The organism is Gordonia sp. C13 (assembly GCF_023218005.1).
Taxonomy (GTDB): Bacteria; Actinomycetota; Actinomycetes; order Mycobacteriales; family Mycobacteriaceae; genus Gordonia; species Gordonia namibiensis.
In genome coordinates this window covers 1-51,247 of sequence record NZ_JALPSY010000036.1, presented here as the reverse complement: position 1 = coordinate 51,247, position 51,247 = coordinate 1, and the positions used below count along the sequence as shown (strand labels likewise).

Here is a 51,247-nt window from a genome sequence, read left to right as displayed (position 1 = left end):
CTCAGCGCGGTTCCGGGCTATAAATCTGAGGCGGTCAGGCGGTCGTAGAGATCGCCGAGTTCGTCGACTTCGGCCGACGAGGATCTTGCAAAACCCGTCCCGCCACGGCGATTGACACCTGGGTAAACGGCCCTGCGGTCTCACGCGAGTGCTGACCAACGACCTGTCGTGGGCGTTGGCTAGAGTGTGCGGCACTGTCGTTTTCGGTTCGCGTGCATTAATTACCCTCATCACGAAAATACGTTTGCTTTCCGAATCGCAGAAATCTATGGAGGATTACTGAGACCGGCGATGTAATCGGAGTCCACCAGGTCGAGCATGATTCGGGTGCATCGACGCTCGTCAGTTCCGTCCCTGCCAATGTCAACTTTGTCGGTCCGAAGAGGCTGAAGACGAATATCGAAGTGCCCTCGATTGAAGCAGGAGAATCCGGGCTCTATTTCCTTCCGGATCGGGTATTGGTCCGGGATACAAAGCGATTCAGTCATATTCACTACGGCGACCTACTTGTTGTTCACGGACAGAAGCGCTTCGTTGAGAACTCTTCGCCGCCCAGCGACGCCCTCCAAGTCGACACGACTTGGAGGTACGTCAACCTCAACGGCACCCCTGATCGCCGGTTCAATAACAATAGGCAACTGCCTGTGATGCTCTACGGCCGACTGAAGTTGAGTACGGCGTCGGGGCTCTCTTGGATCATTCAGGTGTCTCGGCACACTGTTGTAGAACCTGTCGCTGAGGCAGTGCGCTCTGCACCGAACATTCCAGCGGGAAACTGAAAATTGCGGCGCCGAAGCTGTTTTCGTAGAAGTAGTGCGCACATCGCGCGCACTACTTCTACAAATCGCCGGCGGTCAGGCGATCGTAGAGATCGCCGAGTTCGTCGATGGCCTCGGCGATGTCGGCCGGCGCGACACCCGTGGCGCGCAGCGCGGCACGGAGATCCGAACCGTCGAGCGCGGTGAGCGGATTCATCCGCGGAACCGTCGGAAGCGGCGGCAGCGTTGAGGTGGTGCCGTAGAAGTCGTCGGGCCGCAGCGGCCCCGACGACGCGTCGGCCTCGGTGACGGGCGATTGCGCGGGCCGCGAGTCGATCTCGGCGAGCAGGTCACGCAGATCGGTACCCATCACCGTCAGCAGCGTCAGCGGCGACCGGTCGATCTCGGCGGCGATCTCGTAGCTGGTGACAAGGGCATGGACGCACCGCGGGGCCTCGTCTGGGCAGGTGCAGTCGGTCGCGACGTCTGCGGATTCGGTGGGCACGAGCAGCTCACCGAGGATCGGCGGCTGCTCTCCGCGTGTGAGCCGCATGAGTTCCTCGACGCCGCCGCGGTCGCGGAGCAAGCCGGCCAGCGTCGGGGTGTCGACGGTGCGGGTGGTGATGATGACGTCGAACGGTTCGAGTTGGGTGCCCTCGACCGACGCCGTCACCTGACCCGCACCGATCCGGAGTCCGCGCACATGCCGGTCGCGGAAGTACCTGCGCGCCTTGGTGACGTGCCGGCTGTCGGCGACCGCCTCGCCGTCGGCGCCGCGACCCTCGACCACGTCGACGAACGCCCGCGACCACGGCGTGAGGCCGTATCCGCGGACGGCGATGGTGCCGCGTTCGCCCTTGCGCTGGGTGCCCTTCTTGCGGACGGTCATTCGCTCACCGCCTCCTCGCGGAGTCGGAACAGTTCGAAGAGTTCGTCGTCGGCGAGGTCGGAGACCCAGTTCTCGCCGGCGGCAACGGTGAGCCGCGACAGTTCGCGCTTCTTGGCGATCATGTCGTTGATCCGTTCCTCGATGGTGCCGACGCAGACGAACCGGTGCACGGACACCTTCTGGTTCTGGCCGATGCGGTAGGCACGGTCGGTGGCCTGGTCCTCGACGGCGGGATTCCACCACCGGTCCACGTGGATGACGTGGTTGGCCGCGGTGAGATTGAGGCCGGTACCGCCCGCCTTGAGGGTCGCCAGCATCACCGGGGGGCCGTCGTCGGACTGGAAGCCGGCGACCATGCGATCGCGTTCGGTGCGGCCGAGTCCGCCGTGGAGCAACGGGATCTCGGTGCCGAACTGTTCGGCGAGCCAGCCCGACAGCATCTCGCCGAACGCCGCGAACTGGGTGAAGACGAGTGCGCGGTCACCCTCGTCGGCGACGGTGGAGACGATGTCGGCCAGCAATTCGACCTTGCCCGAACGATGTTCGCCGTCACGGATGAGATCGGTGCCATCGGCGAGGTAGTGCGCCGGGTGATTGCACACCTGCTTGAGCCGGGTGAGGGCGGCCAGCACGTTTCGACGGCGCAGGGTGCGTTGCTGCTTGTCGCGCAGCGCAGCCATGAGTTCGTCGATGACCGCACGGTAGAGGGCGGCCTGCTCGACGGTGAGGTTGGCGCGTACCGCGAAATCCGCCTTCTCCGGCAGATCGGCGGCGATGGCGGGGTCGGTCTTCTCGCGACGCAGGATGAATGGCCGGGTGATCGCCGACAGGCGCCGGAGGGCACCGGGGTCGCGGTCGCGTTCGATGGGTTCGGCATATCGGGCACGGAACACCGACGCCGACCCGAGCAGACCGGGGTTCACCAGGTCGATCACCGCGCGCAGGTCCTCGAGGCGGTTCTCCACCGGGGTGCCGGTCAGCGCGAGGCGTCGACCGGCGGGGATGTTCCGGATCGCCTTGGAGGCAATCGTATTGACGTTCTTGAGGTGTTGGGCCTCGTCGACGACGACGCGGTGCCAGGGCTGCTTGGAGAGCAGTTCGAGATCGCGGCCGGCGATCGCAAAGGTCGTGATCACCACGTCGACGGAGTTCCGGATCGCGGTGAAAGCGGCTCCCGATGCCCGCGACGGGCCGTGGTGGATCGCCAGCCGCAGCGTTGGCGCAAAACGCGCGAACTCACGAGACCAGTTGCCCACCAACGACATCGGGCAGACCACCAGGGTGGGGCCGGGGGTGTCGGCGTCGTGGTCGACCACATTTCGCTCGTGGCACTCGAGTGCGATCACCTGCAGCGTCTTGCCCAGACCCATGTCGTCGGCGAGAACGCCTCCGACGCCCAGGTTCGACAGATGTGCCAGCCAGTCCAGACCCCGCTGTTGATAGGGGCGCAGTACGGCCTCCAGATCGGCTGGGGGAGTGACGGGTTCGGGTCGGATGGCGCCGCCTTCGGCGACGTCGTCGAGCCACGAGAGTCCTTCGACGCGGGTGACGGGGACCGGGAGCTTGTCGGCCTCGCCGGTGACCAGACCGAACAGTTCGCCGAAGTCGGCGGGCGGTTGGGATGCGGCGAGCGCCCGCTGGGTTGCCACGAATGCGGCGGCGCGTGTCAGCGCCGATCCCTCGGCGCGAACCCACACGCCGCGTACCCGGACGAGATCGCCCTTCTGCCCGGACAACTCGTCGAGGTCGGCGTCGGTCAGGGTGATGGCGTCGGGCGTATCACCCAGAGCGAGGCGCCATTCGAACTCACGGATCTCGCGGAGACCGACCATTGCCGCCGGTGCGCCGCCACCGGGTGGGGGCAGCGCGCGCAGGGCGAGGCTTGGTCGGACCTCGGCGATGGTGCGGGGGAGCAGCACCGGGATACCGGCGGCACCGAGGGCGGCGGCGCCGGTGGCGAAGAGCTCGGCGGCGACGTCGGTGGGGAGTAGGAAGTCGAGGGAACCGCGATCCGGGTCGGCCCGGTCGAGTTCGGGGAACTCGCGTACCGCGGTGGCCAGCGCGGTGGTCAGCTCGTCGAGTTCGTGAGCGTCGAGACGGTGGGGTGCCACCGGCTCGATCTGACCGTCGATGCTGCGTCGGCAGACCTCGAGTCGCCACCGGGAAGCATCGGCGACGTCGTCGCGCGTCGGCAGTTCGAAGGAGTCGTCGGCCCACGCGTCGTCCCAGTGGGAATCGGCCAGGTCGTCGTATTCGGGTTCGTGGAGACGGAAGATGAGGGACTGGTCGTCCCGCGGCACCCCGGCATTCCACCGGGACCAGCTCCCCACGGCGGCCGCGAGTCGCTCGGGGGCACAGGGTGGGCCGGCGTCGGTGCCGGGCAGCAGCGCGCGGACCACCGGCGATGCCGGACGCGGCTCGCCGAGCCGGGGGACGGAGCGGGCGATCGTGGTGCGGCATTCGTGGTCGACGAGCTCGGCGAGGAAGTCGTCCAATGCGGCGTGGGAACCGTTGTGCAGCAGGGCATCTGGAGCGCTCCCCAGGACGACGGCATGCCAGCTGCGCCATGTCGGCGTCGGGATGACGACCCAGCGGAGCAACCATTCGCCCGCAACCTGCTCGGCCGACGGCGCCACTGAGCCGGCGGCGACGAAGGAACGCACGCCGTCGAGCAGATACCGGTACCACCGGACGTCACCGCTGACCGTCACCGACCGCGAGGCGTCGAGCAGGGACACCGCAGAGGTCAGGCCGAGCGTTGCAGCCCGGACGAACTGCCGTCGGTTGCCCTCGCCGACGATCGGGATCTCGCTGCGGAACCGACGGCCGGACAGGGCGTCACGGAGCGGCTCCGGCAGGTCGGCCGGCTCGCCGTCGACCCACACGGCCATACCCACACCGGGTCGCCACAGGGCGTGAAGCGGTGCGAGGGAACGAGGCGTCGGGGCGGAGTCCGGGGGAGTCTGCCCACTGAGCTGCGATTCTGATGGCATCGAGGATCGCCCGCCAGTCTAACGATGGCCCCCGACACGGCCGTTTCCCCGTCGTTCGCCGCGGGTAAGGGAGAAGATCGATTCGCAGGCACAGCGGCATCACGAGTGCGAGGAGGCACCGATGGGACAGTCGAAGGACCAGCAGGCCGAACATGACGAGGGCACTGCCGAGGTTCGCAAGGACCCTCCCGGCCCCAAGGACCACGGACGTGAGGGCGGTATGGCGACCCGGGAGAACGCACCCGACGCGGTGAAGCGCTCGGACGACTCCGGGGACTGACGAGAAGCGACTGGCGAGAAGCGACTGACCGGGTACGCAGTAGTGGGCGTACCCGGTCAGTGCTGTCTGCAGATCAGAGAGGTCAGGAGACCTCGCGGAGGAGGCCGGTCGCGACGTCGAAGACGAATCCGCGCAGCGAGCTGGTCTTGGTGATGTACGGGCTGTTCTTGATGCGGTTGAGCGACTGGCGCACGTCCTCGTCGATGTCGCTGAACGCCTCAGCGGCCCACTCCGGCTTCTGGCCGATCTCGGCCTGGATGTCGCGCTTGAAGTCGTCGTCGGTGAAGGTGAGCATGCCGCAGTCGGTGTGGTGGATCAGGACGATCTCGGTGGTTCCGAGAAGGCGCTGGCTGATCGCGAGAGAGCGGATCTCGTCGGCGGTGACGACGCCGCCGGCGTTGCGGATCACGTGGGCCTCGCCCTCGTTGATGCCGAGGGCGCGGTAGACGTCGAGGCGGGCGTCCATGCACGCGACGATGGCGATGTGCTTGCTCGGCGGCAGCGGGAGGGGGCCGTTGAAGGTTTTGGCGTATTCGGCGTTGTTGGCCAGGTACTGATCGGTGACAGTCATGCGCAAACAGTGATACGTCAGAACGTCCGGGGCGAGGGTTTGACCTGGCCTGATCCAAACGGTGGACGCGGGGGTGACTCAGGAGTTCCCGTCGAGCGAACCCTTGACGTCGTTGAGGACCAGCCAGGCGGCGGCGAGGCCGGAGGAGTCGTACCAGACCGCGTCGTCGACGGCGAGGACGCGCTTCCACATCGAGGCACCCAGTCCCAGCCACTCGTCGCTGAGCAGAACCTCTTCGCCGTGCTGCTGACCCTCCTCGCCCTCGAAGCTCACATAGATGAGGTCGCCTTCGGCCTCGCGGAAGTTCTCCGACGTGACGGGGAAGGAGTCGGGGACCCGTTGCGGAGCGGGGCGCTGCACGCCGATCTCGCCGAGGATCTGGCCGGCGAAGGTGTCCATGCCGGCGATGGTCTCCGAGTCCTCGCCGAACCGGACCAGCGACACCTGGGTGTGCGAGGCATCCATGCGCCTGCCGGTCTTGGCGGCCTCGGTGGTGAACTCGGCCAGACGCTGACGGCCGGCCTCGCTGCGGTCGACCGCGTCGGCCACCGCCTGGAACTGTTCCTGCCAGTCGCCGACCGGGATGGTCACCGAGCGGACACCGCGGAAGGTCTTCGACGACGCGGCCGTCTCGGGCGTGGTGAGGACGAGGTCGGCGTCGGCCTCGGAGACCGCGGCGGCGTCGGGGGTGGTCCCGATCGCCGGTACGGACGTCAATTGCGGCCCGAGGTATGCGGGCACCGAACCGGGAGCCGCGGTCACCGCCGCCACCTTGTCGCCCATTCCGAGAGCACACAGTGCGTCGAGCAACGTCGGGTCGGTCACGACGATCCTCGTAGCATCGGTGGTGCCGGATTCCGCGGCCGTGGGCGCGAGACACGTCTTGGAGAAGTCGCGCTCGGGGGAGACGATGTTGACCTCCGCGACACGCGTGACGGTGGTCGAGATGGGCGAGCCGTCGGGAGTGGTCAGCTGCTCGTCACTCGAGCACGCCGCTACGGCGACGACGACCACGCCGAGTACCGCCGCTGCCCAGACGGGCCGGCGACCCCGGACACGACGAACACGTACATCCGTGACCCCGTTACCCCTGCTCTGCACCCGCCCAACCTAGCACCGGCGCCGCGGCGTCGAGCGTAGGCTTCAACGGGGCCGCGAGACCGTCGGTCGCAGACGCTGCCGGGGGTGTCCGGAACACCCGGCGCGTCGACGAGGAAAAGGGTTTGAGCACCGCCGATGTGGTGTGTCAGGCGTCGAATACGACAGATCGTAGGACCCGCTCGGCCCGGGCGTCGGTAAGGGTTTAGGATCAGTACTCAGCGCTCGGTTTGTGTTCATGTGCCGACCGACGTTCGAAGGGGTTCGACGTCGAGCTCGCGCAAGAGGAGGATCTGTGACCGCGGTAGACCAACCCACCACGCAAGTGGCTCCAGTGCGACCATTCCCGGAGCGCTATCAGCCCAAGGGTTCGTTCATCTACAAGCTGTTGACGACGACCGATCACAAGCTGATCGGCATGATGTACATCACTGCATGTTTCGCGTTCTTCCTCATCGGCGGCCTCATGGCGCTGCTGATGCGTGGTGAGCTCGCGCATCCGGGCATGCAGTTCCTGTCCACGGAACAGTTCAACCAGCTCTTCACGATGCACGGCACCGTGATGCTGCTGATGTACGCGACCCCGATCGTCATCGGCTTCGCCAACTTCGTGTTGCCGCTGCAGATCGGTTCGCCCGACGTCGCGTTCCCGCGACTGAACGCACTCGGCTTCTGGCTGTTCGTCTTCGGTTCGACCATCGCCATCGCCGGCTTCATCACCCCGGGCGGCGCTGCCGACTTCGGTTGGACGGCGTACACGCCGCTGACCGACGCCGTGCACAGCCCCGGCCTCGGCGCCGACCTGTGGATCATGGGTCTGGGTGTGTCCGGTCTGGGCACCATCCTCGGTGCCGTCAACATGGTCACCACCGTGGTCTGCCTCCGTGCACCCGGTATGACGATGTTCCGCATGCCGATCTTCACCTGGAACATCCTGGTGACCAGCGTGCTCATCCTGCTGATCTTCCCGCTGCTGACCGCCGCCCTGATGGGCCTCGAGGTCGACCGTCAGTTCGGCGCCCACATCTACGACCCGGCCAACGGTGGCGTCATCCTGTGGCAGCACCTGTTCTGGTTCTTCGGACACCCCGAGGTGTACGTCATCGCGCTGCCGTTCTTCGGCATCGTCTCGGAGGTCTTCCCGGTCTTCTCGCGTAAGCCGATCTTCGGTTACTCCGGCCTGATCTACGCGACCCTCGCGATCGCCGCCCTGTCGGCCGCCGTGTGGGCGCACCACATGTATGTCACCGGCGCCGTGCTGCTGCCGTTCTTCTCCTTCATGACGTTCCTCATCGCGGTTCCGACCGGCGTGAAGTTCTTCAACTGGATCGGAACCATGTGGCGAGGTCACATCACGTTCGAGACGCCGATGCTGTTCTCGGTCGGCTTCATCGTGACCTTCCTCTTCGGTGGTCTGACCGGTGTTCTGCTCGCGAGCCCGCCGCTGGACTTCCACCTGTCCGACAGCTACTTCGTGGTCGCGCACTTCCACTACGTGCTCTTCGGAACCATCGTGTTCGCCACCTACGCCGGCATCTACTTCTGGTTCCCGAAGATGACCGGACGCATGCTCGACGAGCGCCTCGGCAAGATCCATTTCTGGCTGACGTTCATCGGTTTCCACATGACGTTCCTGGTGCAGCACTGGCTGGGCAACGAGGGCATGCCGCGTCGTTACGCCGACTACCTGCCGTCGGATGGCTTCACCACGCTGAACACCATCTCGACCGTCGGTGCGTTCATCCTCGGCCTGTCGACCCTGCCGTTCCTGTGGAACGTCTTCCGCAGCTACCGCTACGGCGAGGTCGTGACCGTCGACGATCCGTGGGGCTTCGGCAACTCGCTGGAGTGGGCGACCTCGTCACCGCCGCCGCGCCACAACTTCACCGAGCTGCCCCGCATCCGTTCGGAGCGTCCGGCCTTCGAGCTGCACTACCCGCACATGATCGAGCGGATGCGTGCCGAAGCTCATGTCGGCCCGGGTCACGACGCGGGCAAGGATCGCCAGATGGAGGAGGCTCGCCGCGAGCCGTTCACCGTCGGATCGCATGAGGGGTCGCCTGATCCCGATCCGCGCTGACCGGTGAGCAACGACTCAACAGGCACTACCGGTACGACCGTTCTCTTCACCGTCACCGGTCCCGACCGGCCAGGCGTCACCTCTGTTCTCATGGGTGCCCTGGCCGGTCAGGCCGTTGCCCTGCTCGATGTCGAGCAGGTGGTCATCCGCGGGCAGCTGACGCTCGGCGTGCTCGTCTCCGCGAGCGGTGATCCCGAGACACTGCAGGAGATCGTCGAGCAGGCGATGGCCTCCATCGGCTTCGACGTGCGGGTGGAGATCGGCGTCGATCCCGGTAGCCGCACCACCTCGTCCCATGCCGTCGTGATCCTCGGCAGCCCGGTCACGGCCACCGCGTTCAGCGCGGTCGCCGCGAAGCTGGCCGGCCAGGGCGGCAACATCGACTCGATCCGCGGTATCGCCGACTATCCGCTCACCGGCCTCGAATTGATGGTCAGCGTGGCCGGACGCGGCGGGGTGGCCGCCGACGCGGCCCTGCGCAAGGGTCTCGCCGAGGTCGCCGCGAAGCATTCGGTCGACATCGCCGTCGAACGCGGTGGTCTGGCCCGACGCGCCAAGCGCCTCATCGTCTTCGATGTCGACTCCACCCTGATCCAGGGCGAGGTCATCGAGATGCTCGCCGCGAAGGCCGGCCGCGAGGCCGAGGTCGCGGCGGTCACCGAAGCCGCCATGCGCGGTGAACTCGACTTCGAGCAGTCACTACACCAGCGCGTCGCGGCCCTCGCCGGGCTCGACGCCGGAGTCATCGACGACGTCGCGAAGTCCTTGCAGCTCACTCCTGGTGCGCGCACCACCATCCGCACGCTGCATCGGCTCGGTTTCCACTGCGGCCTGGTGTCAGGCGGATTCCGGCAGGTCATCGACGGGCTGGCCCACGAACTCGAACTCGACTTCGTGCGTGCGAACACCCTCGAGATCGTCGACGGCAAGCTCACCGGACGTGTGATCGGCGAGATCGTCGACCGGACCGGCAAGGCGCATGCGCTCCGTTCCTTCGCCGATCAGGTCGGTGTGCCGATGGAGCAGACGATCGCAGTCGGCGACGGTGCCAACGACATCGACATGCTCAGCGTCGCCGGACTCGGCATCGCCTTCAACGCGAAGCCCGCGTTGCGGGAGGTCGCCGACGCGACGCTGAACCATCCGTTCCTCGATGCCGTGCTGTTCATCCTCGGCGTCTCACGCGACGAGATCGAGGCCGCGGACGCCGCCGACGGCGTGTACCGGCGGGTCCCGCTCGGCTGACGTGTCGGACATGACGGACAGCGCCGACGGAACGGGTTCGCCGGTGCCGCCCGACGCCGTGACGGGCTCGCCCATCACCCCGGATGCTCCGACGCGGCCACCCGTCACCCCCGATGCAGTGGTGGCGAACCATCGACGCCTCGTCGGATACGTCGGTGGCGGGGAGGATCCCGAGGACCCGGCCGACGTCCTGGCGATGGCGATGGTGCTGCACATCGAGAAGTCCGATCCGCCGAACCGCACCGATCTGTTGACCGCGGCCGCACGGGCCGTCGTGCTGCTGTGTCTCGACGACCGCGCAGCCGGCGACGGGCCGTGGGCGTCGGCGATGGACGAATGGTGTCAGGCCCGCATCCGAAAGATCGCTCGTCGGGCGCGTGGCGCGCAATGGGCTGCCGCGCAAGAGGTGTGGGGCGTCACCGCGACCGAGGGCGACGCCGAGGCGCGTGCGTTCGTGCCCGGCCGCGTCGGCGATCTCGACCGGCGGGTCAAGAAGCTGCAGATCGGCGGCACCGAGGTCGACGGCGAACTGCCCACCGAGAAGCCAGATCACGGCGTGGTGTTGTGGACCAATCCCGGGCTCGACATGACCGTCGGCAAACTCGCCGCACAGGTCGGGCACGCCTCGATGCTCGCCGCGAAGTTGCTCGACGCCGACGAGGCGATCCGGTGGCGGCTCGATGAGTGTCCGATGGCGGTGCTTGAGGCCACCCCGGAACGATGGCGGGATCTGCTCGACGCCGATGCCGCCGGAACCGCGGTCGCGGTCCGCGACGCCGGCTTCACCGAGATCGCGCCCGGTTCGGTCACCGTCATCGCCGAGGTCGTCGGGAACTGATCACGAGACAGGGGAGTAGATGAGCGCCAGCGAGCTACCGGACTGGGCGAAAAGCCTTGATCTGCAACCGCACCCGGAGGGTGGCTGGTTCCGCGAGACCTGGCGCAGCGAGATGGGTCTGCCGAACGCGGTGCTCCCGGCCGGCTACACCGGTGACCGAGCCGCCGGAACCGCCATCTACTTCGTCCTGATGCCCGGCCAACAGTCGGCCTGGCACACCGTACGCAGCTCGGAGATCTGGCTGCACCACCGCGGGGCGCCGGTCCAGCTCGATCTCGGCGGCGACGGCGAGGCCCCCGGCGACCCGACCCCGATCATCGTCGGGCCCGACATCGAGGCCGGACAGCAGCCGCAGGCGCTGGTGCCGCCCGGCGTGTGGCAGCGTGCCCGGCCCATCGGCGACGAGGCGGCTCTGGTCAGCTGCGTCGTCGTGCCCGGCTTCGACTTCGCGGACTTCCGGCTCGAGGACTGAAGCCGGCGCCCGGGATCAACTCCCTACGGCGACCGGCGAATTCGCCGGGGCGAGATGTCCGAGCGTGCTCATCCAGACATCGCGGCTCGGCGCGAGCGACGCGACGATGAGCTCGTCGGCGTCGGCATGCCCGGCGAACCAGCTCAGGTACTGGCGCACCTCGTCGGGTGTCCCGATGCCGGCGTAGGTGAGCATCTCGTCGATCTGGCGACCCTGGGGCATCGACAGCACGGCGTCGGCTTCCTCGTCGGTGAAGGTCCGGCCGCGTCCGTACAGCAGCGAGACGCGGTTACGCCGGGCGATCTGCAGCTGCTGCTGCGCGACGTCCGGGTCGTCGTCGGCGATCACGCCGACTCCGGCGATCACATACGGCTCGGCGAGGACCTCCGACGGCCGGAATTCGCGGCGGTACAGCTCGACTGCCTGCGTCAGGGCCTGCGGTGCGAAGTGGGACGCGAACGCGTAGGGGAGTCCGAGGGCGGCAGCGAGCTGTGCGCCGAACAGCGACGAACCGAGGATGTAGAGAGGCACGTGGGTCCCGGCACCCGGGGTCGCACGAACCCCTTCGATGCGTGATTCGTCGCCGAGGAACGCCTGCAGCTCGAGAACGTCGTGCGGGAAACGCTCGGCCGAGGCGTGCGTGCGACGCAGCGCTTGGAAGGTCTGCTGGTCGCTGCCCGGCGCGCGGCCGAGTCCGAGGTCGATGCGGCCGGGATGCAGCTCGGCGAGGGTGCCGAACTGCTCGGCGATGGTGAGCGGGGCATGGTTGGGCAGCATGACGCCGCCGGCTCCCAGGCGGATGGTCGAGGTGTGGGCGGCGATGTGCGCGATGAGCACAGCAGGCGCCGACGACGCGATCGCCGACATGTTGTGGTGTTCGGCGTACCAGATCCGCTTGTATCCCCACTTCTCCGCGTTCTGCGCGAGATCGACACTGGCGGCAAGACTTTCCGCGACGGTCTCGTCGCGGCCGACGGTGGCGAGATCCAGGATGGACAGAGGAAGGTTTTGAGCGGTCACGTAGTCCATCAACCCGGCGAACGGGTCAGAGTATTCCCGCTCGGTCGCTTCGACGCAGCTCACACCGGCCGTCCCCGACACGGCTCATCCGAACCGGTCGAACGCCTGGGCGTGAGGCAGGATAGGGGTCGTGACCGAATCCGATCCCGACCTCTTGATCGACTTCCGCGACGTCGCGATCGTCCGCGGCGGCAAAACGCTCGTCGGCCCGGTGTCCTGGCAGGTCGAACTCGACGAACGCTGGGTCATCATCGGCCCGAACGGCGCCGGTAAGACGACCCTGCTGCGGCTGGCCGGCGCGGAGGTCCACCCGACCTCGGGCACCGCCTTCGTGCTGAACGAGAAGCTCGGCCGGATCGAGATCCGCGAACTCGCGACGCGGATCGGTGTGGCCAGTCCCGCCCTCGTCGACCGGGTGCCCGACCACGAGGTCGTCAGCGACGTCGTCATCTCTGCCGGTTACGCGGTCCTGGGCCGCTGGCGCGAGGCCTACGACGACATGGACCGCGACCAGGCCGTCGAATCCCTGGAGTCGATGGGCGCCGAGCATCTCGCCGAACGCACCTTCGGAACCCTGTCGGAGGGGGAGCGCAAGCGCGTGATCATCGCCCGCGCCCTCATGACCGACCCCGAACTCCTGCTGCTCGACGAGCCGGCCGCCGGCCTCGACCTGGGCGGCCGTGAAGAACTCGTCGACCGTCTCGCCACCCTCGCCGCCGACCCCGACGCCCCCGCCATCGTGCTGATCACCCATCATGTGGAGGAGATCCCGGAGGGGTTCACGCACGCGCTGATCCTGTCCGAGGGCGGCGTCGTGGCCCAGGGCCTCCTCGAGGAGGTCATGACCAGCGAGAACCTGACGGCCGCCTTCCGGCAGCAGATCATCCTCGACAAGGTCGACGGTCGGTACTTCGCTCGACGCCGTCGCCGCGCGGGCGGTCACCGTCGAGCAGGAGGCAACTGATGACATCCACCGGTCAGGGACCCGAGGTCGTGTCCGCACCGATCCGCGACGCCGCGACGGTCGTCCTGGTCCGTGACTCCGCCGACGGCATCGAGGTGTTCCTGCAGCGTCGGGTGAAGCAGATGGCCTTCGCCGGCGGTATGACCGTCTTCCCGGGTGGCGGCGTCGACAAGCGCGATGCCGGCGCCCACGTGGCCTGGACCGGTCCCGACGCGGCGTGGTGGGCGTCGCAGTTCAACACCGACGCCGAGCTCGCCCAGGCGCTCGTGTGTGCGGCCGTCCGCGAGACCTTCGAAGAGTGCGGCGTCCTGCTCGCGACCACCGCCGACGGGTCCTTCGCAGACCCGGGTGCGCTCGCCGACGACCGGCAGCGGCTTGTCGAGAAGTCGCTGTCGTTCGCGGAGTTCCTGACCGCGCGGGGACTCACCCTGCGCGCCGATCTGCTGAGTCCGCTCGCACACTGGATCACCCCGGTCAACGAGAAGCGTCGGTACGACACCCGGTTCTTCCTCGCCGCCATGCCCGAGGGGCAGGAGGCCGATGCCGAGACCAGCGAGGCCGAGGTGGCGAGGTGGGCCAACGCCCGCGCCGCGATCGACACCTGGGCCGACGGCAAGCACTTCCTGATGCCGCCGACCTGGGCGCAGCTGCACTATGTCAGTGGTTTTGCGTGCGTCGAGGATTTGCTGGCCGCCGAGCGGTCCATCGAGTGCATCCTGCCGAACACCACGCCGGGCGCCGGGCTCGCGGGTCTCGGCTTCCCGGGGTCCGACGAGTACTTCCGCACGCTCGGCGATCAAACGCCGCCGGAGATCACGCTCTAGGTCCTCAGGCATCGTCGAGGTCGACGGTCTCGTCCTCGTCATCGCCGATCTCCTCGCGATCGGCCCACTCGAGCAGGGTGTCGAGGCGGTAGGAGACGTCGTCGATCTCGGCATGTAGGTCTCCGAGCTCGGCGAACCGCGCGGGCACGGTGGCGATGGTGAAGTCGTCGGGTTCGATGTCGTCGATCTCGTCCCAGCGCACCGGCGTGGACACCGTCGCCCGCTGGTTCCCACGCACCGAGTAGGCCGACGCCATGGTGTGGTCTCGGGTGTTCTGGTTGTAATCGACGAAGACGGCGGCGGGGTCGCGGTCCTTGCGCCACCACGTCGTCGTCACGTCCTTGGGCGCCCGACGTTCGACCTCACGGGCGAAGGCGAGTGCGGCGCGTCGGACCTGCGGGAAACCCCACTCGGGTTCGATCCGGACGTAGATGTGCAGCCCGCGCCCACCAGAGGTCTTCGGGAAACCGCGCATGCCCAGCTCGTCGAGGACCTCCTCGACGACGTGGGACACCCGCTGGATGCGCGAGAAGGTGCAGTCCGGCATCGGGTCGAGGTCGATGCGCCACTCGTCGGGGGACTCGGGGTCGGCGCGACGCGAGTTCCAGGGGTGGAACTCGACCGTCGACATCTGCACCGCCCAGATCACCGACGCCAGCTCGGTCACGCAGAGCTCGTCGGCGGTCCGACCGTACCGGGGGAAGTAGATCTCGGTGGTCTCCAGCCAGTCCGGTGCGCCCGCCGGGACCCGCTTCTGGTGTACTTTGTTGCCGCTCACGCCCTTGGGGAAACGGTGCAGCATGCAGGGGCGTTCGCGCAGGGCCCGCACGATGCCGTCGCCGACCGACATGTAGTACTCGGCGAGGTCGCGCTTGGTCTCGCCGCGTTCGGTGAAGTACACGCGGTCCGGACTCGACAGGCGGACGGTGCGATCACCCACCGTCAGCTCGATCGGCTCACCTGCGGAACCCGCGCCTTTGGCCATGTCGCCCACTGTAGGGCGGTTCGATGTGACGCGTGGGATCTCCGGGGCCGGTGACACCGGCCTGCGACACCGGGCCGACTTACCAGACGGTAGCCTTCGAGAATGCCTGAGTTCGTGACCCTCGAAACGTCCGACGATCATCCCGGCGTGGGCACCATCCTGCTGGCCCGCCCGCCGATGAACGCCTTGAGCCGCCAGGTGCAGGCCGAGCTGGCCGCGGCCGCCGAGGAGGCGACGCTTCGCGACGACATCAAGGCCGTCGTCGTCTACGGCGGACCCAAGGTCCTCGCCGCCGGCGCCGACATCAAGGAGATGAACGACCTCAGCTACGCCGAGATGAGCAAGGTCGCCGGCCGCCTGCAGCGCGACCTCGGGGCCATCTCCGAGATCCCGAAGCCCACGGTCGCGGCCATCACCGGCTACGCGCTGGGCGGTGGCCTCGAAGTCGCGCTGGGAGCCGACCGCCGGATTGCCGGTGACAATGCCAAGCTCGGCGTCCCCGAAGTCCTGCTCGGACTCATCCCCGGTGGCGGCGGCACGCAGCGTCTGGCGCGACTCATCGGACCGGCCAAGGCCAAGGACCTCATCTTCACCGGCCGCTTCGTCGGCGCGGAGGAGGCACTCGCGATCGGCCTGGTCGACGAGGTCGTTGCCCCCGACGAGGTCTACAACGCCGCCCTCGCCTGGGCTGGGCAGTTCACCGGTGCCGCGTCGGTGGCGATCGCCGCCGCCAAGAAGGCCGTCGACCAGGGCCTCGGCGTCGACCTCGACACCGGACTCAAGATCGAAGAGCAGCTCTTCGCCGCGCTGTTCGCCACCGAGGACCGTGCCATCGGCATGAGGTCGTTCGTGGAGAACGGCCCCGGCAAGGCGAAGTTCACCGGGCGCTGAGCGAAGCGAACCCTTGAAGATGCTGAGCGACGCGGGCCCCAGAAGACGCTGAGTACCGCAGCCCCATACAGACATCAGTAGTGACCGACTCACGCGACAAGGAAGCGATCATGACCACCGACGCCACCCCGGGTATCGATCCGGCGCCGAATCCGCATGCCACCGAGGAGCAGGTTCAGGCCGCTCTGAAGGACACCAAGCTCGCCCAGGTGCTTTACCACGACTGGGAGGCCGAGACCTACGACGAGAAGTGGTCGATCAGCTTCGACGAGCGCTGCATCGATTACGCGCGTGGACGTTTCGACGCCATCGAGACCGACGAGCCGCTGCCGTACGGGCGTGCGATGGAACTCGGCTGCGGCACCGGCTTCTTCCTGCTGAACCTCATGCAGTCCGGTGTGGCCGAGAAGGGTTCGGTCACCGACCTGTCGCCGGGCATGGTGAAGGTCGCGCTGCGCAACGCCGAGAACCTGGGCCTCGACGTCGACGGCCGGGTCGCCGACGCGGAGAAGATCCCCTACGACGACAACACTTTCGATCTCGTCGTCGGACATGCTGTGCTGCACCACATCCCGGATGTCGAGCAGGCTCTCCGCGAGGTGCTGCGCGTGCTGAAGCCAGGCGGCCGGTTCCTGTTCGCCGGCGAGCCGTCGACCATCGGTGACTTCTACGCGCGCTGGATGAGCCGCGCGACGTGGGCGGTCACCACCAACGTCACCAAGTTCGGACCGCTGCAGAGCTGGCGTCGCCCGCAGGAGGAACTCGACGAGTCCTCGCGTGCCGCAGCTCTCGAGGCCGTCGTCGACATCCACACCTTCGATCCCGACGAACTGGCCGGTATCGCCCGTTCCGCCGGTGCGGCCAAGGTCTCCACCGCCACCGAGGAACTGGCTGCTGCCATGCTCGGCTGGCCGGTCCGCACCTTCGAGGCCGCGGTTCCGCCGGAGAAGCTCGGCTGGGGCTGGGCACGGTTCGCGTTCGGCGGCTGGAAGCGTCTGACCTGGCTGGACGAGAACGTCCTGCGCAAGGTCGTGCCGCAGAAGTTCTTCTACAACGTCGTGGTCACCGGCACCAAGCCGGAGTAAATCCGGCGTTTTGTAGAAAGCGCAGGGTTATGGCGCGCATTCCCTCTACCGATCGGGTCGTCGCTTCCGCGGCGGCCCGATCGTCGTTTTCGGGACCGGGGCCGCATCCTGCGTGCAACCATGGGCTATGGCCACCCTGCTCACGTCCGACGAGTTCGAGATCCGTCTGCTCTTCAGTGACCCGGTGGCGGAGGTGAGACAGTTCCTCCGCGAGGCCATCGAGAAGCGTGAACCCATTGCTCTCGACGTCGAGGGCACGGTTCATCTGCTGAACGTCGCCAACGCCAGACACGTCGTGCTGACCGAGCAGGACCCGGACGACGAGTCGCTGGCCACCGACGATCGGACCACCGTCGTCACCTCGATCGTGGAGTTGCGCCAGTAGAGGCCGATCATGAGAGTCCGGCGAGCCACGCCTCGACGTCGGCCTGGGATCGCAACCGCACCACCGGAAGTCCCGGCTCCGACCGCTGGAGCTGCGGTACCGCCGCGGCGACCGCGTGCCGCTGGCTCACCGACCACCGGATGATGTGCTCGGGGTTGGTGAAGATGGTCCGCAAGGGCGCCTCGAGGTTGCCGTTCCACAAGACCTCGCGCCGCAGTCGCCGCCGCACAGTACGCCTCACGACGCGAGGGAAAGTGGTCGTCCAGTAGGGCAGATCGAGCCAGACCAGCAGTTCGGCACGCGCGGCAATCAACGGTCGCGCGTCGCGGTACTGCCACTCGGTCACCCAGGCGTCGCTTGCCAGGAACTCCCGTACATCGTCGAGGAACTCGGGCCGACGTACCCAGCCCGGTCCGTGGTGGAGGGCGTCGATCTCCACATGCGGAACGTCGAGGAGTCCGGCGATCCGGCGCGCCGTGGTCGTCTTGCCGGCGCCGGACACCCCCGCGACCGCGATGCGCCGGGGACGCCGCGGCCGGTCGTTGTGGACGTTCACATCCGCCATCGTCGCAGACGTGACGGGCGATCCGGGGCAGGGCAGGTGACGACGGTAGCCTGCAAGGATCATGAGCTATTCCTTCAGTCTCGACGACGTCGCGTTCCTGCGGTCGCGCCACGGTGAGAAGGCGCTGGAGACGGTGTCGGGTCTGGCGCTCACCCCCGCGTCGATGCTGTCCGACATCACCGAGGTGCGCAGCCGGTACGCACCACACGACGCCGCGCTGATCGAGACGGTCCGGAACCGTCGGCGAGCCGCGTCGAAGCTGCGGGACCCGGCGGGGTTGTTGCTCACCGACGACGGGCTGCAGCAGGCGACAGCGTCAGTCGTCGCCGCGCACCGCGCCGCCGAGATCGCCACCCGTTTCTCGGCGTCGGTGGTCCACGACATGACCTGTTCGATCGGTGCCGAGCTCCGGGAACTGGTGCGCGCCAAGGGGATTTCCGGAGTGATCGGCAGCGACCTCGACCGCGTCCGGCTCGCGATGGCGCGCCACAACGTTCCCGATACGACGCTCCTGGTGGCTGATGCGTTGACGCCGACCTCGACTGCGGATGTTCTTCTTGCCGACCCTGCTCGACGCTCCGACGCCGGCCGGATCTTCCGCCTCGACCAGCTGACCCCACCGCTGCTCGAACTGCTCGCCACGTACGCGGGCCGCACGCTGATCGTGAAATGTGCTCCCGGACTGGATCATCAGATGCTGCGCAACCGGTTCGGCTTCGACGGCGAGGTGCAGGTGACCTCGCTCGACGGGGGCGTCCGCGAAGCGTGTCTGTGGTCGGGGCCGGGGGTCGAGACCCGGCGCCGGGCAACGGTTCTGCGCACCCGGCCCGACGGCATGGTGACGGAGTTCGAGATCACCGATCACGAGGACGACGACGTACCGGCCGGCGAGGCGGGGGAGTGGATCGTCGATCCGGATGGTGCGATCGTGCGGGCCGGACTCGTCAAGCACTACGCCCACCGCTTCGGTCTGTGGCAACTCGACCCGCAGATCGCTTATCTGACCGGCGATTCGGTGCCCGCCGGAGCACGCGGGTTCCGGGTGATCGAGCAGGTCGGGGTGACGGAGAAGGTTCTCCGCAAGGCGCTGGCCGCCCATGGTTGCGGCCCGCTGGAGATCCTCGTCCGCGGCCTCGACGTCGACCCCGACCAGCTCCGCAAGAAGCTGAAACCCAAGGGTGACCGCCCACTGTCGGTGGTGCTCACCCGGATCGGACGCAAGGGGACCGCATTCATCTGCGAGCCGGGCGTGAGGTTCTGACGGCTGCTTGTAAACCGGAGCTTGACACCTCGACGCTTGTAAATCTAATCTTTACAAGTGTCCGAGGTGGAAGAAACAGCACGGGAGATCGAGCGGTACGCGCGCAGTGTGGCAACCGGGCCCGGTTCCGAACCGGGGGACCCGGGTGCTCGCGAAGCGGCACTGACCCGAGTCCATGACGCACTCCAACTGGGCCGTCGTGCAGAGGAATTGCTCAGCGTTACGGCTCGCGCCGCACGAAAGTTCGGATGTACCTGGCAGGAGATCGGCGACGTCGTCGGCGTCACCCGTCAGGCGGCGTTCCAACGCTTCGGCAAACCCATCGACCCCAGAACAGGAGCACCCATGCAGAAAGTCACGATCGCCCACGCCGACGTCATGGCCCTCGACATCATCGAGAAGATCACCAAGACCGAATGGGACAGTGTCACAGCACGTTTCGACGAGACGATGACCGCTGCCCTGTCCGATGCCGCACTCGCCGACGCCTGGGCGTCGGTGGTGGCTCTCCAGGGTGAACTCGAGGGCACCGGAACGCCTTTCGTGCGCGGTCACGGCCTGCACACGGTGGTCGACGTCCCGCTCGAGCAAGAGGCCGGGGAAATGGTCTTCCGCGTCGCATTCGACGCCGACGGTCGGATCGCGGGGTTGTTCTTCCTCAATCCCGACGCGGCGAGCAAGGACCTCTGACCTGAAACAGAATGCGGGCTGACTGCCGATTTCCGGCACTCAGCCCGCGTTCTTGTTCGGACGCTCTATCCGAGATTGGCCTTGCTGTCGAAGAAGTACACCTCGCCGAGGTTGGTCGCGGTCGCGATCTGCCCCGAGAAGGAGACCGAGACGCCGGTCGCGAACCCTGACGAATTCGGCAGCGGCAGGGTACGTTTCGTCGCCCCGTCGTCGGTCGAAACCTCCACCAGTGACAGGGTGTCCTTGCCGGGGTCACGGACGACGGTCCAGGCGGTCTTCTGCTGGGTCAGCATGGACAGACTGACCGTGGCGAGATCGGTGCGCTGCCACACCTTTTCGGCGCGGTCACCCGCATCGCGGTAGAGCGTGAGCGGGGCGCCGAGCGAGCCGGTGGGGATGATCAGGCCGTCGGGCGACACGGTCATCGTCGCGAAGCCGTGTCCGCCGATGTCCTGGGTCCACTTGGTCGACCCGTTCTCGGTGTTCAGCGCGACGATCTTGCCGTCCCGCGAGAAGGCGTAGAGCGTAGCGCCGTCGGCGGATAGGGTCGGCGTACCGATGACGCCGCTCGGGACGTCGGCCTGCCAGGCGGTCCGCACCTCGCGCTTGCCGGCGACCTTGTTGTACTTCATCGCCCGGATCTGCGAGGACGCCGCGCCCTGGGGGAAGAAGTTGAGGTAGAAGCGTTCCCGGCCGGTGTCGACCGCAGCGGGTGCCGGGATCGCGCACTGGGGTCCGTTGCGCACGCAGTCGCCGAAGCCGAGGAGCGGCTGTTCCGGGTCGGCGTCGTCGCGCAGTTTCACCTCGGGCGCGGTCAGTTCGTTGCGCTGGGTGTCGATGAGCAGGATCTGACCCTGCGTCGTAGTCACGAGCACCTCGTTCGGGGCGGCGAACTTCGCCGACAGCGGGACACCGATCACGCCCGCACGCCAGCGGATCGCCCCACCGGCGTTGAACGCGAGGAAGGTGGTCTCCTCGCCGAGGTACGGCTGATCGTATTGGTCGACGAGCATCGCGTTGACCTCGACGCCGGCGCGCATGTCCTTGCAGAAGTTCTTGCGGCCCGACCGGCCGTCGAGTACCAGGACGTTGCACCCCTGGGCGGCGTTCGATGTGACGCCGACATTGCCCTTGCCCGAGATCGTGACGGGTGCGGTGACCGGTCCGCCGGTGGGGCGCGTCCAGCTGAGGGTGAGGTCGTCGGGGACGTCGGCGTAGGCGAAGTTCGCGTTGCCGGGGACGCCGCCGTAGCTGGGCCAGCCGACGCTCGGGATCGAGCGGACGTCGATGTGCCCGTCGGAGCAGCCGGCGAGCACCAGCGAGCTCACGGCCGTGACGGCGACGAACAGGCGGGTCAGCGCAGATCGGCGGTGTCGGGACACCTGCGGTCGGGCCAATGCCATCGGCGCTCCTCATCGTCGGTTCCACCGGCACGAGACGTGCCAGCAGTGAGCCTATCGTGTGCGAAAAACCGGTCGTTTAGGGTTTGTCCCATGACCACCATGTGGAACGCCTCCTACCGGTCCCGACGCCGCGCCGGCCGTCGCCGCGATCCCGAGCAGGCACGATTCCTCACTCTCGATTCGCTGCGCTGGGTGAAACGCAATCGCGCGTACACCCCGTGGTACCTGGTCCGTTACTACCGTCTCGCGAAGTTCCGCCTGGCCAACCCGCATGTCGTGCTGCGCGGCATGGTGTTCCTCGGCCGCAACGTGGAGATCCACTGCACGCCCGAGCTTGCCCGGATGGAGATCGGCCGCTGGGTGCACATCGGCGACGGCAACTCGATCCGCTGCCACGAGGGCAGCCTGAAGATCGGCGACAAGACCGTCTTCGGCTGCAACAACGTCGTGAACGCCTACCTCGACCTCGAGATCGGCGGGTCCACGCTCATCGCCGACTGGTGCTACATCTGCGACTTCGACCACAAGATGGACGACATCACGCTCCCCATCAAGGACCAGGGCATCGTGAAGGGGCCGGTCCGCATCGGACCCGACACCTGGGTGGCGGCCAAGGTGTCGGTATTGCGCAACACCATCGTCGGCCGCGGCTGTGTCCTCGGCTCGCATGCGGTGGTCAAGGGCGTGATCCCCGACTACTCGATCGCGGTCGGAGCCCCCGCCCGCGTGGTCAAGAACCGCATGGACGACTGGGCCAAGAACGCTGAACAGCGCGCCGAACTCGAACGCGCCCTCGCCGACATCGAACGCAAGAAGGCCGCCGCCGAGAAAGCTGCAGCGGAGCGGGCTAAGTAGCGACCGGCCTCCCGGACCTCATTTCGACCGTGCAGCCGGTAGGGATCAGCAATAGGTACCGCCTGACGATACCTATTGCTGATCAGGATTCGGCGGGTTCATCCGCAGACGGCACCGATGTGGCATCAGCGGTAGGCGTCGAGTCCGACGGCGCATCGCTGTCCTTGGTCGGAGCCTTCGCTCCGGCGGTTGCAGGTTCGACGACGGTCTCGGTCCACCGGTTCCCGTCCCGCGCGACGGTTGTCACCGTGCCGTCGGGTTCGGTGATCTCCAGGGTCGAGGTCTCGGGTAGCCACCGAACGTCGCTGCTCGAGGAGAACCGGCCCTCGTACTCACGTTCGCCGGTTTTCGCGCTACGGATCGTCACCTTCCCGCCGGACTCGTAGTAGGTGTAATCGCCGGAGTCGGAAAGCTCTCCACCGGAGGGCAGTTCCGTCGCGGTCGGAGTGGGGGTCGACGAGTCGTCATCGGCGGACTCGCTAGCAGGGGTCGACTCGTCGAGTTCGGCGGGTTCTGAAGAATCAGGGGTCATTGACTCCGGTGCAGCGCCACGCGCCGCAGCTTGTGAGCCGCACAGGACGCCCAGGGGTATCACGAAATAGCGGTTCAGGGTTACCGAAAGAGAAGCGGCAGAAACGAAGGCGCCTTTTGTGACCGTCAATGTCACCGGTCTGCTTCCGCTGGATAGGAGGGTCAGCAGAGAACCGATCAAACCGTCCCCGATCGGGTAAACCATGGTGCCCTGTCCCTGGGCGTCAATGGGGGGAGGGTTAGACGATAGACCCTGGAATGTCAGTTGGTATTGGAATCCGATGTTCTCAGCCGGGTCGTCCCAGCTGAGATCAACTGATCGGTACAACCCTAGGATAGAGGACTGGTTCGTGCATTTGAACCCCGAGGGGTTCGGCGGTCGTCCCGCGGTGACCGCACCGGTCGCAGTCGCTTGCCCAGTGAGCGCTTGAGCATCCCCAGCGCCGTGAACGGTCGACGCGCCCAGCGCGACGACCAGGGTTGCAGCAGTTCCTGCCAGAATTCGCTGCCCTGCTGGCGAATTCCGCCATCCCTGTTTCGGTGAGAAGGCGACGGCGAGGAGCAGCAGAATTGCGAGAGCTTGTAGAGCAAGCGTGTACGGGTTCTTCAGCCAGGCGGCGATGTAACCGAGAAGCGGGACCGTCCCGAAAACGCGGTCGACCTCGGTGACGACATAAGTATGCGAATCGGCGACGTCGTTCGCATCACCGCGCAGCGTGAGCGACACGGAATTACCGGTACGCCCGTCGACTGACGCGACTCGGTGCGTGACCCGCACGCCATCGTCGCGAATAACGCTGACGACGTCCCCCTGCTGGATCGAGGTAGCCGTCACCGAATGACTCAGTCCTAACGATCCGGTGGGGATGGTGGGCGCCATGGACCCGGTCTCGAAGATCATCGGACGGACCCCGAAGACCAGCGCGAGGAGTGTTGCGATCAGACAGATACTGCCGGCAACGGCACCGACTGTCAGCAGCCGATCGGCTCGTTGGCGAGGAATGGGTACCGCGAACTCGACGGTCGGGGAGTCCTCGATGTCGATGTACTGCATCACGGCACCGCCGCGTCGAATGTGAAGGTGACTGTTCCGGTGGTCCCGGCCAGGTTCCCGGCAGCGTTCGTGGGCAAGGTCAGCTGCATACACAACGCCTCGGCGCCGGTCGTCGCGGCCAGGGACGGGCGGCTGGCAAACGTCGTGGCGGTGGCAGTGATCGGCACACCGGTGACCAGCTGCGTACCTCCCGTACAAACGGAACCGCTGACCGTGCCGCCGGTCACGACGTGCAGTTGCATGGCTCGCCCTAGGTCGGTGGCGCTAGACACCTTGGCGCTGTAGCTGAATGCCACGGTGCCAGTGTTCTGAACGGTCACCACGTTGGCGGTCGTGTCACCCGGCACGAGCGAGCCGGGAAACGCGAACGTGTGCGCGACAGAACCGTTCGCCTTGATCTCGAGGTTCGCGGTGGTGAAGGTGCCTGATGTGGTTGCGGCAGTCGTCGACCACAGGGCAGTGGTGCCGATCGCGCTGGTGGTCAGCAGGATCCCGCACGTCAGCATCGCACGGACCCGGCGTGACGTGCCCGGCGGCCACCTCAGACGACTCATGCACTTGTCTCCGGATCGGTTGGTGCGGCGTCGGAATCGCTCTCGTCGCTCTTTTGGCGACGATCGGCGATGAACTGCCATGCGCCGTAGACGAACAGCGCGCCCGCGGCCACGAAGATCAGCACCGTGCGGCGCTGGCCGGTAAACCAGTTGTTGACCCAACCGATGTAGGGCACCGAGTACCAGAGGGTGCCCCGCACCTGCACGGGCCGGACGGGCTCGGCATCGGCGATTCCGTTGTTGTCACCCTGGGTTACGAATCGGAGCTCGCCCTGCGGGTTCTCGGTCACCTCGATGACCCGATGCGTGATGACTTCTGGTGAACCCGAACGAATCTGATAGGTGACGACATCACCGACGCCGATCTCATCCGCAGGCCGCGGTTTCACGACGATGAGCGTGCCCGGCGGATAGTCCGGCTTCATCGAACCGGTGAGAACCGTATAGGGCTGTGCGCCGGCGATCTTCGGGATCAGGATCGTCGCACACAGGATCGCGACGGCCCCGATGAGCAGCAGCCAGGAAACGGCTTGCCACACTTGGTGGAGAACGCCGCGTCGCTCCGTCGGCAGCTCGACGGAAGCGTCTGTGCCATCGAGAGATCCGCCCCTGGCGAACTCGATCGTGGGACTGTCGTCGACAGTCGGTGCTGCTTGGGGTTCGTTCATGGCCTGGTCTGCTCCGCTGTGAAATCGAAACCGATGGTGAACGTCGCCGGCTGAGTTCCTGTCACCGAGACGAGCTCTGCGCGGATGCACCACGAGGTGGTGGCCCCCTTCGCGAGAGGCGTCCAGGAAGAGGTGAAGGTGGTGCCGGGACTCGATGTGTTTTGAGCGTTGAACGCGCCGGTCAACGGGGTTCCGGTACCCGGGCAGGTCGACGCCGGGGCGCCCGACAAGTTGACGGTGACCGTCGCGCCGGACGTCGACACCGCGGGACCGGCGGATGCCAGTCGGAACCTCAGCGGAGCCGACCCTGTGTTGTTGATCGTCAGTACCGCCTGCTGGGGCTGCCCGGGAACCACGTTGGTCCCGTTCAGTGCAGGAAAAGTGAAAGACGAACCACCACCGGAACCCGGTGCGAGACCGATCGTTCCGGTGGTGATGTCGGACGCGGGGCCATCCGCCTGCGCGGTCCACAGCGCCAGCGTGGTCTGTACCGATCCGAAGAGCAGCACAACCACCCCGATCGCGAGGGCCGCGAAGAGGACGCCCCGCCGCTTCAGGGCCGCGGGCACGAGTAAACCAGCGCTACGACGGACGGACCTGATTCAGCATGATCTGCATGCCACTGACATTGATCTGACCGTTGGTGAAATCGAGGTTCGGGGTGTCCTCGGCGAATGCGACGGTGACAGTGACCGGGAGGACCTGGGCATTGGACACCACGACGGCCGTGTTGGGGGCTCCTGTTCCCACCTGAGTGGTGGTGGTGACATACGTCGTGGCGGGCGTCGTCGATCCGGTGCCGATTCCGGTGACCGAGAGTGCGGCTTCCATGTTTTTTCCGGTCGCGGTAACCGTGCAGTTGGCGCTATACCGCCAAGTGTCGCCTGGCACCATGAGATCGGTCGCAGGATTGATCGTGACCTCGGGTACATCACCGGAGATGTCGGTCCAAGTCCCTGCGGGACAGGCGAGCCCGAACGCGCCCGCGGCTATCGCTCCACCCGCGACATCCTCCGCATCACTCCACAGCGCATACGACCCCATGCCTCCGAGGAGCAGGATTGCGCCCGCCGCGACGGCAATGGCACCCTTGGTTTTCCGATTCATGAACGTGCCCCTTTCAGGGAAAGCTGCGCCCCAGAAATGTTTGCTGTGGGCAATGCGCGTCACGCTAGCGAACCGGAACAGGGTCCGTTTTCGAAACGGATGTTATTGGTGATGCTAGAGACTAATTTGTTATGAAAAGTACAAATCAGGGCTCAACTGGTTTTCCGGGGTCGCGTTCCGGAAGTGGCCGCATCGGGATATCCGGACGTCCGACGGGGTGGCGAACCCGGCGCTTGGCAGCGAGGTGAACCGCCGCGGTGCGCTCGGCCACCTCGGCCCAGGAGAACTCGGCGGTCAGTCGGGCCCGTGCGCGGACAGCTCGTTGGGCTGCTGCGCCGGGGTCGGAGAGCGTCGCTCGTACTGCAGCGGCGAGCCCGGCGACGTCGGCCGGTTCGAAGGTGAGTCCGGTGTCGGGTTCCTGAACGGCCTCGCCCAGACCGCCCGCGGTCGAGACGATGAGCGGGATGCCGGTGGCCGCCGCCTCGAGGGCGACGATGCCGAACGGCTCGTAGCGGCTCGGCAGCACGATGGCGTCGCAACGGTGCATGAGGGTCACCAGCTGGTCGTGGTCGACGGCGCCGATGAACCGCACCGCCTTGCTCACCCGATGCTTGCGGGCCTGCTCCATCAGCCACTCCCGCTGGGTGCCGTCACCCGCGATGGTCAGGGTCGTCCCCGGGTGGCTGCGTCGGATACGGGGGAATGCAGCCAGCAGATCCTGCACACCCTTCTCGTATTCGAGGCGGCCGGCGAACAACAGTTCCGCCGGACCGCTGGTCCGCGGGCGGGCCGCGAACGGCCATGTGCGGATGTCGATTCCGTTGTGGATCACGGAGATGTCGGCGGCGTCGTAACCGAAGAGTCGGTTCACCTCGTCGCGCATGGACGCCGAACACGTGATGAGTGCGTCGGATTCGGCGACGAGCCACCACTCGACCGAATGCACCTGCCTGTTGGTGCGGCCGCTGACCCAGCCGCTGTGCCGGCCCGCCTCGGTGGCGTGGATGGTGGAAACAAGTGGCACATCGAAGAATTCGGCCAGCGCGATCGCGGGGTGGGCGACCAGCCAGTCGTGCGCGTGCACGACATCCGGAATCCATCGCGTGGAAGAATCTGCGAAAGCCCGCTCGCCGGCGAGGATCTTGAGCCCGGCACGGATGAAGGAATGGCCCATCGCCAGAGTCCAGGCCATCATGTCCTGACCAAAATCGAACTCCGGCGGATCCTCGGCGACCGCGATCACGCGCACACCTTCGACGACGGTGTCGGTCGTCGGATGCGTGAGTGCATCGGTACCGGACGGACGGCGGGTCAGGACCACGACATCGTTTCCGGCGGCGGCCATCTCGGTGGCGAGGTGATGCACATGCCGACCCAGCCCGCCGACGACGACGGGTGGGTACTCCCACGACACGAACAAGATCTTCATGAGATGCTCCCCTCGGCATCTGCGGTCAGGATCGCGTGCAGACGGCGCGCATCGAGCGCGGGGAATAGGTTGTCGGCCCGCGCCCAATTCTGCGCGAGCGTCGCCGCCGCGTCGTCGCGACCGCGGAGTGCGGCGTCGCTGATCTCCCGCGTGGCGTGCGCATGCGTGTGCGCCCGGGACACAGCGTACTGCGCGGCGGTGTCCTTCGACACCATGAACGGCCAGTCCGACGACACCGTGAGCAGGGCTTCCCGAACAATCTGGTCGGCGACGCGGCTGCGTTCACCGCCGCCGGCGAGGAGTTTGGCCACGGCGTCGAGAGCTGTCTCGGTCACCTCCTCGTTGAGGGTGACGAGATGCTGCACCTGCGGACCGTTCCACACGCGCCAGTCCTTACCCGATCCCCACGACGACGCGGGAAGATCGACCGGGTCGCCGACGAGACCGGATCGCGTTGCGCCGGCGAGGGTTCCGACCTTCACCCCGACCTCGGGCAGGCGACGCAGGACGCGTTCGAGCCAGATCGGACCCTCATGCCACCAGTGCCCGAACAGTTCGGTGTCGAAGGCGGCGACCACCAGCGCGTCGCGGCCGATGCGCTCCGACTCCGCGACGAGGCGCTCGCGGACGTGCCCGACGAAATCCTCGACGTGGCGGTCGATCACGGCGTCGACGCGGGCCGGGTCGTAGGGCTTCTTCTCCTCGCCCGGCACCGAGCGCCCGGTGACGCGGAACCGCTTGAGTCCCGACTCGTGGTCGTAGGTATGGAAGTCGCGGTAGGCGGCGTGGCCGGGGTATCCCGACTTCGGCGACCACACGCGGTAACTCACGGTGAGGTCACGTCCGTAGGCGATGACACCGCTGTCGCCGACCGGGCGGCCGAGTGCGGTGTCGCCGTGCAGCGTCGGCCCGTCGACCATGAAGTGCCCGACGCCGGCGCGGGCGTACTCCGCTTCCATCCCCGGCGCGAAGGCGCATTCGGGTGCCCAGATGCCGGCCGGGTCGAAACCCCAGCGCGCGTGCGCGTCGTGGAGGCCCTCACGCAGGAAGAAGGTGCGCAGCCGCGGGTCGAGCAGCGGTGCGAACGGATGCGCGAGGGGGCCTCCGAGGATCTCGGCTACCCCGCTCGAGGCGACGCGGCGGATCAGTGGCGAGGCACCGTGCCGCCACTTCGTCTCGAAGGTCTCCAGTGCCCGCTGGGCGTCGAGGAATTCACGACGGCCCGCGTCGGCGCGGTCGGGGTCATTCGACGTCGCGGCCTCGGTCGCCCGCAGCTGCCAGTCGGCCAGCCACTCGTACATCGACGACGCGCAGTGCGGGTCGTCGAGCTGCGCGGCCAGGACCGGGGTGATCCCGAGGGTCAACTGGTCGGTGAAGCCGTCGTCGGCGAGACGTTCGAGAACGTCGAACAGCGGGATGTACGACGATGCCCACGACTGATAGAGCCATTCCTCGCCGACCGGCCAGCGGCCGTGGTTGGCCAGCCAGGGCAGGTGGGAGTGCAGGACGAAAGTGAACTGTCCCGGAATTTCGGGCGTGCTGATGGTCATTGCTCAGTCCCGGGTTGCCACCGCGAACAGGTCGAGCGAGGCGTCGATGTCGGAGTCGCGCGCGTCGAGCACGGCGAAGTCCTCGGCGGTCACCCCGGCGACATCGTCGACGAGATCGGCCGGCCACGGTTCGCCCGCGAGGGCCCGCTCGATCTGGGCGTCGATCAGCGAACCGCCCCACTTTTCGTCGAGTGTGACCAGGCGCGGTCCGTGGTGCACGCCGAGCATCGCCTCGAGGGTGAACCCGCCGTCGACGATCAGTTCGGTGAGTTCGGCGGCGTTGAGCTCACGGGTGTGGAACGGGTTGAGCGGGGTGTCGCGGCCGGGGGAGAAGGTGATCCGGTTGGGCGTGGAGATCAGCAACTCGCCGCCCGGACGCAGCACGCGCCGGCACTCGGAGATGAAGGCGGCCTGATCCCAGAGGTGCTCGATCACCTGGAAGTTGACCACCAGATCCACCGACGCGTCGGCCAGCGGGAGATCGATCAGGTTGCCCTGGTGCACGATCAACCCCGGGTAGCGGCGGCGGGTGTGTTCGACCGCCGAGGTGTCGTAGTCGACGCAGACCACCGACGACGCCCCGGCGTCAGCGATCATCGCGGCCCCGTAACCCTCGCCGGAGCCGGCTTCCAGGACCGCGCGGCCCGTGCAGCGGTCGAGGATGTGCCGGTAGGCGATCTCGTGGCGGCGGAACCAGTAGTTCTCCGCGGGAATCCCCGGGACCGTCCGCTCACCGGTCAGCGCCAGCTGTTGGTCGGCGTCGAGGGACTCCAGACCGGTGATCCCGGCCGTCGGCGGAGAACCGAGGTCTGCGTCAGTCATCTGCAAGAGCGTAGGGCATGGGGTCGCGGCGTCCCGGTTCGTCCGGCCGCGACGACCGACCGAACGATCGGCCGAGGTCGTCGTCGGTTCCCTGTGCAGGTACGACGCCGGTCCAAAGTGTGAGGTAGTCGATGTTTAGTGAGAACATAGGAGACGCTAAAGTGGTGGAGACCAATGGCCTTACCCGCCGGTAAGTTGCCGAACCCGACGCAGGAGGTCGACGAAGACCAATGACAAACATTGTCGTACTGATCAAGCAGGTTCCCGACACGTGGTCCGAGCGCAAGTTGTCCGATGACGACTACACCCTGGACCGCGAGGCAGCTGACGCGGTTCTGGACGAGATCAACGAGCGCGCCGTCGAGGAAGCGCTGAAGATCAAGGAAGCCGACGGCGGTGAGGTCACCATCCTGACTGCGGGTCCCGACCGCGCCACCGACGCCATCCGCAAGGCCCTGTCGATGGGCGCCGACAAGGCGATCCACATCAAGGACGACGCGCTCCACGGCTCGGACGCGGTCCAGACCGCCTACGTCCTGGCCCGCGCACTGGGCACCGTCGAGGGCGTCGAGCTCGTCATCGCCGGTAACGAAGCCACGGACGGTCGCGTCGGCGCGATCCCGGCCATGATCGCCGAGTACCTCGAGCTCCCGCACCTCACTCACCTGCGCAAGCTGACCCTCGAGGGCGAGACCCTCAAGGGCGAGCGTGAGACCGACGAGGGCATCTTCCACATCGAGGCACAGCTCCCGGCGATCGTCTCGGTCAACGAGAAGATCAACGAGCCCCGCTTCCCGTCCTTCAAGGGCATCATGGCCGCGAAGAAGAAGGAAGTCACCGTCGTCTCGCTGGCCGAGATCGACGTCGAGCCGACCGATGTGGGCCTGGAGAACGCCGGCAGCGTCGTGAACTCCTCCACCCCGAAGCCGCCGAAGACCGCGGGCGAGCGCGTCACCGACGAAGGCGACGGCGGCACGAAGGTCGCCGAGTACCTGGTCGGCCAGAAGATCATCTGATCTTCCCCACCAGTCCATCCGGCGAACCCCAGACATTCAGGAGAAAACCAACATGGCAGAAGTACTCGTGCTCGTGGAGCAGGACGCCGAAGGCGCCCTGAAGAAGGTCACCAGCGAGCTCATCACCGCCGCCCGCGCTCTCGGTACCCCGTCGGCTGTCGTCGTCGGCAAGCCCGGCTCGGCCGACGCGATCATCGACGGCCTCAAGGAGGCCGGCGCCGAGAAGATCTACGTCGCCGAGTCCGACGACGCGGCCGGCTACCTGATCAACCCGCAGGTCGACGTCCTGTCCTCGATCGCCGAGAGCGCCGCCCCGGCAGCGATCCTGGTCGCGGCCACCGCCGACGGCAAGGAGATCGCCGGCCGTCTCGCCGTGCGTCTCGGCTCGGGCGTGCTCGCCGACGTCGTCGACGTCAAGGAAGGCGGCGTGGGCATCCACTCCATCTTCGGTGGCGCGTTCACCGTCGAGGCCCAGGCCAAGGGCGACACCCCGGTCATCTCGATCCGCCCCGGTGGCGTCGAGGCCGCTCCGCAGGCCGGTGCCGGCGAGCGTGTCGACGTCGAGGTCCCGGCAGCTGCCGAGAACGCCGTCAAGATCACCAAGGTCGAGCCAAACATCGGTGGCGATCGTCCCGAACTCACCGAGGCGTCGATCGTCGTCTCCGGTGGTCGCGGTGTCGGTAGCGCCGAGAAGTTCTCGGTCGTCGAGGAACTCGCCGACGCGCTCGGTGCCGCTGTCGGCGCCTCGCGTGCCGCCGTCGACTCCGGCTACTACCCGGGTCAGTTCCAGGTCGGTCAGACCGGTAAGACCGTGTCGCCGCAGCTCTACGTCGCCCTGGGCATCTCGGGCGCCATCCAGCACCGCGCCGGCATGCAGACCTCGAAGACCATCGTCGCCGTCAACAAGGACGAAGAGGCGCCGATCTTCGAGATCGCCGACTACGGCATCGTGGGCGACCTGTTCAACGTCGCCCCGCAGCTGACCGAAGAGGTCAAGAAGCGCAAGTGATCTGGAAGATCACGTAGTTCCCCGGTGGCCCCCGACGTTCGCGTCGGGGGCCACCGTGCGTTCGTGACCTGTTCACCCAGGGCCGGTGCGGCTCGTGTTCATCCGGATCGCCCCGACACGTCACGCTGCCGTCTTCGTGACGACGCCGGCGGTGGCTTTCATACGGGGCATGAACGTTCTGCAGTCCATCGCCACCAGTGCGGTAACCGATTCCGCGGTCTCGGCCACCCTGCTGGCCGCCGGGCCGGTCCGGGTGCTGGTGACCGACGACCCCGCCGACATCCTTGCCGCCCAACGACTTCGCTACCGGGTCTTCGCCGACGAGCCCGGCTTCTCCGATCGAATCGGTGATCCGGCCACCGGCCGCGACGCCGACAGGTTCGACGAATTCTGTGAACACCTCGTCGTGCGGCACGACGACCACGGTGTCATCGGGTGCGCACGACTACTGGCACCGCCGCGCGCGATCGCCGCCGGCGGCTGGTACTCGTCCACCGAATTCGACCTGAGTCGACTGGCCGGCATCTTCTCGGAGACAGTCGAATTGGGTCGCGCCTGCGTGCACGCGGAGCACCGCGACGGATCGGTGACCGCGCTCATGTGGGCAGCTCTGCTCCAGTACATGGATCTGGCGGGTTACCGGTATCTGATGGGTTGCGTGTCGGTGCCGCTGCACAGTCCGGGGGAGTGGATGCCCGGAGCCGTGCTGCGAGCCGTCCGTGATCGCCTGCACGAGGACTACTCCGACCCGATCCGACAAGTCGCCCCGCTGACTCCCGCACGCATCGGTGGGCGTCTCCTCGGTGACATCACGCCCGCGGACGTCATCGGCATGCCGCCCCTGATGCGCGGATACCTGAGGATGGGCGCCCGCATCTGCGGTGAGCCCGCCGTCGACGACGTCTTCGACGCCGCGGATTTCCTCACCCTCCTCGACCGGGAGGGCGCCAACCGGCGCTATCTCGACCGCTTGCGATCGAGCGCCCAGCGTCTCGGCTCGGCGAGGCCCTGACGCGGTGACCACCATGTCGGTGAACCGTCATCCGTGGTTCCCGGTCAGCGACTGCGGGCAGGAGTGTCTCGGCCCGTTCGCCACGAGGCGGATCGTCGATGCGCTGACAGTCGGTGCGCGACTGTGTCGTCTCGCCGCGATCGCGGGCTGGATCGTCGGGACACTCGTCGCCGACAGCGCCACGGCGCGGCTCCGGAGGAGGCCCCGACGAGCACTGCGCGCACGGGCCGCACGTCCGCTGCTCGCCGCGCTCGGCATCACGGTCGTCGTCGACGACCGGCGCAGCGATCCGCACGCGAACGGGCTCATCGTCGCCAACCACATCTCCTTTCTCGACGTCCTCGCGCTGGCGCTCGTCAGCCCGGCACCGGTGGTGGCGAAGTCCGACGTCGTCGACATGCCGGTGGTGGCGCGGCTTGCGCGCCGGTTCGGGGTGATCGCCGTCGACCGCGGAACGCTGCGCGGGCTCCCGGCAGCGGTGGGAGACGTCACCGCGCGACTCGCCGCCGGATCGTCGGTGATCGTTTTCCCGGAGGGGACGACCTTCTGCGGCCGTACCGGCGGGGCGTTCCGGCCGGCCTTCTTCCAGGCGGCGGTCGACGCGGGGGTGCCGGTGTCTCCGGTCCGCCTGCGGTTCGTCGGGCCCGACGGGCGCGCCGCGACGGCCGCGAGTTTCATCGGTGACGACTCGCCGCTGGACACCTTGGGTCGGGTGCTGCGTGCCCGCGGACTCACCGTGGTCGTCCGCCTCGAACGGGCCGAGGTGCCGGGCGCCGACCGTCGCGAGCTGGCCCGGCGTTGCGAGCGTGTGTTGCGCACCGCGGAAAGTGACATCGAACGTTCTCTGATATAGGTTCCTTCGCAAGCGGCCGCGCAGTGGCCGAGGAGATCGCCGTATGTCGAAGGAGTCCGACGATGACGTCCACCCTGACCCGAGAAGCGGCCCGCGCCAAGTTCTTCGAGCTGCGGGAAGCGGAAGGGCTCGTCGACGACGCGGTCCTCGACACCATCTGGGCAGGACTGGCGACGCTTCGCCCGGAGGAGATGCTCGGAGCCTGGAAGGGCGGCGAATTCACCACCGGCCACGCCATCAACGGGATGCTGGCGAAGGCCAACTGGTTCGGCAAGACCTTCACCTCGCGCAGCGATGTGCAGCCGCTGGTCTGCCGTGACGAGAACGGCAAGCTGTTCTCGAACGTCAAACTCGGCAAGGGTGAGGCGAGCCTGTGGGCGGTCGAGTTCCGCGGGGAGATCACCGCGTCGATGGTCTACGACGGTCAGCCGGTCATCGATCACTTCAAGCGCGTCGACGACACCACCGTCATGGGCATCATGAACGGCAAGGGCGGCGTGATCGACGGACGACACCTGTACTTCTATCTCGAACGCGTCTGAGACGTCCGAGAAGGCGACCGCAAGGTCGGGTCCGGTGGTCGGGCGCCCGATGACCAGCGTGGGACGCACAGCGCTCGCAGGTCGCGGAATTTGTCGGCGTCGGTCGCGCGTTTATCCTTGCTAGCGATGCCCCTGCCAACCCGAGTGCCGCCGCGCACGTCCGTCTACCTCGACCACGCCGCTTCGACGCAGATGCTGCCCGAAGCCGTCGAGGCGATGACCGCTGTCTTCGGCGCCCCGGGCAACGCCTCGTCGCTACATGGTTCCGGGCGGACCGCCCGACGCCGCCTCGAGGAGGCGCGCGAGGCGATCGCCGCGGCCGTCGGTGCCCGGCCGTCGGAGGTCATCTTCACCGGCGGAGGCACCGAATCGGACAACCTCGCGATCAAGGGCATCTACTGGGCCCGTCGCCGCGCCGACGACCAGCGTCGCCGCATCATCGTGTCGGCGGTCGAGCACCACGCGGTCCTCGACCCCGCGCAGTGGCTCGCGGCCGACGCCGGTGCCGAACTCGTGGTCCTGCCGGTCGACGCCGACGGCGTCGTCTCACCCGCTGACCTGCGCGCCGAACTCGAGGCACACGCCGACCAGACGGCCCTCATCTCGGTCATGTGGGCCAACAACGAGGTGGGTTCCATCCAGCCCATCGCCGAGATCGCCGCGCTCGGAGCCGAGTTCGGCGTCCCGGTGCACTCTGATGCCATCCAGGCCGTCGGCCACCTGCCGGTCGACTTCGCCGCCAGCGGACTGTCCGCGCTGAGCCTCGCCGCCCACAAGTTCGGCGGTCCGCAGGGCGTCGGCGCGCTGCTGCTCGGCCGCGAGGTCGCCTGCGTCCCGCTGCAGCACGGCGGCGGTCACGAGCGTGACGTGCGGTCGGGGACCCAGGACGTCGCCGGCGCCGCCGGGATGGCTGCCGCGCTGACCTGGTGCGTCGAGCACATGGAGGAGAACACCGCTCGCGTGCGCAACCTCGCGTCACGTCTCTCCGAGATCCTGCTCGGTGTCGAGGGTGCGGTGCGCAACGGTGCACCCGCAGACGCCCGGCTCCCCGGAAACGTCCACGTCTCCTTCATCGGTTGTGAGGGCGACTCCCTGCTCATGCTGCTCGACGCCAAGGGCATCGAGTGCTCCACCGGTTCCGCTTGCACGGCGGGTGTCGCGCAGGCCAGCCACGTGCTGCTCGCGATGGGACTCGACATGGCCGACGCCCGGTCGTCGCTGCGGTTCTCGCTCTCCCACACCACCACCGACGCCGACATCGACGCGGTGGCCCAGGTCATTGACGAGGTCGTGGATCGAGCCCGCGCGGCCGGCCTCGTCTCCGCACCCGGCGGGAAGGTTTCCTGATGCGCGTACTCGCAGCGATGAGCGGCGGCGTCGACTCGGCCGTCGCGGCGGCACGTGCCGTCGACGCCGGCCACGAGGTCGTCGGCGTCCACCTCGCCCTCTCCACCGCACCCGGAGCCCTGCGCACCGGATCGCGCGGCTGCTGCTCGCGCGAGGACGCCTCGGACGCCCGACGCGCCGCCGATGTGCTCGGAATCCCGTTCTACGTCTGGGATTTCGCCGATCGATTCAAGGACGACGTCATCGACGAATTCGTCGAGGCCTACGCCGCCGGACGCACCCCCAACCCCTGCCTGACGTGCAACGAGAAGATCAAGTTCGCCGCCCTCGCCGACAAGGCGATCGCCCTCGGCTTCGACGCACTCGCCACCGGCCACTACGCGCAGCTCGTCGATGGTGAGCTGCGTCGCGCCGTCGACCACGACAAGGACCAGTCCTACGTGCTCGCCGTCCTGACGAGCGAGCAGCTGTCCCGTGCGCTGTTCCCGGTCGGGGACACCCCGAAAGCCGAGATCCGGGCCGAGGCCGCTCGACGCGGTCTCGCGGTGGCAGACAAGCCCGACTCCCACGACATCTGCTTCATCCCCAGCGGTGACACCCGCGCCTTCCTCGGCGCCAAGATCGGTATCCGCCCGGGCGCGGTCGTCGACGCCTCCTCTGGCGAGCGCCTCGCCGACCACGAGGGTGTGCACGGCTTCACCATCGGTCAGCGCAAGGGTCTCGGCATCGACGCCCCAGCCGCCGACGGCAAGCCCCGCTACGTCACCGAGATCGACCCGGAGTCGGGCACGGTCACCGTCGGTACCGCCGAGGACCTGCAGGTCTGGGGCATCACCGCGACCCGTGCGGTGTGGACGTCGGGCATCACCCCCGACGAGCCGTTCGAGGCCGTGGTCCAGGTGCGTGCGCACGGCGGACTCGCACCCGTCACCGCGACCCCCACCACGATCGACGGCGAGGCCGCGATCGACATCGTCCTGCACGAACCGCTGACCGGTGTCGCACGCGGCCAGGCCGCCGTGCTGTACCTGCCGGACGCCGAGCGCGGCGATCAGGTCGTCGGGTGCGGGCGCATCGCGTCCACCTCGTCGCAGCCGACCGCAGTCGCGACCCGGTGACCACGCCCGGTCTGCCCACCGGTGTCGGAACCGGCGTGGGCTCGATGCCCGGCACCGACCCGCGTGCGGCGGCCGCCGTGGTCAACGGTGAGCTCGATTTCGCACACCTCGTCGAACTCCCGGGTCGCGGACCCGGCTCCGACATGATCGGGCGGATGGCCGCGCTCCTCGTCGACCTCCCGATGGACACCGCCACGTGGGGATACCGGCTGGCGCAGCGAGAATCGCAGCTCACCCGCCGCGCCCGCGACTTCCTCAAAGAAGATCTCGACGTCGTCGAAGAGCTCTGGGAGACAGCAGGATTCGTCGGTACCGGCCGACCGTTCAAGGTCCAGGTCGCCGGTCCGTTCACCACCTCGGCATCGGTGGAACTGCCCAACGGCCACCGCGTGCTGAAGGATCCGGGCGCGGTCCGTGACGTCGTCGCGTCGACCGCAGAGGGGCTCCGCGAACACGTCGCCGAGATCACCCGGCGACTCGGGGCACAGGTCGTCGTCCAGATCGACGAGCCGATTATTGGGCGGGTCATCGACGGAACCGTCAAGCCCCTCACCCGGTTCGACCCGATCCGCGCGGTCCCGGCCGTCGAAGCGGCCCGGGCCCTCACCGAACTGATCGAACACGTCGACGCACCGGTGATCCTGCACGACTGCAACCGGCCCCGCTGGGACCTCCTCGAACACCTTCGCGGCGTGGCGTACTCGATCGACGTCACCGCCCCCACCGACGCCGACCTCGACGGCATCGGGATGCTCATCGACCGCGGTGACATCCTCGTCGCCGGCCGCATCCCGTCCACCGCGCCGAAGCGGCCGGTGAACGCCGACACCGTCGCCACCGACCTCGCCGCCATCACCGACCGCATCGGCCTCAACCGGAAAGTGTTGTGCGAGAATGTCGTCGTCACACCGACCTGCGGTCTCGCCGGGGCGTCGGAGAGCTGGGCGAAGAAGGCTCTCGCGATGTCCGCCGAAGCCGGTCAGCTTCTCGGCACCGATCCGACCGCCCTGTGAGGCACTAGAAGCTCTGCGGAGCCCCGCCCGGCGGAACTATTCTGCGAGGGTGCCGCACCCGATCATGTTCGACGACGCCGACCCGATCCTGGGTCGCGTGCGCGAGATCGCGCTCGCGCTGCCCGACGCCACCGAGGTCGTGTCACACGGCCGCCCGACCTTCCGATGCGGCAAGATGTTCGCGAACTACGGCGGTGGCCTGAAGGGCGGCAAGGTCCGGTACGACCAATCGGTTCTGTTCATCCCCGACGAGGCGGAGAAGCCCGCGCTCGAAGAGGACCCGCGGTTCTACGTTCCGGCCTACTACGGCCCCTTCGGCTGGCTCGGCCTGATCCTCGACGACGCCACCGACTGGGACGAGGTCGCCGAACTGCTCGACGCCAGCTACCGGCACGTCGCGCCGAAACGGTCGCTGGCGAAACTCGACCCCACCGCTCCCTGATCCGAAAGAGCGCGACGCACCCAGGTCCGCTCCCTGATCCGAAAGAGCGCGACGCACCCAGGTCCGCTCCCTGATGTGTGAGGAGCGATAGCGACGAGCCACGAAGGGCTTGGTGAGTCGCGAAGCCTGTCCGAGCACTCCGATACCCTCGGAACGTGGCAGAAACAACGGAGTCGGAGCGCCCGGCGACCGAGCAGTCGGGACCCGAGGGAGACCTTCGGGAGCAGTGGACCGAACTCGCCGAGGAGATCCGCGAGCATCAGTTCCGCTACTACGTGAAAGATTCGCCGGTCATCACCGACGGTGAGTTCGACGCGCTTCTGCGTCGCCTGCAGGACCTCGAGGAACGTCACCCCGAGCTCGCGACCCCCGATTCGCCGACCAAGCTGGTCGGCGGCGGTTTCTCCACCGCATTCTCCCCGGTCGACCATCTCGAGCGGATGATGTCGCTGGACAACGTCTTCGACTACGACGAGATGACCTCGTGGGTGGAGAGGGTCAACTCCGACGCCGGCGTCGAGGCCGAGTTCCTGTGCGAACTCAAGATCGACGGCGTCGCGCTTGCCCTGGTGTATCGCAACGGTGTCCTGGAACGCGGTGTCACCCGCGGCGACGGGCGCACCGGCGAGGACGTCTCGCTCAACGCCCGCACCATCGAGGACATCCCGCAGCGCCTCACCGCCTCCGACGAGTACCCGATCCCGGACGTCCTCGAGGTGCGCGGCGAGGTCTTCTTCCGGGTCGAGGATTTCGAGGCGCTCAACGCGTCCCTGGTGGCCGACGGCAAGCCCCCCTTCGCCAATCCCCGCAACTCGGCGGCCGGTTCGCTGCGGCAGAAGAATCCGCAGGTCACGGCGCGTCGCAGGCTGCGGATGATCTGTCACGGCATCGGCCACACCGAGGGCTGGCGACCGGCGTCGCTGCACGACGCCTACCTCGCGCTGGGAGCGTGGGGACTGCCGGTGTCGACGCACACCACCAAGGCGTCGGGCGCCGCCGAGATCCTGGACAAGATCTCCTACTGGGGCGAACACCGTCACGACGTCGAGCACGAGATCGACGGCATCGTGGTGAAGGTCGACGACTTCACCCTGCAGCGCCGCCTCGGTTCCACCTCGCGCGCACCGCGCTGGGCGATCGCCTACAAGTACCCGCCGGAAGAGGCCACCACCAAGCTGCGCGACATCCAGGTCGGCGTCGGTCGCACCGGGCGTGTCACGCCTTTCGCGGTTCTCGAACCGGTCCTCGTGGCCGGGTCCACCGTGTCCCGCGCGACCCTCCACAACGGCTCGGAGGTCAAGCGCAAAGGCGTGCTCATCGGAGACACCGTCACCATCCGCAAGGCCGGCGACGTGATCCCCGAGGTGCTCGGCCCGGTCGTCGACCTGCGCGACGGCTCCGAGGTCGAGTTCGAGATGCCCGAACGCTGCCCGGAATGCGGTACACCGCTGCGTCCCGAGAAAGAATCCGACGTCGACGTCCGGTGCCCGAACCAGGAGAGTTGCCCGGCGCAGTTGCGGGAGCGGCTCTTTCATCTCGCCGGCCGCGGTTCCTTCGACATCGAGGCGCTGGGGTACGAGGCCGCGACCGCGCTGCTGTCGGCGAAGGTGATCCGCAACGAGGGTGACCTGTTCTCGATCACCGCCGACGACCTCGCCCGCACGGAGCTGTTCACGACGAAGAACGGCGCTTTGTCGGCGAACGGCAAACGCCTCCTGGCCAACCTCGACAAGGCCAAGGACGTGGCGTTGTGGCGAGTGCTGGTGGGTCTGTCGATCCGCCACGTCGGGCCCACGGCTGCACGTGCACTGGCGACCGAATTCGGTTCGCTGGAGGCCATCGAATCCGCCGACGTCGAACAGTTGGCGAATGTCGAGGGGCTCGGCATGACCCTCGCGCAGTCGATCCACGATTGGTTCACCGTCGACTGGCATCGCGAGATCGTCGAGAAATGGCGCGCAGCAGGCGTTTCCATGGAGGACGAGCGCGACGACTCTATTGCGCGGACGCTCGAGGGCAAGACCATCGTCGTGACCGGATCGCTGGTGGATTTCTCCCGCGACGGCGCCAAAGAGGCGATCCTGCAGCGCGGTGGCAAGGCGTCGGGTTCGGTGTCGAAGAAAACCGACTACGTGGTGGTCGGCGATTCGCCGGGAAGCAAGGCCGACAAGGCCGAACAGCTCGGCGTCCCGGTCCTCGACGAGGACGCGTTCAAGCGACTGCTGGAGACCGGCAGTCCCGACTAGACGTACTCCCGGGGAGCGCTCGACGTCTCGCTAGGCGAAACCTATTGCCGGCAAACTTCGACGGCGCTCGCCCGTCGGAGGACTGCTGCGCGAAAACTCGTCCCGCTCAGGGGTGTCCGAGGGCAATCTGCCCTCGGAGGCACTTCAGGGGGACGAGATTTTCGGAGCTTGCGGACGTCGCGGAGCTCCACGGGTCACCTATTGCTGATCATCGGCCGTCGAGCCCCGGCCGGCGCTCAACCGTTGAGCGCCTTGTCGAACGCGCGGTATGCCCGCGGGTCGAAGAGCACGAAGCGGATCTCGGTCAGCGCGGTGTCCGCGGACCGGACCGTGTCGACGGCCCGGCGTGCGCCGTCGTCCATGGGCCAGCCGTAGACGCCGGTCGAGATGGCCGGGAAGGCGATCGTCGTCGCACCCAATTCGTCTGCCACGCGCAGGGATTCGCGATAGCACGAGACCAGGAACTCGGACCGGTCCTCGTCGTAGGAGTGCACGGGCCCTACGGTGTGGATCACCCAGCGCGCGTCCAGGTCACCGGCGGTGGTCGCGACTGCCTCGCCGACGGGGAGTCCGCGTCTGTACTGACCGGCCCGCAGTTCTTTGCATTCGGCGAGGATCGCCGGACCGCCACGACGGTGGATGGCGCCGTCGACCCCGCCTCCGCCGAGGAGTGTCGAATTGGCGGCGTTGACGATGGCGTCGACCGACTGGAGGGTGATGTCTCCCTGCACGAGTGTGATGGAGGTCATCGCTCCATCATCGCGCTATTCGTCGGCGCGCAACACCGTACTGACAATGCCTGCCAAGTAGCCGAGCCGCGCCACCTCCGAGGGGCGGAAGTCGGGTCCGCCGATGCGGCCGAGCAGGACGACCTTCTCGTTGGAGCCGATGGGTGCGGCGGCGAGGCGGGTGTCCATCTCCTGCCAGGCGCCCGGTACCCAGTCGCCCTCGGCGTCGAGCTGCGCCGCGTGTTCCAGCGGAAGCCAATCGGCCCTGGTGAGCGGGGTTTCCGGGGCTCCGGACGACCCGAACAGCTGAAGCACACCGCCGCTGGCCTTGGTGATGACCATGGCCCACGACACCCGCAGCACGCGCGGGGCGTTGTCGACGAGGACCTGGAGACGATCATTGCGGGACGCGGTGGCGACCTGGTCGACGAGTTCGAGCTCGCGGTGCGTGTCGAGCACGCCGGAGTACGGGCGGATCGAGTCGACTCGAACGCCGTTGACCTTCTCCGCGGCCGTGATCAGGCTGTCGGGCAACGAGCCCGGCGGGACCTCCACGACGAGATCGTCGACGGCGTAACCGTTGCCGCGTTCGACCACTTCGAGAGACAGGATGTCCGCACCGACCGAACCGAGCTGCACGGCGAGCACGCCGAGACTGCCGGGACGGTCCTCGAGGTAGACGCGCAACAGGTAAGACACGTGGGCCATTCTCGCACTCGTGAGGATCGGGCGCGCACCGCCGGGGGGGAGGGGCGGACCGGGTCGGGGAGTGCAAACGGTGGCTGGGGTGAGTCGGGTCGGCGCGTTCCCATAGGCTGGAGAGGCACATCTGCGTCGCTTCGGCGTCGCGGTGGGCGACATGGCCGTGCAAGTGATGGTGAGAAAGGACGCTGACGGTGGCTGGCGAACCGAAGTCCATATCGCGTGAAGAGGTTGCGCACCTGGCGCGATTGTCGCGACTGGCGCTGAGCGAGGACGAACTCGATGTCTACGCCGAGCAGCTGGACTCCATCCTGACCCACGTCGCGTCCGTGTCGGAGGTGGCCGCCGACGACGTACCCGGCACCGCGCACCCGGCCGAGCTCGCCAACGTGCTGCGCCCCGACGTCGTCGTGCCCGGTCTGACCACCGACGCCGCACTGTCCGGTGCGCCGGCCGTCGAGCAGGACCGTTTCGCCGTTCCGCAGATCCTGGGAGAAGAGCAGTGAGCCCCGCGTCGCACGCCGCAGCGCCTCGTCCCGCCGGTGACCTTACCGGTCTGTCCGCCGCCGAACTCGCCACCAAGATCGCGGCCCGCGAGGTCAGCTCGGTGGAGGTCACGCAGGCCCACCTCGATCGCATCGCCGAGGTCGACGGCGAGCTCGGAGCCTTCCTGCACGTCAGCGGCGCCGAGGCGCTCGTTGCCGCCAAGGCCGCCGACGATGCGATCGCCTCGGGCGACACCGTGTCGTCGCTCGCCGGCGTGCCGATCGCGCTCAAGGACGTCTTCACCACCACCGACGCCCCCACCACGTGCGGTTCCAAGATCCTCGAGGGATGGGTTCCGCCCTACGACGCCGCGGTCACCGAGCGTCTCCGTGCTGCGGGCATCCCGATCCTGGGCAAGACCAACATGGACGAGTTCGCCATGGGCAGCTCGACCGAGAACTCTGCTTACCAGCTGACCCGAAACCCGTGGGACCCCACCAAGATCCCAGGCGGCTCGGGTGGCGGTAGCGCCGCGGCACTTGCTGCCTACGAGGCCCCGCTGGCGATCGGCACCGATACCGGTGGGTCGATCCGTCAGCCGGCCGCGGTCACCGCGACCGTCGGCGTCAAGCCCACCTACGGCACCGTCTCGCGCTACGGACTCGTCGCCTGCGCGTCGTCGCTCGACCAGGGCGGCCCGTGTGGCCGTACGGTTCTCGACACCGCGATGCTGCACGAGGTCATCGCCGGGCACGACCCGCGCGACTCGACCTCGATCAACGTCCCGGTGCCCGACGTGGTCGCCGCGGCCCGCGAAGGCGCCGAGCAGGACCTCAGGGGCGTCAAGATCGGTGTCGTCAAAGAGCTGCAGGGCGAGGGCTACCAGTCCGGCGTTCTCGACTCGTTCCACGAGGCCGTCAAGCTCCTGGAGGAGCGCGGCGCCGAGGTCGTCGAGGTCAGCTGCCCGCACTTCACCTACGCGCTCGGCGCGTACTACCTGATCCTCCCGTCGGAGGTGTCGTCGAACCTCGCACGCTTCGACGCCATGCGGTACGGCCTGCGCGTCGGCGACGACGGTTCGCACTCGGCCGACGAGGTCATGGCACTGAGTCGCGAAGCCGGCTTCGGGCCAGAGGTCAAGCGCCGCATCATGATCGGCACCTACGCGCTGTCGTCGGGCTACTACGATGCCTACTACGGCCAGGCGCAGAAGGTGCGCACCCTGATCTCGCGCGACTTCACCACCGCCTTCGAGAAGGTCGACGTGCTGATCTCGCCGACCACGCCGACCACCGCGTTCCCGATCGGGGAGAAGGTCGACGACCCGCTGGCGATGTACCTGTTCGACCTCTGCACCCTGCCGGTGAACCTCGCCGGCATCGGGTCGATGTCGGTGCCGTCTGGTCTGTCCAAGGACGACGGTATGCCCGTCGGCCTGCAGATCATGGCGCCCGCGCTCGCCGACGACCGGTTGTACCGGGTCGGCGCGTCGTACGAGGCGGCCCGCGGCGCGATCATCTGACGCCACTGCAAACCCACCCCTTTTGGGGCGAACCCACCACCGCTTCAGGTGGTGGGTTCGTCCATTTGTGGTGGGTTTTGCGAGGTCATCGCGGCAAACCACTGACCGCACGCGCCTGCTCCACCCCGTAGCGGTGGCCGACGCCGGTCGGGCCGTCGAGCGCGGCCAGCAGGTCGACGCTGGTCTGCAGGAAGCTGACCACCGGCAGCCACGGGACCTGGGGTACCTGCGGACCACCGAGCACGACCTCCGCGGGTTCGGCCGGGGGACGCCAGAGCGAACTCAACGACCAGCGGACCACCGGATCGCTGCGATTCGCGACGACCAGCCGCGGTGTCGCCGACACCGCGGCCACCGTTCCGGCCGGTGGTGCGGTCAGGACCGTCTCGGCGAGCAGTCCCGGGTGATGGTCCTCGAGCCAGATCCGGGCGGCGTCGGCTCCGACCGCACCAAGGCTCTGGCCGTAGAGCACCAGTCGGGGCCGGTCAGCTTCGGGCCGGCTCTCCAAAATCCTCGCCAGCTCACGGACCAGTGCGATCGACGAGTCCGTCGCCGCCGCGTCGTCGGAGACGAACGCTTTCCACGACGGGACGTCGGCGTAGGGGAGTGTCAGAATTCGGACGTCGCCGTCGAAGCGGTCGCCGAAACCCGCCACCGCGGCCTGGTCGACCCAGCCCGATCCGGTGGGCACGGCCACGATCACCGCCCGCGCCGACAGTCCGTCCCCGGCCAACCAAGACTGCACCAATCGTGTTGCCGGAGAAGTGAATTCCGGGGCCGATAGCTCTCCGCGCAACAGTGCCCCGGACTCGGAGACGGCGACGGTCCGCGGCAGCGGTTGCGCCTCGTCGGCACCCGCAGAGGCGGGAGTGAGGAGACCCGCGGCGAGCGCGACCGCGGACGCCGCGACTACTGCGGTGACGCGCGGGACCAGGACGATCGCGGCAACGACTGCGAGGGGTGCCAGTGTTGCCCCGGCCCACCAGTCGGGGCCGACCGGCGCCGCTCCGAGGGCGGCGCGGATCAGGTTCTGCCACCACACCGCCAGACCCGCACCGCCGGCCGCGACGAGCACGCCGATACCTAGAATGACACGCCGGGTCTGCCGATCCGGTAGCCCCCGACGGCGGGATGACCTCTGTGCCAACAACATTCCGACGGCCGCACCCAACGCCGTGACGCCGGTCGCCACGACTGTGGTTGTCAGCGCATCGCGCGGTAGCGTGCCGGGATAGAGGGCGACGAGGTATGCGACGACGACGCTGACCACGAGGACGGGGTGAGGCAGATGTCGACCGGTCCGCGTCGACGATGTTGTGGGCGTGGACATCACGAGAGCTCCTCGGTGTCGGTCTCGGTGCGCGGATCCCGGTCGACGAGTGCACGTTCGACCGTGGTGGACACCAGCTGCGGGATCGTTTCCTGCTGGGTCGGTGCTCCGCCGTACTGGCGCCAGGTGTTCCAGGCCAAACCGACCCGGGCGATGCGCGCCGCGGCGTCGCACACCGGGTTGCTGCACGATCGCTGCATCGCGTCGATCAGCATGCGGTCGAGGGCGAATCGCGCCCACGATCCCAGCGGACGACCGTCAGCGGCGGCTGCGCGCAGCAGGTCGTAGCCGAGATCATGTGTGCGGCAGAGAGGGGTGAACCGGTCGGGGAGCGGCACCGGGGACGAGCAGTCGCCGTCCGGGTCGACGGGCACACCCGAGACAACGGTCGGTGTGTAACCCATGTGCGCGTCGAACCTCGTGGGCAGTACGTCCATCATCGTGGACGGGACCGGCCCCGTCAGCGCCACGACGGCGGCGGCGTACGGGTTGTCGGCGTCCTCGGGGAGGGGGACGACCACACCCGTAGACGAACCGACATCACCGGCGACCGCGTGCGCCGTCGACATCCACTGCCCGGCAACGAGAACGATCAGTGTCAGTGCGGCCACCAGCCAGCGAACCAGACGTCGTAGACGTCTGGGATCGGTATGATCAGCGGGTCGAGAAGCGTTGTCCGAAGGCCATTTCCGCAGTGGTCCGGGAAGGTTCATGGACATTGACGCTAGGTAGCGCAACCACCTCGCCACATCGCTCCGACGGGCGGTTCCCGCTCATCGGTGGGGTGGGGTTTCGGTGCCATGCCCCTACTCGGGAACGGGGGCGTCTCCCCCGAAAGTATGAGGACTGCCGGTCCCCACCGGGCCTAGGGTGAACCTCATGTTCGGTTTACGCAAGCACTTGCGCGCGGCCGGCGGCGACTTCGTTGACTGGGCGTCCACCGCGCCCGTCGCCCAGGATCCCGCGGTGCGTGCCTATTTCACCTCGCGGGTCAACTGGTTCTTCCTGGTCGTCGCCCTGATCATGTACTCGATCGCCTGGCCGACGCTGCCCGTGACACATTCCGTGCCCGCCTTCCTGCTGCCCCTCGTCTCGGCGTTCGCGGCACTGCCGATCGCGTTCGCGTGGTCGGCGCCGCTGGTCGGCTGGGCGATCTCGGTGGTCTCGGCACAGGTCATCGGCTTGATCGTGCCGACGCACGGCGGGTGGGAACTGACCATTCAGGTCACCCACTTCATCGAGTTGCTCGTGCTGACCTTCATGGTGATGCTCCGTTGTCCGCTGCGGTGGGTACCGGTGGTCTGGCTGACGACGTCCCTCGTCGTCGCCTACGCGGTTCACCCGGCGTGGATCGTCGGGATCTCGGTGCTCGCCGTGGTCGTGGCACTCCTGCGTGGACTGATGGCATCGCGTCGACAACTCGCCGCGCGCACGAAGCAAACCGAGGAGGCCGAGGCGGAGTCTGCAGTTCTGCAGGAGCGTGCTCGCATCGCGCGGGATCTGCATGACGTGGTGGCGCACCGGATGTCGATGGTCGTCGTCATGTCGCAGACCGCGCGATACCGGATCGACGACGTCTCACCCGCTGCGGCAGCCGAATTCGACGCCATCGCCGATGCCGCCCGCACCTCGCTCGACGAGGTCCGGCAGCTGCTCGGGGTGCTGCGGGTCGAGGGTGCCGAGAGTGTCGCGGCCCCCAATCCGGGTTTGGCGCAGATCGATTCGCTCGTCGCCGAGACCCGCCGCGCCGGGTCCGACGTCACGCTGACCCGCGAGGTGGACGATGCCGTGGTCGGGGAGTCGGCAGCACTGGTGATCTACCGGATCATCCAGGAGTCGCTGGCCAACGCCACCCGGCACGCGCCGGGCAGCCGCACCCTGGTGAGCGTCACCCCGGGGGATGGCGGCACCGTCGAGGTGGCCGTGGTCAATTCGGCCCCGACGGCCGAACCCCTCGGGATCGGCGGCAACGGCGTCGGCATACCCGGAATGCTCGAACGTGCGCAGGCAGTGGGTGGTTCGCTGCTTGCGGCACCGACGGTCGAGGGCGGCTTCGCGGTGCGCGCGCGTATCCCGGCGACACCGCCGCGCGACGGCGTCCTTCCCGACGCGGCCTCCTCCGTCGGCACGCCGAAGGTCCCCTCGCCGGCCTCCGACCAGTAGCCTGTCAGGCGTGCCGATCAACGCGGAACCGCAACAAGCACAGGGCAGCTCCGGCCCGATCACGGTCGTCATCGCCGACGATCAGGCGATGGTCCGGCAGGGCTTCTCGGCTCTTCTCGCCGCCCAGCCGGACCTGTCCGTGCTCGGCGACGCGGCCGACGGTGTGGAGGCGGTCGAGGTGTGCAAGCGGGTGCGGCCCGACGTCGTCCTGATGGATGTGCGGATGCCGCGCAAGGACGGACTCTGGGCTGCCGAGCAGATCCTGTCGGCAGGACTCGAACCGCAGACTCGCGTGCTGATGCTCACCACCTTCGACATCGACGACTACGTCTACGAGGCATTGCGGATCGGCGCGTCGGGGTTCCTGCTCAAGGACGCGCCGGCCGATGAACTAGTGCGTGCGGTGCGGGTGGTCGCCGCCGGTGAGGCGCTGCTCGCGCCGTCGATCACCAAGCGACTCATCACCGAGGTGACCTCACGGCGTCGACGCCCCGCCCGGAACCCCGCGCTGGAACACCTGACGCCGCGGGAGCGGGAGGTGCTCGACCTCGTGGCCGACGGCAAGTCGAACGCCGAGATCGGCGCCGACCTCTATGTCACCGAACAGACCGTGAAGACCCATGTGAGTAGTCTTCTGGGCAAGCTGCGACTGCGGGACCGTGCGCAGGCGGTCGTGTTCGCCTACGAGAACGGCATCAAGTGAATTCGTGCTCAGCGGGGAGGACACCCGCGCACTAGATTGGGTGTGTTCGTCGCGTTCGACAGGGAGGGTCTCACCACATGGCCAAGAGATTCGGCATTCTCACCTCCGGTGGTGACTGCCCCGGTCTGAATGCCGTCATCCGCGGTGCGGTGCTCAAGGGTGAAACCGTCTACGGCCACGAGTTCGTCGGTTTCAAGGACGGCTGGGCGGGTCTCGTCTACGGCGACATCATGGAACTCAACCGCTCGACGGTCCGCGGTCTGTCCCATGAGGGCGGAACGATTCTCGGCACGAGCCGATTCGGTCCCTACACCGAACCCGACGGTGGGCCCGACAACATCAAGAAGGTGCTCAAGAACCTCGGTATCGACGGGGTCATCGCGATCGGCGGCGACGGCACAGCCGCGGCGTCGAAGCGTCTGTTCGACGACGGCATCAACATCGTCGGCGTCCCCAAGACCATCGACAACGACATCGATGCCACCGACTACACGTTCGGGTTCAACACCGCGGTCGAGATCGCGACGGAGGCCATCGACCGCCTGCGCACCACCGGCAACTCGCACAAGCGGTGCATGGTGCTCGAGGTCATGGGTCGTCACGCCGGGTGGATCGCGCTGCACTCGGGCATCGCCGGCGGCGCGCACGTGATCCTCATCCCGGAGAACCCCGAGAGCCTCGACCAGATCTGCGCTTGGGTGACCAGCGTCAAGGCACGCGGACGTTCGCCGATGGTCGTCGTCGCCGAGGGGTTCAAACTTCCCGAGATGACGGAGGCGTACTCAACCAAGGGTCTCGACGGCTTCAACCGTCCGCGGCTGGGCGGCGTCGGAGAGGTGTTGGCCCCCCTCATCGAGGAGCGCACCGGCATCGAGACACGGGCCACCGTGCTCGGCCACATCCAGCGCGGCGGAGTGCCGTCGGCCTACGACCGCGTCCTGGCCACTCGTATGGGCATGGCCACCGCCGACCTGGTCGCCGAGAAGGGCTGGGGCCAGATGGTCGCCCTGCACGGCACCCAGATCGACCGGATCACCTTCGACGAAGCGCTCGGCGAGCTGAAGACCGTCCCGCAGGATCAATACAAGGAGATCCGGGTCATCTTCGGCTAGACCGGGATCACGGGTGAACGGGGATCACCGGGGCCGGCTCGCGCGGGATGATGATCCACAGCGCCAGGTAGATGAGGACCTGCGGGCCGGGCAGCAGCATCGACAGCACGAACAGGACGCGGACCAGGGTGGGGTCCCAGCCCCATCGTTCGGCGATGCCGCCGCAGACACCGCCCAGCCAGGCGTTCGAACGGGAGCGCGTCAGTCGCGGGGCGGACGAAGCGGGTTGTGCGGTGGTCATCGGGGTCTCCTGCTGATCGAGGTGGTCGGTGAACTGATGTCTCCGACGGTAGGTCCGCCGACCCGTTCCCGGCATCGGTGATCACCCTGAACGTTCCCCCGGGATATCGCCGCATAAACTGGCAGCCATGACTTCCGCCGCCGTCGAACTGTTGGAGTACGACGAGGTCATCGCCGCTTTCGATCCGGTGATGGGCCTCGAGGTGCACGTCGAGCTGGGTACCGCGACCAAGATGTTCTGCGGATGCCCCACCGACTTCGGCGCCGAGCCCAATACCCAGGTGTGCCCGGTGTGCATCGGCCTGCCCGGGGCGCTGCCGGTCGCCAACGCCAAGGCCGTCGAGTCCGCGATCCGCATCGGCCTGGCCCTGAACTGCTCGATCCGACCGTCGAGCAAGTTCGCGCGGAAGAACTACTTCTACCCGGACCAGCCGAAGAACTACCAGATCTCGCAGTACGACGAGCCCACCTCCTACGACGGCTACCTCGACGTCCTGCTCGCCGACGGCACCACCTGGCGTGTGGAGATCGAGCGCGCGCACATGGAGGAGGACACCGGTAAGTCGCTGCACATCGGCGGCGCCACCGGTCGTATCCACGGTGCGAGCCACTCGCTGCTCGACTACAACCGCGCCGGCGTGCCGCTCGTCGAGATCGTCACCCGACCCATCGTCGGCGCGGGCGACCGCGCACCCGAGGTCGCACGTGCCTACGTGACCGCGCTCCGCGACCTGCTCAAGTCCCTCGACGTCTCGGACGTCCGGATGGACCAGGGTTCGATGCGCTGCGACGTGAACCTGTCCCTGATGGCCAAGGGCGCGAGCGAGTTCGGTACCCGTACCGAGACCAAGAACGTCAACTCGCTCAAGAGCGTCGAGGTCGCCGTCCGCTACGAGATGCGCCGCCAGGCCGCGATCCTGCAGGCCGGTGGCGAGATCGTGCAGGAGACCCGCCACTTCCACGAGACCGACGGCACCACCTCCGCCGGTCGCCGCAAGGAGACCGCCGAGGACTACCGCTACTTCCCGGAGCCCGATCTGCCTCCGGTCCAGCCGGATTCGGCGTGGATCGAGGAACTGCGCGCCACGCTGCCCGAGCTGCCGTGGCTGCGCCGTGCCCGCATCCAGGAGGAGTGGGGTGTCTCCGACGAGGTCATGCGCGACCTGGTCAACGTCGGCGCCGTCGACCTGATCATCGCCACCGTCGACGCCGGTGCATCACCCGAGGCCGCCCGCGGCTGGTGGGTGTCGTTCCTTGCGCAGCAGGCGAATTCGCGTGGCGTGGAGCTGGCCGACCTGTCCATCACGCCGGCGCAGGTCGCCGAGATCATCGGACTCGTCGACGAGGGCAAGCTGACCACCAAGCTGGCCCAGCAGGTCGCCACCGCGGTGCTCGACGGTGAAGGCGAGCCGAAGCAGATCGTCGCCGACCGCGGCCTCGAGGTCGTCCGCGACGACTCGGCACTGCAGAAGGCCGTCGATGACGCTCTCGCCGCCAACCCCGACATCGCCGAGAAGATCCGCGGCGGCAAGGTCCAGGCCGCGGGCAAGATCGTCGGCGATGTCATGAAGGCCACCCGCGGACAGGCCGACCCAGCGCGCGTCAAGGAACTCGTTCTCGAGGCCTGCAAGTAATCCGATAACCTGTGTGCAAGCATCGCTGCCTGAGGTGCGGTGCCGTAAGCCCTGCTGCCTGAGGTGCGAGGAGCGATAGCGACGAGCCACGAAGGCCTGGTGAGAGAAGCGATCTCACGAGCCCCCTTCGTGGGGGGGGGGGGGGGGCGCCCCGGGGGGGGG

The 51,247-nt window shown here is 67.6% G+C and carries 50 protein-coding genes; 29 read left to right on the top strand and 21 right to left on the bottom strand.

The window, feature by feature from the left end; genetic code table 11:
* Positions 1-837: 837 nt before the first annotated feature.
* Positions 838-1,647: an SWIM zinc finger family protein gene (locus tag M1L58_RS21610; protein ID WP_248660420.1), complete on the bottom strand. Its 810-nt coding sequence runs from the start codon at positions 1,645-1,647 to the stop codon at positions 838-840.
* The gene (locus M1L58_RS21605) at positions 1,644-4,640 is read right to left on the bottom strand and encodes a DEAD/DEAH box helicase (RefSeq protein ID WP_248660419.1); all 2,997 of its coding nucleotides are present in this window, start codon (positions 4,638-4,640) and stop codon (positions 1,644-1,646) included. The genes M1L58_RS21610 and M1L58_RS21605 overlap by 4 nt, the downstream gene beginning before the upstream one ends.
* A gap of 121 nt (positions 4,641-4,761) precedes the next feature.
* Between M1L58_RS21605 and M1L58_RS21600 the strand changes: the two genes are divergently transcribed.
* Positions 4,762-4,920 (top strand): hypothetical protein, encoded by a 159-nt coding sequence (locus tag M1L58_RS21600; protein ID WP_006865654.1) that lies wholly within the window; start codon positions 4,762-4,764, stop codon positions 4,918-4,920.
* An 82-nt stretch (positions 4,921-5,002) separates the two neighbouring features.
* On the opposite strand, the gene M1L58_RS21595 is transcribed toward M1L58_RS21600, so the two are convergent.
* Together M1L58_RS21595 and M1L58_RS21590 are read right to left on the bottom strand one after the other, a co-directional pair.
* Positions 5,003-5,491, bottom strand: a complete 489-nt coding sequence (locus M1L58_RS21595; protein ID WP_248660418.1) for a beta-class carbonic anhydrase — start codon at positions 5,489-5,491, stop codon at positions 5,003-5,005.
* A 78-nt stretch (positions 5,492-5,569) separates the two neighbouring features.
* Positions 5,570-6,505 carry an ABC transporter substrate-binding protein gene (locus M1L58_RS21590; protein WP_374112778.1) on the bottom strand — a complete coding sequence of 312 codons (936 nt, stop codon included), beginning with the start codon at positions 6,503-6,505 and terminating at the stop codon, positions 5,570-5,572.
* Between the two features lie 379 nt (positions 6,506-6,884).
* Between M1L58_RS21590 and ctaD the strand changes: the two genes are divergently transcribed.
* Genes ctaD through M1L58_RS21570 form a run of 4 tightly spaced genes read left to right on the top strand, consistent with a single transcriptional unit; the run spans position 6,885 to position 11,224 of the window.
* Complete coding sequence (gene ctaD, locus M1L58_RS21585) at positions 6,885-8,669, top strand: aa3-type cytochrome oxidase subunit I (RefSeq protein ID WP_248660416.1); 1,785 nt, start codon at positions 6,885-6,887, stop codon at positions 8,667-8,669.
* A 3-nt stretch (positions 8,670-8,672) separates the two neighbouring features.
* Positions 8,673-9,914 (top strand): phosphoserine phosphatase SerB, encoded by a 1,242-nt coding sequence (gene serB, locus M1L58_RS21580; protein ID WP_051992482.1) that lies wholly within the window; start codon positions 8,673-8,675, stop codon positions 9,912-9,914.
* 10 nt (positions 9,915-9,924) lie between these two features.
* Positions 9,925-10,752: an aminoacyl-tRNA hydrolase gene (locus tag M1L58_RS21575; protein ID WP_248660415.1), complete on the top strand. Its 828-nt coding sequence runs from the start codon at positions 9,925-9,927 to the stop codon at positions 10,750-10,752.
* A gap of 19 nt (positions 10,753-10,771) precedes the next feature.
* The gene (locus M1L58_RS21570) at positions 10,772-11,224 is read left to right on the top strand and encodes a cupin domain-containing protein (protein WP_154884743.1); all 453 of its coding nucleotides are present in this window, start codon (positions 10,772-10,774) and stop codon (positions 11,222-11,224) included.
* A gap of 15 nt (positions 11,225-11,239) precedes the next feature.
* On the opposite strand, the gene M1L58_RS21565 is transcribed toward M1L58_RS21570, so the two are convergent.
* Positions 11,240-12,253: an LLM class flavin-dependent oxidoreductase gene (locus M1L58_RS21565; protein ID WP_232716163.1), complete on the bottom strand. Its 1,014-nt coding sequence runs from the start codon at positions 12,251-12,253 to the stop codon at positions 11,240-11,242.
* A gap of 121 nt (positions 12,254-12,374) precedes the next feature.
* Here M1L58_RS21565 and M1L58_RS21560 point away from each other — a divergent pair, with 121 nt between their 5' ends.
* Positions 12,375-13,208, top strand: coding sequence for an ABC transporter ATP-binding protein (locus tag M1L58_RS21560; RefSeq protein ID WP_006865662.1), 834 nt, complete (start codon positions 12,375-12,377; stop codon positions 13,206-13,208).
* Positions 13,208-14,032 (top strand): NUDIX hydrolase, encoded by an 825-nt coding sequence (locus tag M1L58_RS21555; RefSeq protein ID WP_248660414.1) that lies wholly within the window; start codon positions 13,208-13,210, stop codon positions 14,030-14,032. The genes M1L58_RS21560 and M1L58_RS21555 overlap by 1 nt, the downstream gene beginning before the upstream one ends.
* A gap of 4 nt (positions 14,033-14,036) precedes the next feature.
* Here the strand turns inward: M1L58_RS21555 and ligD are convergent, their stop codons facing one another.
* Positions 14,037-15,017, bottom strand: a complete 981-nt coding sequence (gene ligD, locus M1L58_RS21550) for a non-homologous end-joining DNA ligase (RefSeq protein WP_248660413.1) — start codon at positions 15,015-15,017, stop codon at positions 14,037-14,039.
* 102 nt (positions 15,018-15,119) lie between these two features.
* Here ligD and M1L58_RS21545 point away from each other — a divergent pair, with 102 nt between their 5' ends.
* From M1L58_RS21545 to M1L58_RS21535, 3 genes are all read left to right on the top strand, one after another.
* Positions 15,120-15,908 (top strand): enoyl-CoA hydratase-related protein, encoded by a 789-nt coding sequence (locus M1L58_RS21545; RefSeq protein ID WP_248660412.1) that lies wholly within the window; start codon positions 15,120-15,122, stop codon positions 15,906-15,908.
* Positions 15,909-16,018: 110 nt separating this feature from the next.
* Entirely contained in the window at positions 16,019-16,993 is a 975-nt protein-coding gene (locus M1L58_RS21540) for a class I SAM-dependent methyltransferase (protein ID WP_006865666.1), read from the top strand.
* 127 nt (positions 16,994-17,120) lie between these two features.
* Positions 17,121-17,378, top strand: a complete 258-nt coding sequence (locus M1L58_RS21535; protein WP_154884739.1) for a hypothetical protein — start codon at positions 17,121-17,123, stop codon at positions 17,376-17,378.
* A gap of 7 nt (positions 17,379-17,385) precedes the next feature.
* On the opposite strand, the gene M1L58_RS21530 is transcribed toward M1L58_RS21535, so the two are convergent.
* Positions 17,386-18,006, bottom strand: a complete 621-nt coding sequence (locus M1L58_RS21530) for an AAA family ATPase (protein ID WP_248660411.1) — start codon at positions 18,004-18,006, stop codon at positions 17,386-17,388.
* Between M1L58_RS21530 and M1L58_RS21525 the strand changes: the two genes are divergently transcribed.
* Positions 18,005-19,204, top strand: a complete 1,200-nt coding sequence (locus M1L58_RS21525) for a THUMP-like domain-containing protein (RefSeq protein WP_248660410.1) — start codon at positions 18,005-18,007, stop codon at positions 19,202-19,204. The genes M1L58_RS21530 and M1L58_RS21525 overlap by 2 nt on opposite strands.
* Before the next feature lie 57 nt (positions 19,205-19,261).
* Positions 19,262-19,894, top strand: a complete 633-nt coding sequence (locus M1L58_RS23540; RefSeq protein ID WP_248660409.1) for a DUF3887 domain-containing protein — start codon at positions 19,262-19,264, stop codon at positions 19,892-19,894.
* 65 nt (positions 19,895-19,959) lie between these two features.
* Here the strand turns inward: M1L58_RS23540 and M1L58_RS21515 are convergent, their stop codons facing one another.
* Positions 19,960-21,297 carry an outer membrane protein assembly factor BamB family protein gene (locus M1L58_RS21515; RefSeq protein ID WP_248660408.1) on the bottom strand — a complete coding sequence of 446 codons (1,338 nt, stop codon included), beginning with the start codon at positions 21,295-21,297 and terminating at the stop codon, positions 19,960-19,962.
* 90 nt (positions 21,298-21,387) lie between these two features.
* On the opposite strand from M1L58_RS21515, the gene M1L58_RS21510 reads away from it, so the two are divergent.
* Complete coding sequence (locus M1L58_RS21510; RefSeq protein WP_006865672.1) at positions 21,388-22,152, top strand: acyltransferase; 765 nt, start codon at positions 21,388-21,390, stop codon at positions 22,150-22,152.
* An 82-nt stretch (positions 22,153-22,234) separates the two neighbouring features.
* Here M1L58_RS21510 and M1L58_RS21505 read toward each other — a convergent pair whose 3' ends face one another.
* The 8 genes from M1L58_RS21505 to M1L58_RS21470 form a co-directional block, all read right to left on the bottom strand.
* Positions 22,235-23,737 carry a signal peptidase I gene (locus M1L58_RS21505; protein WP_248660407.1) on the bottom strand — a complete coding sequence of 501 codons (1,503 nt, stop codon included), beginning with the start codon at positions 23,735-23,737 and terminating at the stop codon, positions 22,235-22,237.
* Positions 23,737-24,291, bottom strand: coding sequence for a hypothetical protein (locus M1L58_RS21500; RefSeq protein WP_248660406.1), 555 nt, complete (start codon positions 24,289-24,291; stop codon positions 23,737-23,739). Before M1L58_RS21500 ends, M1L58_RS21505 begins: the two co-directional genes overlap by 1 nt.
* Positions 24,288-25,052: a signal peptidase I gene (locus M1L58_RS21495; protein ID WP_248660405.1), complete on the bottom strand. Its 765-nt coding sequence runs from the start codon at positions 25,050-25,052 to the stop codon at positions 24,288-24,290. The genes M1L58_RS21500 and M1L58_RS21495 overlap by 4 nt, the downstream gene beginning before the upstream one ends.
* Positions 24,956-25,528 carry a hypothetical protein gene (locus M1L58_RS21490; RefSeq protein ID WP_154884732.1) on the bottom strand — a complete coding sequence of 191 codons (573 nt, stop codon included), beginning with the start codon at positions 25,526-25,528 and terminating at the stop codon, positions 24,956-24,958. The genes M1L58_RS21495 and M1L58_RS21490 overlap by 97 nt, the downstream gene beginning before the upstream one ends.
* A gap of 13 nt (positions 25,529-25,541) precedes the next feature.
* Positions 25,542-26,129: an alternate-type signal peptide domain-containing protein gene (locus M1L58_RS21485; protein ID WP_248660404.1), complete on the bottom strand. Its 588-nt coding sequence runs from the start codon at positions 26,127-26,129 to the stop codon at positions 25,542-25,544.
* A gap of 82 nt (positions 26,130-26,211) precedes the next feature.
* Complete coding sequence (locus M1L58_RS21480; RefSeq protein ID WP_248660403.1) at positions 26,212-27,495, bottom strand: glycosyltransferase family 4 protein; 1,284 nt, start codon at positions 27,493-27,495, stop codon at positions 26,212-26,214.
* The gene (locus M1L58_RS21475; protein WP_248660402.1) at positions 27,492-29,045 is read right to left on the bottom strand and encodes a 1,4-alpha-glucan branching protein domain-containing protein; all 1,554 of its coding nucleotides are present in this window, start codon (positions 29,043-29,045) and stop codon (positions 27,492-27,494) included. Before M1L58_RS21475 ends, M1L58_RS21480 begins: the two co-directional genes overlap by 4 nt.
* A gap of 3 nt (positions 29,046-29,048) precedes the next feature.
* On the bottom strand, positions 29,049-29,867 hold the full coding sequence (locus M1L58_RS21470) for a class I SAM-dependent methyltransferase (protein WP_248660401.1): 819 nt from the start codon (positions 29,865-29,867) through the stop codon (positions 29,049-29,051).
* Positions 29,868-30,097: 230 nt separating this feature from the next.
* Here M1L58_RS21470 and M1L58_RS21465 point away from each other — a divergent pair, with 230 nt between their 5' ends.
* The 10 genes from M1L58_RS21465 (at position 30,098) to ligA (ending at position 40,465) form a co-directional block, all read left to right on the top strand.
* The gene (locus tag M1L58_RS21465) at positions 30,098-30,883 is read left to right on the top strand and encodes an electron transfer flavoprotein subunit beta/FixA family protein (protein WP_006865681.1); all 786 of its coding nucleotides are present in this window, start codon (positions 30,098-30,100) and stop codon (positions 30,881-30,883) included.
* A 52-nt stretch (positions 30,884-30,935) separates the two neighbouring features.
* Entirely contained in the window at positions 30,936-31,892 is a 957-nt protein-coding gene (locus tag M1L58_RS21460) for an electron transfer flavoprotein subunit alpha/FixB family protein (protein ID WP_006865682.1), read from the top strand.
* A gap of 85 nt (positions 31,893-31,977) precedes the next feature.
* Positions 31,978-32,904, top strand: coding sequence for a GNAT family N-acetyltransferase (locus tag M1L58_RS21455; RefSeq protein ID WP_248660400.1), 927 nt, complete (start codon positions 31,978-31,980; stop codon positions 32,902-32,904).
* 13 nt (positions 32,905-32,917) lie between these two features.
* On the top strand, positions 32,918-33,757 hold the full coding sequence (locus M1L58_RS21450; RefSeq protein WP_248660399.1) for a lysophospholipid acyltransferase family protein: 840 nt from the start codon (positions 32,918-32,920) through the stop codon (positions 33,755-33,757).
* A 62-nt stretch (positions 33,758-33,819) separates the two neighbouring features.
* Positions 33,820-34,299, top strand: coding sequence for a DUF4334 domain-containing protein (locus tag M1L58_RS21445; protein ID WP_248660398.1), 480 nt, complete (start codon positions 33,820-33,822; stop codon positions 34,297-34,299).
* 126 nt (positions 34,300-34,425) lie between these two features.
* The gene (locus M1L58_RS21440) at positions 34,426-35,646 is read left to right on the top strand and encodes a cysteine desulfurase family protein (RefSeq protein ID WP_248660397.1); all 1,221 of its coding nucleotides are present in this window, start codon (positions 34,426-34,428) and stop codon (positions 35,644-35,646) included.
* Entirely contained in the window at positions 35,646-36,764 is a 1,119-nt protein-coding gene (gene mnmA, locus M1L58_RS21435; RefSeq protein ID WP_006865686.1) for a tRNA 2-thiouridine(34) synthase MnmA, read from the top strand. Before M1L58_RS21440 ends, mnmA begins: the two co-directional genes overlap by 1 nt.
* Positions 36,761-37,777 (top strand): vitamin-B12 independent methionine synthase, encoded by a 1,017-nt coding sequence (locus tag M1L58_RS21430; RefSeq protein ID WP_248660396.1) that lies wholly within the window; start codon positions 36,761-36,763, stop codon positions 37,775-37,777. Before mnmA ends, M1L58_RS21430 begins: the two co-directional genes overlap by 4 nt.
* A gap of 49 nt (positions 37,778-37,826) precedes the next feature.
* Positions 37,827-38,219, top strand: a complete 393-nt coding sequence (locus M1L58_RS21425) for an MmcQ/YjbR family DNA-binding protein (RefSeq protein ID WP_248660395.1) — start codon at positions 37,827-37,829, stop codon at positions 38,217-38,219.
* A 155-nt stretch (positions 38,220-38,374) separates the two neighbouring features.
* Complete coding sequence (ligA, locus tag M1L58_RS21420; RefSeq protein ID WP_248660394.1) at positions 38,375-40,465, top strand: NAD-dependent DNA ligase LigA; 2,091 nt, start codon at positions 38,375-38,377, stop codon at positions 40,463-40,465.
* Between the two features lie 236 nt (positions 40,466-40,701).
* Here the strand turns inward: ligA and M1L58_RS21415 are convergent, their stop codons facing one another.
* Positions 40,702-41,214, bottom strand: coding sequence for an O-acetyl-ADP-ribose deacetylase (locus M1L58_RS21415; protein ID WP_248660393.1), 513 nt, complete (start codon positions 41,212-41,214; stop codon positions 40,702-40,704).
* A 15-nt stretch (positions 41,215-41,229) separates the two neighbouring features.
* Positions 41,230-41,901 (bottom strand): hypothetical protein, encoded by a 672-nt coding sequence (locus tag M1L58_RS21410; RefSeq protein ID WP_006865691.1) that lies wholly within the window; start codon positions 41,899-41,901, stop codon positions 41,230-41,232.
* Between the two features lie 188 nt (positions 41,902-42,089).
* On the opposite strand from M1L58_RS21410, the gene gatC reads away from it, so the two are divergent.
* Both gatC and gatA read left to right on the top strand, forming a co-directional pair.
* A complete protein-coding gene (gatC, locus tag M1L58_RS21405; RefSeq protein WP_006865692.1) occupies positions 42,090-42,401 on the top strand; it encodes an Asp-tRNA(Asn)/Glu-tRNA(Gln) amidotransferase subunit GatC in 312 nt (103 codons plus the stop codon).
* Positions 42,398-43,903 (top strand): Asp-tRNA(Asn)/Glu-tRNA(Gln) amidotransferase subunit GatA, encoded by a 1,506-nt coding sequence (gene gatA / locus M1L58_RS21400; protein ID WP_248660392.1) that lies wholly within the window; start codon positions 42,398-42,400, stop codon positions 43,901-43,903. The genes gatC and gatA overlap by 4 nt, the downstream gene beginning before the upstream one ends.
* Positions 43,904-43,988: 85 nt before the next feature.
* On the opposite strand, the gene M1L58_RS21395 is transcribed toward gatA, so the two are convergent.
* Together M1L58_RS21395 and M1L58_RS21390 are read right to left on the bottom strand one after the other, a co-directional pair.
* On the bottom strand, positions 43,989-45,233 hold the full coding sequence (locus M1L58_RS21395) for an alpha/beta-hydrolase family protein (protein WP_248660391.1): 1,245 nt from the start codon (positions 45,231-45,233) through the stop codon (positions 43,989-43,991).
* Positions 45,233-45,844, bottom strand: coding sequence for a hypothetical protein (locus M1L58_RS21390; protein WP_248660390.1), 612 nt, complete (start codon positions 45,842-45,844; stop codon positions 45,233-45,235). Before M1L58_RS21390 ends, M1L58_RS21395 begins: the two co-directional genes overlap by 1 nt.
* Before the next feature lie 268 nt (positions 45,845-46,112).
* On the opposite strand from M1L58_RS21390, the gene M1L58_RS21385 reads away from it, so the two are divergent.
* The 3 genes from M1L58_RS21385 to M1L58_RS21375 all read left to right on the top strand — a co-directional run bounded on the left by M1L58_RS21385 (position 46,113) and on the right by M1L58_RS21375 (position 49,211).
* Positions 46,113-47,396 carry a sensor histidine kinase gene (locus M1L58_RS21385; RefSeq protein WP_248660389.1) on the top strand — a complete coding sequence of 428 codons (1,284 nt, stop codon included), beginning with the start codon at positions 46,113-46,115 and terminating at the stop codon, positions 47,394-47,396.
* A 10-nt stretch (positions 47,397-47,406) separates the two neighbouring features.
* Positions 47,407-48,099 (top strand): response regulator, encoded by a 693-nt coding sequence (locus M1L58_RS21380; RefSeq protein WP_006865697.1) that lies wholly within the window; start codon positions 47,407-47,409, stop codon positions 48,097-48,099.
* A gap of 77 nt (positions 48,100-48,176) precedes the next feature.
* The gene (locus M1L58_RS21375; protein WP_006865698.1) at positions 48,177-49,211 is read left to right on the top strand and encodes a 6-phosphofructokinase; all 1,035 of its coding nucleotides are present in this window, start codon (positions 48,177-48,179) and stop codon (positions 49,209-49,211) included.
* A gap of 7 nt (positions 49,212-49,218) precedes the next feature.
* Here M1L58_RS21375 and M1L58_RS21370 read toward each other — a convergent pair whose 3' ends face one another.
* Entirely contained in the window at positions 49,219-49,452 is a 234-nt protein-coding gene (locus M1L58_RS21370) for a PspC domain-containing protein (RefSeq protein ID WP_154884946.1), read from the bottom strand.
* A gap of 127 nt (positions 49,453-49,579) precedes the next feature.
* Here M1L58_RS21370 and gatB point away from each other — a divergent pair, with 127 nt between their 5' ends.
* The gene (gatB, locus tag M1L58_RS21365) at positions 49,580-51,085 is read left to right on the top strand and encodes an Asp-tRNA(Asn)/Glu-tRNA(Gln) amidotransferase subunit GatB (protein ID WP_248660388.1); all 1,506 of its coding nucleotides are present in this window, start codon (positions 49,580-49,582) and stop codon (positions 51,083-51,085) included.
* Positions 51,086-51,247: the final 162 nt, after the last annotated feature.

What these genes read in the sequence shown, in the direction of transcription:
- M1L58_RS21610 (WP_248660420.1), bottom strand. Translation starts at nt 1,647, where the DNA reads ATGACCGTCCGCAAGAAGGGCACCCAGCGCAAGGGCGAACGCGGCACC.
- M1L58_RS21605 (WP_248660419.1), bottom strand. Translation starts at nt 4,640, where the DNA reads ATGCCATCAGAATCGCAGCTCAGTGGGCAGACTCCCCCGGACTCCGCC.
- M1L58_RS21600 (WP_006865654.1), top strand. Translation starts at nt 4,762, where the DNA reads ATGGGACAGTCGAAGGACCAGCAGGCCGAACATGACGAGGGCACTGCC.
- M1L58_RS21595 (WP_248660418.1), bottom strand. Translation starts at nt 5,491, where the DNA reads ATGACTGTCACCGATCAGTACCTGGCCAACAACGCCGAATACGCCAAA.
- M1L58_RS21575 (WP_248660415.1), top strand. Translation starts at nt 9,925, where the DNA reads ATGACGGACAGCGCCGACGGAACGGGTTCGCCGGTGCCGCCCGACGCC.
- M1L58_RS21570 (WP_154884743.1), top strand. Translation starts at nt 10,772, where the DNA reads ATGAGCGCCAGCGAGCTACCGGACTGGGCGAAAAGCCTTGATCTGCAA.
- M1L58_RS21565 (WP_232716163.1), bottom strand. Translation starts at nt 12,253, where the DNA reads ATGGACTACGTGACCGCTCAAAACCTTCCTCTGTCCATCCTGGATCTC.
- M1L58_RS21555 (WP_248660414.1), top strand. Translation starts at nt 13,208, where the DNA reads ATGACATCCACCGGTCAGGGACCCGAGGTCGTGTCCGCACCGATCCGC.
- ligD (WP_248660413.1), bottom strand. Translation starts at nt 15,017, where the DNA reads ATGGCCAAAGGCGCGGGTTCCGCAGGTGAGCCGATCGAGCTGACGGTG.
- M1L58_RS21545 (WP_248660412.1), top strand. Translation starts at nt 15,120, where the DNA reads ATGCCTGAGTTCGTGACCCTCGAAACGTCCGACGATCATCCCGGCGTG.
- M1L58_RS21540 (WP_006865666.1), top strand. Translation starts at nt 16,019, where the DNA reads ATGACCACCGACGCCACCCCGGGTATCGATCCGGCGCCGAATCCGCAT.
- M1L58_RS21535 (WP_154884739.1), top strand. Translation starts at nt 17,121, where the DNA reads ATGGCCACCCTGCTCACGTCCGACGAGTTCGAGATCCGTCTGCTCTTC.
- M1L58_RS21525 (WP_248660410.1), top strand. Translation starts at nt 18,005, where the DNA reads ATGAGCTATTCCTTCAGTCTCGACGACGTCGCGTTCCTGCGGTCGCGC.
- M1L58_RS21530 (WP_248660411.1), bottom strand. Translation starts at nt 18,006, where the DNA reads ATGATCCTTGCAGGCTACCGTCGTCACCTGCCCTGCCCCGGATCGCCC.
- M1L58_RS21515 (WP_248660408.1), bottom strand. Translation starts at nt 21,297, where the DNA reads ATGGCATTGGCCCGACCGCAGGTGTCCCGACACCGCCGATCTGCGCTG.
- M1L58_RS21510 (WP_006865672.1), top strand. Translation starts at nt 21,388, where the DNA reads ATGACCACCATGTGGAACGCCTCCTACCGGTCCCGACGCCGCGCCGGC.
- M1L58_RS21505 (WP_248660407.1), bottom strand. Translation starts at nt 23,737, where the DNA reads ATGCAGTACATCGACATCGAGGACTCCCCGACCGTCGAGTTCGCGGTA.
- M1L58_RS21500 (WP_248660406.1), bottom strand. Translation starts at nt 24,291, where the DNA reads ATGAGTCGTCTGAGGTGGCCGCCGGGCACGTCACGCCGGGTCCGTGCG.
- M1L58_RS21480 (WP_248660403.1), bottom strand. Translation starts at nt 27,495, where the DNA reads ATGAAGATCTTGTTCGTGTCGTGGGAGTACCCACCCGTCGTCGTCGGC.
- M1L58_RS21475 (WP_248660402.1), bottom strand. Translation starts at nt 29,045, where the DNA reads ATGACCATCAGCACGCCCGAAATTCCGGGACAGTTCACTTTCGTCCTG.
- M1L58_RS21470 (WP_248660401.1), bottom strand. Translation starts at nt 29,867, where the DNA reads ATGACTGACGCAGACCTCGGTTCTCCGCCGACGGCCGGGATCACCGGT.
- M1L58_RS21465 (WP_006865681.1), top strand. Translation starts at nt 30,098, where the DNA reads ATGACAAACATTGTCGTACTGATCAAGCAGGTTCCCGACACGTGGTCC.
- M1L58_RS21460 (WP_006865682.1), top strand. Translation starts at nt 30,936, where the DNA reads ATGGCAGAAGTACTCGTGCTCGTGGAGCAGGACGCCGAAGGCGCCCTG.
- M1L58_RS21450 (WP_248660399.1), top strand. Translation starts at nt 32,918, where the DNA reads ATGTCGGTGAACCGTCATCCGTGGTTCCCGGTCAGCGACTGCGGGCAG.
- M1L58_RS21445 (WP_248660398.1), top strand. Translation starts at nt 33,820, where the DNA reads ATGACGTCCACCCTGACCCGAGAAGCGGCCCGCGCCAAGTTCTTCGAG.
- M1L58_RS21440 (WP_248660397.1), top strand. Translation starts at nt 34,426, where the DNA reads ATGCCCCTGCCAACCCGAGTGCCGCCGCGCACGTCCGTCTACCTCGAC.
- mnmA (WP_006865686.1), top strand. Translation starts at nt 35,646, where the DNA reads ATGCGCGTACTCGCAGCGATGAGCGGCGGCGTCGACTCGGCCGTCGCG.
- M1L58_RS21415 (WP_248660393.1), bottom strand. Translation starts at nt 41,214, where the DNA reads ATGACCTCCATCACACTCGTGCAGGGAGACATCACCCTCCAGTCGGTC.
- M1L58_RS21410 (WP_006865691.1), bottom strand. Translation starts at nt 41,901, where the DNA reads ATGGCCCACGTGTCTTACCTGTTGCGCGTCTACCTCGAGGACCGTCCC.
- M1L58_RS21395 (WP_248660391.1), bottom strand. Translation starts at nt 45,233, where the DNA reads ATGTCCACGCCCACAACATCGTCGACGCGGACCGGTCGACATCTGCCT.
- M1L58_RS21385 (WP_248660389.1), top strand. Translation starts at nt 46,113, where the DNA reads ATGTTCGGTTTACGCAAGCACTTGCGCGCGGCCGGCGGCGACTTCGTT.
- M1L58_RS21375 (WP_006865698.1), top strand. Translation starts at nt 48,177, where the DNA reads ATGGCCAAGAGATTCGGCATTCTCACCTCCGGTGGTGACTGCCCCGGT.
- M1L58_RS21370 (WP_154884946.1), bottom strand. Translation starts at nt 49,452, where the DNA reads ATGACCACCGCACAACCCGCTTCGTCCGCCCCGCGACTGACGCGCTCC.
- gatB (WP_248660388.1), top strand. Translation starts at nt 49,580, where the DNA reads ATGACTTCCGCCGCCGTCGAACTGTTGGAGTACGACGAGGTCATCGCC.